This window comes from Polyangium fumosum (assembly GCF_005144585.1).
Classification (GTDB): Bacteria; Myxococcota_A; Polyangia; order Polyangiales; family Polyangiaceae; genus Polyangium; species Polyangium fumosum.
This window is the reverse complement of the sequence record NZ_SSMQ01000082.1, coordinates 1-56175: the sequence shown is the minus strand read 5'-3', so window position 1 is coordinate 56175 and position 56175 is coordinate 1. Positions and strand designations below refer to the sequence as shown.

The window sequence follows — 56175 nt, the reverse complement described above, 5'->3', positions numbered from 1 at the left end:
TTCGGCGACGTTGTCTTCGGTTGTCACGCCGATGCGTGCGTGTTTGCCGTCGGGCTCGATGAAGATGGCTTCGCAGCCTTGGCCCATGGGGAGGCTCTTGAGGGTCTGGTGGCTCGTGGGGTCGATGAAGAGGAGTTCGCCGTGCCAGGGATCGGTTGCCAGGAGGAGCTTGCCTTCGAGGGCGAATTTGACGCGGACGATGGGCTGGTTGGGCGTGGAGAAACGGTCGACGACCTTTTGCTGCGCGAGGTCTACGATGGCGATTTCGTTGCCTCCGCGGCATCCGACCCAGGCTTGGGTTCCTTCGGGGTTGACGTCGATCCCTTCGGGGTTTCGGCCGACGGGGAGGATCGTCTCTTTCCAGGATCCTGCGGCGAGGGGGTCGGGCTTCGTCAATTGGAGGATGGAGACGGTGCCGGAGCCGCGGTTCGTCGCGACCAGGGTTTTGCCGTCTTTTGTTGCGGCGAGCATGTGGGTTTGGTCTTGGCCGGTGCTCATCACCCAGGCCAAACGGTTTCTTACGGGGTCGTAGGCGCCGATGGCGCGGGCTCCTTCGGCGGTGAAGTAGAAGAGGCCGTTGCGCGCCAGGAGGCCGTGGGGGTTCCAGAGCGGTCCGAGGTCGACGCGATGGATCTCCTTGCGCTTTTCGACATCGAAGACCGAGAGGCTGTTGCTTGGTTTTTTGGAGCTGCCGGTGTTGCTGACGACGGCGTAGCGCCCGTCGGCGGAGACGGCCACCTCGTGGGGCTCTCGGCCGACGGGGACGTGGGCGGCGACTTTGCCGGAGGCGAGGTCCAGGAACGAGAGATTGCCTGGGAGGTTCCCGTTCGTCTTGATCTTGTTGACCACGAGCACGTCGGCCGGCGGGGGCGCGGCTGCGGCTTCGAGGTTGTTCCCCATGCGAATGTCGGCCGGTTGGGTCGCGGCGCACGCCACTGTCGACACGGAAAAGAGAAAACCTGCCAGGTGTCTTGGAATCGTTCGTCCTTGCATGGTCCGAGTCCTTTGCGTGTCGTTGGGCGTGGCGGCACCGGCATTTCCGGCCATGGGCGCGGGCGTGCGCAACGGGCACACGTATCCCGTGTGATTCGATTCTCGGCGCGCGAGGCTGTCCTCGAGCGCGCGTCGAGACCGTGGCGAAATGGGCGACGAGAAGGCGCTGCGCCGCCCGAGGTTGTCATGGCGCCGTGGCCAGGACGGACATCAACTACCATGGTAGTTGATGGAGAACAAGGAGAGCGCGGCGAAGCGAGCAACTTTTGGACGGACTCAGGCTAGACTCCCTCGCCATGTCCGGCGGCCTGATCTCCCACAACGACGGCCCTCCCGTCGCGCGTTGCGTCCGTTGCAGCGCCGTGGCGGCTGGTCCCTGCGCCCGTTGCCACGCGCCCGTCTGCGGCGACTGCTGCGTCCTCACCGAGGGCGGCGCCCGGGTCTGGGCCATCTGCCTCGCCTGCGAAGACCGCGGCGGTCGCTCCCTGCGCCGCGGCTGGATCACCCTGCTCGGCTGGATCGCCGTCCCCATCGCCGGGCTCGCCGCGCTCGTCGCCCTGCTGGAGTGGTTCGCGCGGAAGTGAGCTGCGCCCCTCGATCAACGCCAAACGATTTCGCGTAACCTTTCGCCACCCCCGAACGTGCCTCCCCTGAGAGGTGCGAACCATGACGACGAACACGGCGGCTCGGGTGGTGGTGGTGGGTGGTGGGCTTGCGGGGCTCACGGCGGCGGCGTACGCGGCGCGGGCGGGCCGGCGGGTGACCGTGCTGGAGAAGGCGACGGAGCTCGGGGGGCGCGCGGCGACCCATGAGAAGAAGGGGTTCTCGCTGAACATCGGGCCGCACGCGCTCTACCGGGGCGGCGAGGCCGAGCACGTGCTCGCGGAGCTTGGCGTGGAGACGAAAGGAGGCCCGCCGGCGACGAGCAGCGGCGCCTACGCGCTTCAAGGGGGCCTTCTCCGGGCCCTGCCGACCGGGCCTGTGTCGCTCTTGACGTCGTCGCTCCTGCCGCTCGTCGGGAAGATCGAGGTCGCGCGCTTGCTCGCTCGCCTCGATTCGCTCGACGTCGCTTCGCTCGCGGGGACGAGCTTCGAGGCGTTCCTCAGGGCGAAGGTCCGTACGCCCGAGGCGCGGGACGTGATCCGCGCGCTCATTCGGCTCTCGACGTACACGCCGGATCTGGAGCGGCTCGCGGCGGACGCGGCCCTCGAACAGTTCAAGCTCGCGACGACGCGCGGCGTGATCTACCTGCACGACGGCTGGCGGACGCTGGTGCAGGGGCTCGCCGAGGTCGCGCGGGCCGCGGGGGCCGAGATCGTCGCGAGCGCGAAGGCCGTGTCCGTCATCCGGGAGGACGGGCGCGTGAAGGCGGTCCGGCTCGTGGACGGCGCGGAGATCCCTGCCGACGTGGTGATCCTGGCTGCGAGCCCGTCGTTCGCGTCGTCGCTCTTGCCCGACGTCCCGGCCCTCGCGGACTGGGCGGCGGCGGCGATTCCGGTCACGGCTGCGTGCCTCGACGTCGGGCTCTCGCGCTTGCCGCAGCCGCGGAACACGTTCGCGCTGGGGATCGATCAGCCTCTTTATTTTTCGGTGCACTCGGCGTCCGCGCGGCTCGCGCCCGAGGGCGGCGCGGTGATCCACGTGGCGCGGTATGGCGCGCCGAACGATCCGCGCGCGGGGGAGCGCGAGCTCGAAGAGGTGCTGGAGCTGCTGCAACCGGGCGCGAAGCACCTCGTGGTGGAGCGGCGGTACTTGCCCTCGATCACGGTGGCGCACGATTTCCCGCAGGCGGCGCGCGGGGGCGCGCGGGGCAGGCCCGGTCCTCTGGTGCCGGGCGCGCCGGGCGTGTTCGTGGCGGGCGACTGGGTGGGGCCCGTGGGCATGCTCGCGGACGTGAGCCTCGCGAGCGGGAGGGCCGCGGCGCAGGCAGCGACGCGGCGGGAGGCGAATGTGCTTGGCCAGGTGCGCGTGAAGGACTTGGATGCGAGGGTGTGACCGTGGTGATGGCGGACGGGGACGGGCTCGCGCGGGAGCACGGGCGGTATCTGTGGGGTCTCTGCTATCGGCTGACCGGGTCGGCGGCGGACGCGGATGATCTCGTGCAGGAGACGTTTCTGCGCGCGATCGAGCGGCCGCCCGTCCGGACGGAGGAGCCCGTGCGGCCATGGCTGACGCGCGTGGCGGTGAACCTCGGGATCGACCGGCTGCGCGCGCGGCGGCGGCGCGCGTACGACGGTCCGTGGCTGCCGTCGCCGGTCGAGACGGAGGGCGATTTCGCGCCGGAGATCGGGATCGAGCCGGTCGAGACGGAGGGGCGTTACGACCTTCTGGAGAGCGTGTCGATGGCGTTCCTCGTGGCGCTGGAGGCGCTGACGCCGCGGCAGCGGGCGATCGTGCTGCTCTGCGACGTGTTCGACTGGTCGGTGAAGGAGGCGGCCGACGCGCTCGGGATGACGGAAGCGGCCGTGAAGACGATGCACCACCGCGCGCGGCAGGCGCTCGCAGCCTACGAGTCGAGCCGGACGCGTCGCACGCCCGAGCTCGTGGAGAAGACACGCGCGGCGCTCGGGCGGTTTCTCCTGGCGCTGGGGAGCGCGGATGGAAAAGCGCTCGAATCGATCCTGGACGCCGAGGTGCGGCACCTGAGCGACGGCGGAGGCGAATTTTTCGCAGCACGTTTGCCGATCCTGGGGCGGGACCGGGTGGGGCGTTTGCTGGTGGGCCTCGCCAAGCGGCGCGGCGCGGGCGCGCAATTCGCATTGCGGATGGTGAACGGGATGCCCGCCGTGGTGCTGGAGCACGCGCCAGGCCGGAAGCTCGCGCCGCGATCGGTGCTGCAATGCGAGATCGGCGAGGACGGGGCGATCCGGGCGATTTATTGGGTGCTGGCGACGAAGAAGCTGACGGCGGTGGGGCCTATCATCCTCTGAAGGCGCGGAGCTGGGGCGTTGCCCCAGGCCCCACCCGGGGCTGTCCGCCCCGGGACCCGGACCAGGGCCAGCCCTGGACCTCTGGGCATCGACTGCGCGATGCGCAGTCGATGCGGGGAAATGGTTTGTACCTGTCCGCCCCCCTTTGCAGGGCCAGCCCTGGACCTTGGGTCGATGAACTGCGCTCCGCGCAGTTCATCGAACAGCCGGGGTCAAGACCACAGGCGACCCTGCCCACCAAGACCGCAGCGCTGACGTTTCAACCGGCAACGTGCCGCTGCGTGCGACAACGTTCGTGGTCTTGCCACCGGCCCGTGGGAAGAACTGCGCATTGCGCAGTTCTTCCACCTTCGGTCCAGGCCGTGCCTGGTCCGGGTCGAGGGGCGGACAGCCCCCGCGGGGTCCGGGGCAGCGCCCCGGCGCCACGCCCCTCGTCAGAACGCCGCTCCATTCGCGCGCGTGCCGGGTGAGCTCCCGGCGGCGACGAGTGCCGTGTGCAGGACGAAGGTTGCGCTTTCGGCGGCGTCGGGGCTGCGGTTCATCGAGACGCCGTCGACGGCGGCGAGGGATGCGGGGTAGCTGAAGGAGTCTTTTGTCGTGCCTGTGGCGTCGCGCAGGTAGACGGCGTCGCCGGCGTTTGCGAGGCCCAGGTTGCTCGTGGAGCTTCCGATTGCGTTGGGCGTGCCGGCGGGGATGGCGGAGGTGGCGCCGAAGATGACGAGGCTCTTGCCTGGGGCGAGCGTTGTGCCTGCGGCGAAGGTGTGCCGCACGGATGTCGTGTCCGAGATCGTCCAGCCGTCGAGGGGGGCGGGCAATCCGCCGATGTTCACGAGCTCCACGAATTCGCCGGTGACGCTGCTGCCGGGCTCGTTGGCGCAGATCTCGTTGATCACGACCTGCGCGGGCTTGGCGGCGGCCCAGGTGTAGCGGCTCAGGATCGGGAAATGGTCGCTCGTCGTCGAGGCGTAGCTCGGGATGAATGTGGAGACCTTGTAGGCTTCGACGGAGCCGGGGACGAGGGCCAGGGCGAGCTCGTTCGTCACGAGGTGGTGGTCCAGGGTTGCGCCGCCGCTCGATGTCGAGGAGATGTTCGCGTCTGTCAGGGCTTTCGTGGCGAAGTGGTAATCGGCTGTGTCGGCGAGGAAATTCGCGTAGGGCGTGGGGTTGCCCGAGATCGACCCGTCGAGGTCGTCGTTGAAATCGCCGACGACGAATACCTTTTGGGTTGGGTGGTTCGTGTCGAGGTAGGATTTCAGCGCGGTGGATGCGTCGAGCCGGCGCAGGTAGCTCGCGGAATCCGCGAGCGCTTTCATGTGGAGGACGATGACGATCACGTTGTCCGTCGTGCCGTTCAGCGTGACCGAGAGCTTCACTTCGAGCGGCGGCCGCCCGGCGAACTCGTAGTCGTAGGCGGTCAGGATGACGCGCGCGCTCTGCACCGTGGCGACCGAGGTTTTGTAGAGGAAGCCGAGCTTCTGCTCCGACGTGGTGTAATACGAGGAGCCGTTCGTCACGATCGGATCGTTCGACAAGAAGCCTGCGTACCCGGCGAGCTGCGATTTGAGCGTGTTCCACTGCGAGACGCTCACGATCTCTTGGACGCCCCAGAGATCCATGTCTGCGCCGCTGATCACGTCGTATGCGTTCTGCCGCTGGAGCGTGTCGTTCGTGGGCCCGCGGCTCGCATCACCGAACCACTCGAGGTTCCAGCCCGCCACGTCGAGCGTCGTTGCTGTCCCCTTCGCGGGGACTGTGTACGCAAAGCTCGCCGTGTCGACGAACGGCTCGTCCTCCTCGGGCGCGACGCACGCCGGCGCCGCGACGATTACCAGCGAAGAAACGAGAACGACGAGCGATGCAGGAGCGCTCGTGCTGGATCCGGACCTCGATCGACCGTGCGCATATTCCATGGTTTCCATGGTACGCGAGGAGCTTGAGCCGGGGCGAGGAAGTTCCGATCAGGGACGCGCCATCGCGTAGGAGCCGAGGATTTTGAGGTAGCCGGCGCGCGCTTCCAGCTCGATGAGCGCGCGGCGGACGGCGACGTCTTCCGCGTGACCCTCGACGTCGACGAAAAAGAGGTAATCCCAAAGACCTCGCCGCGAGGGGCGGGATTCGAGTTTCGTCATGCTCACGCCGTGCCGCGAGAAGGGGCGGAGCAGCGCGAGCATCGAGCCTGGGCGGTTCGGCGCTGACATGACGAGCGAGGTTTTGTCGTGGCCCGAGGGGGCGGCGCTCGTTTCGCCGATCACCAGGAAGCGCGTGGTGTTCGTCGGATCGTCCTCGACCCCCTCGGCGAGGATGGCGAGCGCGTGGATCGCCGCCGCGCGTTTGCCCGCGAGGGCCGCGGTCTCCGGCTCCCGCGCGGCGAGGCGCGCCGCCTCGGCGTTGCTGGAGACCGCGACGCGCTCGGCCAGCGGCAAGGTATGTTTCAAGAATCGCTGGCATTGCGCGAGGGATTGCGCGTGCCCGTAGACCCGCGTGATCCCATCGATCCGCCCCTCGCGCCGGAGCAGGTGCTGGCGGATGGGGAGCGCGACCTCGCCGGAGATGCGGAGCGGCGAGGCGACGAGCCGGTCGAGGGTATGGCCGATCGCGCCTTCGAGGGAGTTTTCCACGGGCACGACGCCGAAGGGGGCGGCGCGCGCCTGCACCCCGTCGAAGACGTCGTCGATCGAGGTGCAGAAGACGGGACGGGCGTCTTGCCCGAAATGGCGCGCGGCCGCCTCCTCGCTGAAGGTGCCCGAGGGGCCGAGGCAAGCGACCGAGATCCCCTCCACGACGCCCCGGGCTCCGATCAAGCGGCGTGAGGCTCGGTCGCCGCCGCCGCGCCCGCGCCGACCTCGCGGACGATACCTTCGTATGCGTGCCGCACGCTTTCCACGTAGCGCGCGAACCGCGGCAAGGCCGAGAGGTCCAGGGCTTGCGGGCCGTCGCAGAGCGCCTCGTCGGGCCGCGGGTGGAAATCGACGAGCACCATGGATGCGCCCGCGATGATCCCCTGCCCGACCACGTGAAAGATGTCCGGCAGGCCGTCGGGCGCGTTGTCCATGCGGCCCACGGCGTGCGAGGGATCGATGCACACGGGCAGGCGTGTCTGCCGGCGAAGGACGGGCACGTGCGAGAAGTCGACCAGGTTGCGATGGGGATCGCCGAGGTGCGTCTTCACGCCGCGCAGGCAAAACACGATGTTCGGGTTCCCTTCGCTCGCCACGTATTCGCAGGCGTTCAAGGACTCTTCGAGCGAGATGCCCATGCCGCGCTTGAAGAGGACCGGGAAGCGGCGCTGCTGGCCCACTTGCTTGAGGAGCTCGAAGTTCTGCGTGTTGCGCGTGCCGATCTGGAGCATCACGCCGGTCGGCTCGCCCGCCGCGGCGAGCGCCGTGTTGATCTCGTCGATGTGACGCGCGTCGGTGACCTCCATGGCGATCACCTTGACGCCGTGCTTGCCCGCGAGCTCGAAGACCCAGGGCAAACAGGTCTTGCCGAGGCCCTGGAAATCGTAGGGGCTCGTGCGCGGCTTGTACGCGCCCATGCGCGTTGTCCGGATCCCCGCCTTTTCGAGCGCGGCCATCATGTGGCCGACGTGCTCGCGCGTGTCGACGGCACAGAGGCCGGCGAAGACGTGGACACGTTTCTCGTCGAAATGGACGCCGTTGTACTCGAACCCGTGGGTCGCGGCGTCCGGGTGGTGCCGGCCGATGAGCCGGTATTTCCGGGACACGCGGACGACCTTGCGCACACCGGGCAGGCTTTCGAAGGGCTCCGTCGGCACGGCGCGCGTCGAGCCGATGAGGTGCACCTCGGTGATGGAGGTGGATTCCCCCCGGAAGACGAATTTCTGGACCGAGACCCCCGGATACCGCGCCGCGAGGCGGACGACCGCTTCGGCGCGCGATTCGGGCGCGTCGGGCTCGAGCGTGACGATCATGAAGTTCCCCCTATGCTCCGTGTGCTGTTGGATGCTGTGGCGGCCTCAGCCGGCCCGTGAAAAAGATCAATCTGCTCCGTCGATGGGTTCCTCGTGCTGGAGGCGCCTGGAGAATCGGAGAATGGCGTCGAAGATTTCGTGCACCGAGGCCGGATCGAGCCCGCGCTCGGCCGCCCAGCGCCTCCGCGCTTCGAAAAGCTCCGCCTCGCGCTCGGGATCCCGCACGGGGCGGCCGAGCTTTGCCTTTTCGCGCGCCGCGCGCCGCGCGAGCTGGGCCCTGCGGCCGAGGAGCTCCACGATTTCACGATCGAGGTCGTCGATGAGATCACGCGTCTCGCGCAAGGCCTGCGAGCGGGCCGTGGAGGGCAAGAGGACGAGCGAGGACGACGGCGGCGGAGCCATCCCGTCCGATCCGGAGAGGTTCTGATCGGCGGCGACGAGCGCTTCGACGAGCTTGCGGCGGGCCTCGGCGGCATAGGGATTTTCACGGTGGAGCGCGGCATAGAGGTGCCCCGCGTCCGAGCGGGCGGCCTCCACGGTCCGCGCGAGCGCTTGAAAGGACGGAGGCGCGTACGGGATGTCGAGGGGCACGGCCGCGTCGAGCATACCCTTGGCCACGAAGAATGCGAGCGCGTGCGTCCAGGCCATGTTGCGATCGTGCGTGGCCTCGTCCTCCAGGACGACCGTGCAGCCGATGCGCTCGTAAAGCGCGACGACCCGCTCGACGGCCGCCGGGTGCGTCGCATTCGGGCACACCACCGCGACGAGCGGGCGCTCGCCGCGCGAGAGGCTGATCGGGCCGAACAGGGGATGCGTGGCGACCCAGGGGATCGCGGCGCCGAAGGATTCGTTCATGGCCGCCGAGGGGCCGAGCTTGACGCTGCCGACGTCGACGACGATCTGCGAGGGCGCGAGCAGCGGCCGCATCGCCGCGAAGGCGCGGGGCATGGCGGTGACGGGGACGGCGACGATCACGAAATCGCGGTCTCGGACGAGCTCCGGGATCGACGCGACGCGCATTTCGTCCGGCACGGGGGAGCGAGGGTCGAAGGCCCGCACGTCGACGTCCGCGTCGCGGAGGAGCGAGGCCATGGCCGCGCCGAAGCGGCCGTATCCGAGCAAGGCGACGTTCGTCATGGCGCGTGGTGGGGGACTTCGCCCGCACGAAGCATAGCGGATGAACAGCCCCTTGGGAGAGCCGTCCCCGAAGAGAAAATACTTCCGTCGCGGACGCGCTCGGCCGCATCTTCTCCGAGGTTTCTCGATTGTGGATGAAAATGCCGTTCAGGGGGCGCGAGGCGGCTCGGACTTCGTCACGACGAAGGCTCGGAGCGCGGCGATCGCGTCGTCGCGCCGCGGCTCGATCCAGTACATCCGGAAGGGCGCGGCCGATCCGATACGCCGCGCGAGCCCCGCCGCGACATCATCACAGGCGCGGAGGGGCATTTTCGTAGAGGACGGCGCGGCGCCGGGATCCCGCGGATCGACTTGCTCGTGCTCGCGGTCGAATTCGCCCGCTCCATCGCGTCCCCACTCGGCTTCGCCGTAGGCGTCGAGCTCGATGGTGCCGACCGCGGACCGATCCTCCAGCGCTGCGAGGACGAGCTCGCGCATCCCGGGAATCGGGAGCAAGGCGGGATCGAGCAGATCATCACGCTCGCCGCGGCGGAAGCGGACGGCCCAGGGCGAGGTTTTGGGCGCGAACATCGCGCGGCCGGCCGCGACGATGGAAGGGCGCGTGGGGCGGAGGGCCAGGGGCGCGAGGAGCGTGCGGAGCGTGCCTGCCTTTGGAGGGACGGTCGCGGGATCGATCGCGCGGATCCACGAGGCATATTCGTCGAACGATCGTTCGTCGCCCGAGGCGCCCCGCGCCACGAAGAGCACGGCGAGGCATGATGCGAGTTCCTCTGCGGCGCTCGGGTCCTCGTGGTCCTTCCACGCTTTGCGCAAGGGGGCGGTCCCCTCGCGGAGCGGGCGCGCGGCGCCCTTCGGGTCCCATAATGCGAGGAGCAAGCCCATCTCGCACGAGGCCCGCAGGTGCGCGGGGGATTTCATTGCGGTGAGTTGCGTCATGCGCTGCGCGAGGAGCTCGGTGACCGAGGGACTCTTTCGGGAAACAAGGCCCGCGAAGCGAGGTTTGGGGGGCCCGTCCACGCGCACGAAGAGCGCGAGAAAATCGGAGGCGTCGGGGCGCTGGCGAGGCGCGTCCGTGGGCCCGACGATGCGCATGGCGGCCTGGACCCACCGCGCTGGCCCCGCGGTCTCGTCCGCGAGATCGCGGAACCAGCGCTCGTCCGCGGGGATCGATTTGTACGTTTCCGCAGCCTGCTTGAACCGTGCGGCCTTTTGGATCTTCGTCTCGTTCGGCGGCGCAGGCGCGAGCGGAAGATCCACGGCGAGCGTGTCGAGGGCGAGCTCCGCGACGTCGCGCACGGTGAGCAGCTCGATGCCGTGCGCCTCGTACCATATCGATCGCGTGGAGCGTTCGTCGTTCGCGAGCGCCTCCGCGAGCGGAAGGACCGCCGCCTCGCCTTCCGCGAGCAGGGCCTGCAAGATCGGGTCTTCGAGGACCTGGGCCTGCGCGCCAGACCGCCCGAATGCGGGCTCGTGCACCTCGCCGAGCGCGGCGACGAGCGCCGCCACTCGCGCCGCTGGATCCGTGGGCAAGGGCGAAGGCAATCCCTTCGGTGCCTTCCGCGCGGCACGTTTCTCCTGGTCCACGAGCAAGGGCCCCGGCGGCTCGGCGAGGGTGTTTACGGTTTGCTCGCTGGCCCCGAGCACGGCGGCGCGCGCGGAGAGCGCGGGCGAGAGCCGGCCAAGGCCACGCAAGCTCGCGAGCGCGAGCGCGTCGTCTCCGCGTACGTGGGCCCAGAACCCGCGGTCCCGCAGCCCATGCAAAAAATGTTCGGCGAGGCGCGCGAAAATGTCCCGCTCGCGCCCCGCGATTTCGGGGACGGTGTCGAGATCCCCGCCTTTGATCCAGCTCTCCCATACCGAACGCGCGAGCGTGTCCTGACCGAGCTGCACGAGGATCGCGGCGTGCATCGGCAGGATCTCTTCGAGCCGGTGGGAAGGGAGCTCCGGCCGGGGCGCGCGCGTCCGGATGCAAGGCATGTCCGGGAAATGCGCGGCCTGCTGGTCGCAGATGCGCTTGTCGTTCGCCCGGAGCGCCTCGATGTCGGCGTACAGGTCCGCCGCGGGGCCGACGGAGACGAGCGGATACACGAGTCCATTCCAGAGGACGCCGAAGCGCGGCTCGTGCTCCGGCCCCGGGAGCACGAAGCCTTTTGTCGCGACGACCTCACCAGGCCCTTCCGGCTGCGTCGTGAGCGTGATCGAGACCTCGTGATACGGCAGTCCCCGTGGATCGGCCACCCCGCTTCGAAACAGCGTCTCCACGGCGCGAACGAGGTCCTCGGGCAACCCCAGGCGCGGGCCGGGCTTGGTCGGTTTTCCCTGGGCCGGCGGCGCGGGCAAGATCGTATCGGCGAAGGGCCACGGCGGCGGCGGCGCTTCTTCGAGGGCCTCGCGTGGTGGCTCGGTGAGGCGCGGCGAAGGAACGCTCGCGGGGCCGCAGGCAGCGAGGGCCAGGAGGGCGAGGCGAAACGCGCGGCGACGCATCACGAAACGAACGCTACCGCGGGGTTCGAGCCGCAAGCAATCAGGTGCGCCCTGGATCCCGCTGGCGTCGCGGGATACCGTGCGCGGGATGGCAGGAACGCACGACGCCGCAGTGCGGGGGCTGCTCGGGATCACGGCCCTCGGTCATGCCGCAGGAGGCCTCGCGTACGCGCTCTCGCAGCCGCGGGGATTTTCCGTGCCATCGGCGGCCTTTTTCGAGCATCAGGTCCTCGGGCCCCTCGTCGCCGTGCTCGCGCTCGTCCTCGGCTTTGCGCTCGTCACACGTCGGGAAAAGCTCGGCGCCGCGGTGACGGCTGCGTTCGCGGGGTTCTGGTTCGTCGTGGCGGCCTTCGGGTGGTTCACGGGCACGACGTCGTATGCGCGCCTCCTCGTCCTCCCTTTTGCAGCGGCGTTCCTGCTCGCCGCCCTCGCCCATCGAATGCACCGGCGCGCGGTCGGGGTCGTGCTTCCGGCCCTCGCGGGCGCGCTGATCGGCGCCGGGGTATGGGCTTCGGCGCGCGCCCCGAGGGCGTCGACGGTTCCTTCGAACCATGCCCCGAAGAGCGGGACGACGATTCCCGAGGGCGACGCGGCGCTCCGGAAGGGCGATCTCCGCGTGCGGGTCGAGGGGGCGTCGGTCGTCGTGGAGGCCGGCCCTCATCGGGCGGAGATCGTGCCCTCGTTCGATTACGACGCCGTGGCGGACGGCTGTGGGCTCACGGTCCTCGACCATCGCGCGGCGCGGGTCCCGCCGTTCCGCGCCGGCCGCGAGGGCGACCGGATCGTGTTCGCCGGGGAGAACGCCGATTTCGAGGTGTTCGGCGCGGTCGAGATCCTGGGCGCGTCGACCACGCGGATCGAGGTCTCCACGACCGTGCGGCGCGAGCTCTGCGCGCACCTCGGGTCGATTGTCGCCATGCGGCTGTCGCAGCTCCGCGGAGCCGACGACGGGAGAGAGCTCCAGACGGCCTCGATCAACGGGTTTTCCTGGCCCTCGGGGGATGCAGGCGAGCCCGCGCATTTCGTCGCGTTCCGGGGGGACGAGCTCGGCTTTTTTCGAGCGACGCGCGCCGAAAAAGGGCCGTTCACGGCGATCGGCAAGATCGACGAGCCGCTGATCACGGCCGGCGGGTTTCGCATCCGCGTGCCCTCGTGGAAGGAGCAAGCCTCGCGCGAGCCCTCGCCCACGGCCGGCTGGGGCATTTCGCAAGGGGCCATCGAGCATTACGGCGACTGGTTCTTCTGGCACATCGCCGCGACCTCGATCGGCCGCGGATGGCATACCGTGCGGACGGCGCCTGGCACGTACGAAACGACGATCCTCCTCGAAACACGCTGACGCCTCCCCGCCCCCGCCCGTTCGCGGTACAAGGCGGCATGGATCCGCGCCCGATCACCCTCGAAGGCCGCCACGTGCGCCTCGAACCCCTCACCCTCGCGCATGCGCCGGCGCTGCTCGCCGCGCTCGCGGAGGACGAATCGATCTGGCGGTGGATGTCGATCGAGCCGCCGCTCTCGCTCGAAGCGATGGAGGCGCACGTCACGTCGGCGCTGGAGGCGCATGCGTCGGGGACGACGGTCGCGTTCGTGCAGGTGAGCCTCGGCGACGGGCGCGTGTGCGGCGCGACGCGATACCTGAGCATCAGCCGGATCGATCGTGGCCTGGAGATCGGCTGGACCTGGATCGGCAAGCGCTGGCAACGCACGGCGATCAACACGGAGGCCAAGTTTCTCCTCTTGCAACACGCCTTCGAGGGGCTCGGCGCCGCGCGCGTGCAGCTCAAGACGGACGCGCGAAACCTGCAATCACAAGCCGCGATCGCGCGCATCGGCGGCGTGCGCGAGGGCGTGCTGCGCAAGTACCAGAAGACGCGGGGCGGCCACCTGCGCGATACGGTGATGTTCAGCCTCGTCGAGGACGAGTGGCCCGCCGCGAAAGAGCGGCTCGTCGCGAAGCTCGGCGGCTGATCCCCGTGCGCGTGGAGCGCCTCGCGCGGCGGCTCGGGGACGACCTATCGGTCATCCCGCCGTCGCGAGCGCAGCAAGTCCATGGTGCATGCGGGAAAACGTGTTCTGGTGCGCGACGAGCGTGATCGCCGCGAGGATGGCGGGGTCATCGAGGCCGTGCGCCCGCAACGCCGCGGCGTCGGCGGCGCCGACGGCCCAGGGCGTGCGGGTGAGCTTCGTCGCGTACGCCACGAGGGCGCGCTCGCGCGCGTCCTCTGGGCTCATGTCCTCGTAGCGAGCGACCGCGCCGGCATCACAGAGCTCGGCGGCGGCGGCGCGCGCGAGGAGACGGCGCTCGCGGCGGGAGAGCAGCGCGTCGCGGTCGAGGTGGTACGCGTGCCACTCTTCGAGGAGCGCCTGCGCAAAGGCGCGCCGCGGAAACACGGGGACGCGCGAGCCGTCGACGGCGGGGTTCCAGTCGCTCCGCGGGGGTCGCGGCAGGGCCTCGCGCGTGAGGTCGATGGAGATGCGCGGGAGCGGCGACTCGTAATCGAACGTGATGCCCGTGCCGTCCGCGACGCGCGTGTAGTAGTTGAAAAAAGACGCGACGCAGATGGCCTGCTCGACGCCGTCCTCGGACACGCCCACGGCGCGGAGGCGGTCGAGATCCGAAGCGTCGATGGACCACGGCGCCTCGGTCATGACGACCGCGAACCCGCCGAGGGCGCGCTCGCGTGGAGACGCGCGCTGCATGTCGGTCCCCGTCACGACGTCCGTGGCGAGGGCCTCATCCTGAGAAGCGACACGCAGAAACTCTGCGTGAGCTGACGTTCAGTAGAAGCACTGGTTCGTCCGCGAGGCGGACGCGGCGATGAGCTCACGCTCCGCCCACGAGAGGCCCTCACCGCGGTGGAACGTGCCGGTCGCGGCGAAGGTGAGCCGGAGCAACTCGGGGTCGAGGCTGTGCGCGCGTTGGATGCCGGCCGGGCCGCCATGAGGAGCGCGGTAGACCGCGGGGATGGGGCGGGACAACACGGCGTCGTAGACGGCGCGCAGGGGGGCGTCTGCTTCGTGGACCTCGACGATCCGGATGTGGGGCATGGAGGGAGGCTATCACGGATCGGACAGCCAAGTGAAATCCGGACGTGCAGGCAGAAACGCAAAGGCCGAGCGCCGGGGATTCCGGCGGTCGTTTGCGGAAAAACGGAAGGCACGACGATTATGACGGCCCCGATCGAACGAAAGAGCACGTGATATGGACGCGCCCGCGAGAACGTGCCATGGCGGACGGGTCGGAAGGGATGGGGAGCTTGGCGTGAAGAACCGATAACGGCCCGCGCGCCTCGATGGACGAGCACGAAGGACACCATCCGGGATGGTGACGGGCGTGAGGGTTCGTGTAAGCTGCGGGCACTTCGTTCCTGGGAAAGGACCTCGACGGGCGATGGACTCCAAGGAGATGCTTGACAAACGGATCGCGCTTGCAACGAGCACCGACAACATGCTCGGGATGGTGCTCGACGGCGCGCTCAACCACCTCGGCCAGGCCTACGGACCCGCGAAGGTGAACGCCATCCGCACGCAGGTGATGGGGGACAAGACCATCCGTTCGTTCTTCTGGTACCCCGTGAGCTCGCTGCTCAAGGTCGCGCGGCGCCTGGTCGACGAGCCGAGCCTCGGCTTGACCTGCGACGAGGTCATGACGGGCTGTGGCGAGCACGCCTTCAGCTCCCTGCTCGAGTCCCCCGTCGGCAAGATGCTCGCGCGGTTCGGCCAGGGCAACCCGCAGGCTCTCTGCGCCAACGGCCCCTATGCCTATACGCTGGCCGTGAGCTTCGGCGAACGCGAGTACACGAAGACGGGCGAACGCTCGGCCGACGTGGTCTTCACGCGTGACCTGTTCGGCCCCGCCTTCACCGTCGCGGTCTACCGGGTGGCCTACAAGCTCGTGAGCAACGTGGACGCGATCGTCACCGCCACGGTCGCCAACGACGCCGGGACCGACTTCATCATCCACACACGCTGGTGAGCCGCGACCCGGCCGCCCCCCGCTTGCGTACCAAGAGCAGGTGCAGGCAGCCGGTCGGGTCCGTCCAGACCTCCGCCCCCTCGACGTCCGGGAGCCCCGCCGAAAGCGCCAGCATGTCGGGCGCGTCCCTGTAGATGAGGTACCAGTCCATCGCCGCCTCGATGAAGCGGCGCATGGGGTCGTGGCCGTTGAAGTTTCCGATCGCCATGAGACCCCCCGGCGCAAGGTTGAGCCAGAGCCGCGCCGTGAGCGCCGTCGCGAATCGCGGCGACAGGTAGTCGTACAAGCCGATCGAATAGATGACGTCCTGGTCGCCGGGGACCAGCGTGGTCTTGCCGCGGATGAGCGTGAAGACGGAGCCGGACCAGGTGCGCACGTGGGCGGGATCCATCCGGCGCCCGAGCGCGGTGGTCGCCGCGAACAGGGCGCCCTGATCCTGGTCGAGCAGCGTGACTTCCTGGAAGGGGTTCGTCTCGACCACGTCGGCGAGCTCCGACGCAGAACCCGAGGCGACGTTCATGGCGTGCCGGGCGCCGTTCCGCCACTCCTCGCGGAGAAGCGAAATGAGCTTCTCCCGGCGGTTTCGGACCGCCACGAAGCCCGGCTGCTCGAGCACCCATCGGTCCATCCACCGCCCGAGGACCGTCTCGCCCTTGGGGAGGTTCCGATAGACATCGTCCATCATCAAGAAGTCGCCGGCGTAGCCTCGGGGTTTGGCGAAGCAGCGGTGGATGATGGGGCTCTGCCAGAAAAACCGTCCCAGGACCTCCTGAAAGCGGCGCTGGGCCGGGGAGTTGCGCTGGAGGCCGGAAGGGCCGAGGGCGTCGCTCGCCGCCCATATGCCCCGCAGCATCGCTCCGAGCCGGGCGCAATCCTCCGGCGACGGGGGCAACGCGCACCGGGGGGACGCTTCGAGGTCCCTGCACCAGGTGGCGAGCTCGGCGAGCCGCCGCTCGCAATCCGAGGAGACGGGAGGTCCTTCGACCTCGTCTTCTTCCACGAACTCACGCGACCGTCGCGTGGCTGACGGTTCGACCGCGGCCGACTCCTCGGCCCCTTTCGCGATGCTTTCCCTGGCAAGCTGTTGGGCCATGGCCGGGCTCCTGTTCTCGTCCTCTACGAACTGCCGCAGAGCATCGCTGAAAAACCCACTTCTGACAACCCTTCAGCAGCCCACGAACGACGCGCGCGCGCGGGTGAGTTCGACCACGCGAGCTCCGGACGGAGGGGGGTTTGGCTAGAGAACCTCTGCGCGCGGCGCGGCGCGAGGCGCGCGGAGGGGCGTCAACGAATGAACTCGGCGGACGGATGCGCCCGCGGGAATTTTCGCAGGTATTCGAGGAAGCGCGCGAGCGCCGTGTCGCTCTTCGTCAGGGCGCCGGGGCGGAAGTGGACGCCGCGGAGGATGGGCGCGTCGTCCGCGAGGATTTGCCGCTGCACGCCCATCGCAAAGTCGAGCAGCTCTTTCTGGGACGCCGCGTCTCCCTCGGATTTCCTCGTGGCCAGGACGTAATACACCTTCGTTTGCCCCGGCGCAGGCATGCCGAAGGGGGCGATGTATCCATACCAGCGGCCGTTGAAGAAGCTGCTCTGATAGAAGATCGTCGTCCCGAAGATGCCGACCCGGAACGTGACGCGCGGGCCCGCGGGGTGGATGCCGTCGAAGTCGTACATCATCGAATGATCGGTGATCACCATGTTCTCGGCGGGCTCGCCCTTGTCGAACTTGAAGCCGTGCACGACGCGGATGTGCTGCACGTCCGGCGTATTGCAGCAGACGACCCAGGGATCGACGGGAAAGACCTCGTCGTGCACCTCCACCCGAACGACGAGATCGTCGTCGGGATAAGGGAAGTCCGGGAGGTTGAAGAGCGGTGTTTCGCCGTTGAAGGCCCAGATCATCCCGTATCGCTCGACCGTCGGGAAGCGGAAGAGGCAGGCGCCGGGCGGCGGCGGGTCGCCGGGGCCGGTCTTGAGGCAGGTCCCCTCCTGGTTGTATTCCCAGTGGTGGAATGCGCAGCGGATGGCGTCTCCGACGACCGATCCCACGGCGAGGTCGCCGCCGAGGTGCGGGCAGTAGGCGCTCAGCGCTTGCACCCTGCCGCTCTCGCCTCGAAACACCACGATCCGCCCGTCGAGGAAGCTCGTGCCGAGGATCTTCCCCGGCGCGAGCTCGCTCGACATGCAGACGGGATACCACGATTGCGTGAAGACCCCGCCCTCCCCTTCGGCCGGGATCGGCTTGCCGAGGAGCCTCCTCCTCGCGCCGGTCGCCGCGCCCGATCCCCCATGGCTCTTGGTTTCCATCGTACGTCGTCTCCGTCCTTCGACTGCGATCGTCGATTCAATGCGGGAATGCCGCGCTTCGAGTAGACGGGAGCGCCGAGGCGCATGTCAAGCGATGCGGGAGCCCGTGTGCACGACGGCCTCGGCCTCGAACCCTCCATGAGCGGCCTCGGCTGTTTCGCGGCGCCAAACTCTTCGGGTGACATGGCGGCCTCGCCGTGTAGAATGGCGCCCGACACGAAGGGAGGAATCCATGACGGTGAAGAGCTCGTACGCACCCGGCCAGTTTTGCTGGACGGACCTGATGACCACGGATCCCGAGGCGGCCAAGGCCTTTTACACGACGCTGTTCGGCTGGAGGGCCCAGGCCTCGTCGTACCCCGGCGGCACCTACACGATGTTCCAGACGCGCGAGCACGACGTGGCGGGGCTCGGCGGGCAACCGCCCGAGGAGACGTCGCGCGGGATCCCGCCGCACTGGAACGTGTACATCTCCGTGGACGACGCCGAGGCCGTCTCCGCCAAGGCCGTCTCGCTCGGAGCGACCCTGCACGCGCCCGCGTTCGACGTGATGGATTCCGGGCGTATGGCGATCCTCGCCGATCCCACGGGCGCCGTGTTTTTTCTCTGGCAACCACGAAAGCACATCGGCGCGACCTTGTGGGGCGAGCCGGGCGCGCCGAGCTGGTTCGAGCTGCAGACCACGGATCCGGAGAAAGCAAAAGCGTTTTACGCGGCGCTCTTCGGCTGGTCGACCGGCGGCGACGCGACGTACGGGGAGTGGATCGTGAACGGCGAGCACGTGGGCGGGGTCTTGAAGATCGACCCGAGCTGGGGCCCGGTGCCGCCGAACTGGAGCTCGTATTTCACGGTCGAGAACGCGGACGCCACGGTGGCCAAGGTGCGTGAGCTCGGCGGCAAGGTCTACATCCCGCCGAAGGACATCGGCAGCGGGGGCAGGTTCGCCGTGCTCAGCGACCCGCAAGGCGCGCTGTTCTCGGTGTACGAGGAAAAGCGCCGCTGACCCGTCAGCGTCCCGGGTTGCTGCCGCCCCGGATCTTGAAGACCACCTGGAACTTCACGGGGCCTTTCACGTCCGGGACCACGATCTTCTCGAGTTTCTCGTAGATGGCCTGCGCGAACGGCTGATCCACGTCCGGCCGCTGGGCCATCTCGAATTTCTTCTTCTTGCCGGGCAAAAGCTCGCATTCGACGAGCAGGTCGCTGCCCGGCCCCTTCGACGTGCCCACCTGCGCCTCGACGATCGTGATGATCTGCTTGATGACCGCGGCCGCGTCGTCCACCGTGGTCCGTTGCTCGATCTCCTGCTCGCTCGTCAGGAGAACGACCGTCGCATCGACCTGCCCACTTCGCTTCGGCGCCGTACCGTCGCCCTGGGGTCGGGCCGTGTCCCAGCCCCCTTCGGCTTCGTATCGCTTTCCGTCGATGGGATTCTCGTAGGTCGTCGGGACGTGCTCCACGGCAAACGCCGGCATCTCCCCCTGCCCCGGAATCGTGATCTCGTTGCCCGAGCGGAGCGCTTCGCGGATCCGCTTCCACGTGGCGTCCGGGAAGATCATGACGAACCCGTCCTCGGCCACCCCGGCCTCGTTCGCCTCCTTCTTGCCGGTGAGGATCAAGAAGTTGCCCGTGAGCCGCTCACTCCCCGCCGCCGGGGAAGCGATCGCGGAGGCGGTCGTTTGTCCCGGATACCAGAAGAGGCCCGTGCCCGCCCTCGGATCCATTTCGAGGAGCATGACGAGCCCGTCCTCGTTCCCCTTCGCCGCCGCGGCCTCCTTCAAACCGCCTTCGCCGCGGGGAAGCACGCCGAGGACGATACGATCGCCCGGAAGGAAAAAGCTCTCCGTCTTGGAGACGTTCGCGAGGCCGCCCTTTCGCTCCAGGCGCACGGACACGCCGCGCAGATGCTGCCGCGAGGTCCGCGTGATCAAGGTCTTGTCGACCTCCCCGGGCCGAGCCACGGAAGCGCGCTTCCGGTCGGTCCAGAACGGGGTCGGATAAAACCTCGCCTCGGCGCCGAGCCGCGCCAGGATGCGCGCATAACCGGCCTTCCCCCCGACCTCCTCCTCCTCGGTCGTGACGATCACGGCCGTGAGGAACGGCGCGGTGGCCGTGATTCCCTCCACGGGCTGCGGCGGGCCATAGATGATGCAATGGAAGTCGTCACGCCCGAGGAGCGGCGGGCCGGCGAGCAAGGACCGGCCGTGGACGTCGACGAGCTGCCCCTGCTGCGCCAGCTCGTAGATGAGCCCGTAGAGCTTGAAGAGCTCGCGGTCGAAAGCGCCTTCCGCATCGCCGGGCTCCCGCTTGATGGAGAAGCGGATCTCGCGTTGTCCGAGCGGCCAGAGGCCCTCGCTCACGTAGGTCCAGAAGTGCAGCGCGCCGTCGGGCGTCACGAGCGAATGCGAATACACCGTGACCGCGAGTTTTCCCGGCACGACCTCCTCGCGCAGGAGCACCTGCGCGGGCGCTTGGGACGCGGAGGCCCCGGCGCGGGGCGGCGCGCTCGCCGAGGCCGGAGGTTTTTCGTTCGCCGGCCCCGCGCAGCCCGCGGCGAGCGTCGCGGCGAGCAGCGCTGCGCGCGCGCCGCGACGCGCCGTGATCCATGTTCCCTGCCGATGCATACGCCTCGTCTCCATCGGCCGACGAGGGTAGCCGCGCGCGGGGCGCGCCGTCACGTGTTTCGTGCTCTGCCTTCGTGTTTCATTCGCTGGGCAACGTCCGGAGGATCTCCTGCGCCGCCTCGAGGTGCCCCCGCAGAACGGGCAGGTTCTTCTCCGCGAATGCCTTCACGTCCGCGTCCTGCGAGGCGAGCGCCTGCGACAGGATCTCCACGTCGAACCGATGCGCCTCGATGACCGTGTGCAGGTAGACCCGATCGAATCGATTTCCCCGGAGGCTCGCCAGACGACGGAAGAGGCCCCCGATCACCGGATCGAACTGCGTCGGCATGGGAACGCCGAGCTTTCCCGCGAGCGCCTCGATCCCCTCGGTCACCTGGACGTGCTCGGCGATCTCCTGCAGCGCGAGCGCCTCGACCTTGGCGTTTCGCGCGAGCAGCACGGCGAGCCGCGCGGACCTCACCGACCAGAGATTGCTCTTCGCCGCCTCCCCCACGAATTTCGCGTCGTCGTGCACGACAGCCAATTCGGCCGTCGCTTCCTCGTCCGGCGTCTCCGCCCGCGCCGGCACGGACGACATCCCCATCGCCACGAGCGCGGCGGCCACGAATCCCTTCTTCATGATCACATCCCCTTCCCTTCCGCCTTTGGGTGAAAGCCCATTTGGCTGTCCTGGCTGAAACCTGCGACGCCCGGTGCGCGTCCGGAAGGCTTGTGGAACCCATCCGCGCAGCGTTCCGGGCATGAGGCCTGCAATCGGGACGGCGGATCGGAGGATGGTCATGAAGAACCTCGTGGGCGTCGCCACGGCGGCGGCATTGACGGCAGTCTCCGCGATGGGGCTCGCAGAGCCCTTCGAGACGTGCATGGATGCGCGGAACTACGGCCAGAACATCAGCGAAGTGGCCGTCGGCCAGGTCATGGCCCGCGTGAATTGCAATGCCTCCATGCTCCCGGGGGCGGAGGCCTCCCTCGTGGCCGCCCTGCAAAACCTCACCGCGACCTGGACCGGGAGCGCCGACCTCAAGCGCTGTTATTACGAGGGGATCTACGCGAACGCCGTCGACCGGCTGCAGCGTGATTACGCGCGCTGTAGTGGCCCGGCTTTTCAGGCTCCCTCGCTGGGGACGATCTCCCGGATCGCCGTGGCGACCTTCGTCGCCATGCTCGGCACCGGCGGGAGCGTCATCAGCCTGCCGAGCACGCGGACCGTGTTCGACATCGATTACGCATTTCTCGGGGCGCTCGATCCGCGCACATGCAGGCAGGAGGTCGAGAGCGCGGAGCGCGAGATCCTCGGGATGCAAGTACGGGTGTACACGCGGTTTCTGGACGTGATCGAGGCGCAGATCTGCCCGACCCGGTGAAGGGGGGCGCGCGGAATTTCCGTGGACGAGGGAGAGAGGGGGAGGTCATGAAGCTGAACACCGTATCGCTGGGCGTGTTTCTGGTCGGGCTTTGCTTCGCGGGCGAAGCGCTCGCGGTGATGCCGCCCGCGCGCTGCAGGCAGCCGCGCGAGCGGCGGGCCTTCGACGCAGGAGTGCGGTCCGGCGCGAGCCTCGTGGAGTCGGCCTGGAACGCGGTGAACGATTGTGATCAGGTCGAGCGGTTCGCCGACCTCGTGATGAACAACCTGGACAGCATCGACATCCCGCGAGAGTCGAGCGATTACGTGCTCTGCCGCGTGGCCGGGATCGTGCAAGGCGCCGAGGAGGTGGTCGATCACACCTGGAATCGCTGCGACTGGGAGTGCCGGAAGGAAGGCGAACTCATGGCGCGGATCGGCGGAAAGCTTTATTGCGACCTGTCGATCAGCCTCGGGGGCCTCGGCTTCGCGGCGGACATCATCCGGCTGCCGGTGCGGACGTGTGGTCTTGCCTTCCAGATCGGGTGTGACGCCGAGTTCATCGGGTACACGTCGAATTATCCCATGTGCGGGCCGTTCACGAGGGATCCCTTCACGCCGGTGTGGAACCAGACGCGGAACAACCAATGCGTCTACAACCCCGCCCCGTGAATCCGGAGGGGAAAAGGAGGTTTCCGATGAAAGGCAAAGCTTCCATGTTCGGGGTGTTGCTGGTGGGGCTCGGGCTCTCCGGCCCGGCCATGGCGCAAAGCGCGCCGCTCGGGTGCAGCGCGGCGCGCGAGGCGCGGGCCTTCGAGTCGGGCCTGCAGTCCGGCAAGAGCCTCGTGCAGCAGGCGTGGAACTCGGTGGCCTCGTGCGGGAACCTGGAGAGGTTCTCGTCCGTGGTCATGGAGACCTTGCAGAACGTCAGCCTGCCGCCCGGATCCGACGATTACGTCGTCTGTCGGACCGTCGGCACGCTCGCGGGCGCCGTGGAGCAGGTCGACGAGGTATGGGGGCTCTGCGCGATCGAGTGTTGCGAGGAGGGCGAGCTCGTCGGGTGGATCATGGGCAAGCTGTACTGTGATCTCTCGATCTGCCTCGGCGGGGTGCGTCTGACGAATTTCCTGGTGCAGCGGCCCATGGGCTTCTGCGGATCGACGGCGCAGGCGTGCTGCAGGAGCGAGTTCTCGAGCGTCACGCCGTCGTACCAGGGGCTCTTCGGGTCGTGCAGGCCCTACACGCAGGGCATGTTCCGCGCGACGTGGTCGCAATCGCGGGACAGCGTGTGCGCCTATCGCCAGTAAAAACGAGGAGCAGCTTCAATGAAGTGGGCCTTGGGTATCTTGGTCGTGCCGCTCTTCGGGTTCGGGGGGGGAGGCCTCGGCGCAGCCGGGGCAGCCCCCCCGCGCTTGCCCTGAGCATGGGTCTCATCGCAAACCGCCGCGCCGGGGCGTTGCCCCGGGCCCCGCGGGGGGCTGTCCGCCCCCTCGACCCCGGACCAGCCAGGGGCTGGACCCAGGGTTGAAAAACTGCGCTACGCGCAGTTTTTCAAACAGGCCGACGAACAACCCGGGTCGCCAGCCGAACCCACAGCGCGGCTGTCGTGATCGGCAACGCCGCTGCTGGTCTTGACCGGGGCCTGTTCGATGAACTGCGCATCGCGCAGTTCATCGAGCTTGGGTCCAGCCCCTGGCTGGTCCAGGTGCAGGGGCGGACAGCCCCTGCTGGGGCCTGGGGCAACGCCCCAGCGAAACGGCATCCAGATGAGACCCATGCTCAGGCGCTCGCCGGGGCGCGCGGCCGCGTCAGCCGCGGGAGGTCGGCAGGATCTCGCTGACCGGCGGCGCTTCGCCCTCGGCGAGCGGTCGGCTCACGAGGTCGACGGCCTTCTGCACCGAGCCCACGGATCCCGCGAGGTACACGATGTCGCCGAGCTCGAACGGTTTTTGGGGGTCCATCTGTTCGAGGAGCTTCTCGCCGCGACGCACCGCGACGATGAGCGCCCCGGTCCTGCGGCGCACGCCGAGCGACGCCGCCGAGCGCCCGACAGCCGCGCTCGCCGCGGTCACGGAGGCGCTCTCGATCTTGAGCTCGGCGAGATCCCCGTGCTCGCCGAGCGCGCGCCGCGGGACCTTGTGCGTGCGCTCGGTCGTCTGCGTGGTCGCGCGCGCCTCGTCCACGCGATCGTCGATCACGTTGCGCGGCACGTCGAGCCAGCGAAGGAGCCGCGCGAGGATCTCGACGCCGCCCTCGACCTCCTCGGCCACCACGTCCGTCGCGCCCATGCGCAAGAGCGCAGGTTTCTCCAGGAGGTAATGGGCCCGCATGAGGATCGGCACGTCGGGCGCGACGCGCTTGGCCGTGTCCACCACGCGCTGCGCGGCCTGCGGATCGTTCATGAGCAAAAGAAGCGCGCGCGCCTTCTCCAGGTGGGCGTGGCCGAGGGCCTCTTCGCTCGTCGCGTCGCCGTAGTACACGGGCTGGGCCGCTGAACGCGCGGCGCGGACCGTCTCGGCGTTCAGCTCGAGCACCACGTACGAGACGCCGCACGCTTCGAGCGCGCGCGCCACGAGCTTGCCCGCGACGCCGTAGCCCACGATGACCACGTGATCGGCGATCCCGTGCACCTCGCCCGCGTCCGCCTCGTCGATGCTGCGCACGCCGATGAGCCGTTCGAGCGGCGCGAGCAAGCGCTGGCCGGCGGTGACATGCGGCGCGACGCGCACGAAGACGGGCGTGAAGAACATGCTGGCGATGCCGGCCGCGAGGAGCGGGCGCGTGGCGTTCGCGTCGACGACGCCCGCGCTCTCGCCAAGGCGCGCGAGGACGAACCCGAACTCGCCGAACTGCGCGAGCCCCACGCCCGCGAGCCAGGCGACGCGCGCCGGGAAGCGCATGGCGATCGCGGCGATGGTCGCGAGCAAGCCCTTGGCGACGAAGAAGCCGCCGAGCAGGAGGAGCACGAGGAGCGGCCGTTCGAGGACGATCCGCGGGTCGAAGAGCATGCCGAGCGAGACGAAAAAGACGCTCACGAAGGCGTCGCGCAGCGGGAGCATGTCGCCCATGGCGCGGTGGCCGTACTCGGTGTCGGCGACGACCATGCCGCCAAGGAAGGCGCCGAGCGCGAGCGAGAGGCCAGCGAGCGACGTGAGCCACGCGGTGCCGACGCAGAGCGCGAGGACGGCGAGGAGGAAGACCTCGCGGCTGCGGCTCGCCGCGACCCAGCGCAGCGCCCGCGGGACGACGAGGCGCGCGACGACGATGGTCGCGACGACGACGGCCGTGGCCTTGCCGAGCGCGAGGCTGATGTCCTTCGCCATGTTCGTGCCCGCGGAGCCCTCGCCGAGCATCGGGACGACGAGGACCATCGGGACGACGCAGAGATCCTGGAAGATCAAGGTGCCGACGATGAAGCGGCCGTGGGGCGCGTCGAGCTCGCGCCGCTCGGCCAGGGCGCGCAGGACGATCGCCGTGCTGGAGAGCGCGAAGACGAAGCCGTAGAAGACGCTGCGCCTGGTCGGCTGCCCGAGGGCGATGGCGACACACGCGACGACGGCCGTGGTGAGGCCGACCTGGATGATCCCGCCGAGGGCGACCTGGCGGAAGATGCTCTTCAGCCGCGCGAGCGAGAACTCGAGGCCGATCGTGAAGAGCAGGAGGACCACGCCGATCTCGGCGAGGATCTCGATCGCGTGGATCGAGCGCACGAGCTTGAAGCCAAACGGCCCCACGAGCGCGCCCGAGAAGAGCAGCCCCGCGACCGTGGGGAGCGAGAGGCGCGAGAGGACGACGGTCACGAGGACGCCGAGCGCCGCGATGACGGCGATCTCGTCGAGGAGCGGGATGTGGCCCATCGGTGTTAAGAGGTCACGTCGAACTGGGTTGTTTGGACGACAAACGAACGGCGCGCGCGATCGTCTCCCCTTCCGCGGACCGAAGCAAGCCGCTTCGCGGGCCGAGCCAGAGATCGGGCGCGGCGCCTCACGGATCTCGTCGCGGTTGCGGGCGAGGAAGAACGGGCTCTCCGCGCGCCTTCCGCCTGAACATCGCTTTTCGGGGTTCTCCCGGCGCGCCGTCGATTCCAGAGGGACGACCCGGGGGCCGAGCGGCCCGGGCGTTGCTTCCGCCGCATTGCGGGGAGGCAACATGAGAGCACCATGGCTGCTGCGTGTCGTCGAGCGGCTCCCGCTCGATGAAATCGTCGATGTGTTTCACGCGCCTTTGCGTGGTTTCCTCGCGCGGCACCCACGCGTGCGAAGGGCGCTCGATGGATCGTGGCTCGGGCATCCGCTGCATCCGGCGCTGATCCCCCTGCCGATCGGAGCCTTCACGACGGGCCTCGTCCTCGACGCCGCGACGCTGTTCGGCTGCACCTGGGCCGCGCGCGGAGCGGATCTCGCCTTCACGATCGGGCTCGTGGCCGCCGTGCCCGCGGTGCTCACGGGGCTGACGGAGTGGAGCTACCTCGAAGGAACCTCGCGGCGCGTGGCCTTCGTGCACGCAGCGTCGAACGTGGCAAGCACGAAGCTCATGGTGGGATCGGTGATCCTGCGAGGGATGGAGCTCCGCGGCGCGGGAATGGTGCTTTCCGCGCTCGGCTTCGTGGTCCTCGGCGTCGGCGCCTGGCTCGGCGGAGAACTCGCGTTCCATTACGGCGCAGGCGTCGGGCGCATTTCGGAAGATCGAGGCAATACGGACAGGTAGCCGCGAGCGGCCCCCGAGCCGCTTCGCTGGGGCGTTGCCCCAGGCCCCCGCAGGGGCTGTCCGCCCCTGCACCCGGACCAGCCAGGGGCTGGACCCACGCTCGATGAACTGCGCTCCGCGCAGTTCATCGAACAGGCCCGGTCAAGACCGGCAACGGCGTTGCCCACCAAAGACAGCCGCGCTGCGGGTTCGGCGGGCACCCCGGCTTCTTCGCCGGCCTGTTTGAAAAACTGCGCACCGCGCAGTTTTTCAACCCTGGGTCCAGCGCCTCGCTGGTCCGGGGTCGAGGGGGCGGACAGCCCCCCGCGGGGACCGGGGCAGCGCCCCGGCGCGCGGCCTGCGGTTCAGCGCGCGGCGCGCCGACGACGGCGCATGCCGGTCGCCAGGAAGGCACCAGCCACGAGGAAGAGGCCACCAACTTTGCCCGTGGGGTCCGTCGTTCCGGCCACGCGGCAGCCGCAGCCGCTCTCGGATCCGGGATCGTCCGCCGACGCGCCGCCCGCGCCGCCGGACGCGCCTGCGCCGCTGCCGGATGCGCCCGCGCCGCCTCCGCCGCCTGCGCCCGGGCCCGAGCTGCTCGTCGAACCGCCGCCCACGCCGCCCGTGGGCGAATCCATGACGAACTCGTAGGCGCCCACCGCGGGGGGTTTGGCGCGGAGATATCCGTCGAGGTCCGCGGTGAAGCCGTCGGCGCTGTGGTCGATGCCGGCGCCGCGCGCGGGCGAGTTCTCCGTGAGGTGGTAATCGTCCGCGTCGGGCGCGACGAAGCCGGCCTCGGCGACGGTGGGCACGAAGAGGTTGCCCTCGGCCTTCCAGCCCACGTCGTTGCCTGCGCCGATGGCCGAGGTCGGCCCCACGACGAGGTTGTTGTACGCGAATGCGCCCTCGATCTTGTCGCCGAAGACCTGCACCGCGGCCTTGCCGAAGCCGACCAGCGTGTTGTGGGCGATGCGATAGGACACGGGGCCCGGGTTGTTTTGAATGTTCGCGTAAATGTTCGTCTCGCCGAAGCGCAGGACGACGTTGTCGGCGACGGTGGTGTCGTTCGCGCCGAAGACGAAGATGCCGTTCACCGGGCCGTCGGAGATGATGTTCCGGCGGATGTCGCACTTCGAGGGGCCCCCGATCTGCAGGCCCATCCATTGGTATTGCACCATTTCGCCGCCGACGCGACGGATGATGTTGTCGTGGACGCTGCATCCCTCGTGGGCCATGCCGACCTGCGCGCCGTCCCAGCCCGTGTCTTCCACGAGGCAGTGGTCGATCTCGATGCCCTCCAGGAAATGCGGCATGCGCACCTCCTGCTGGCCATTGCAGGTGATGGTGTGGCCGGCGCCCTGGGTGCTGCCCACGTAAAACCCTTCGCCGCCGGTGTCGTGGACCCAGAGGTGGTGCAGGTGCACGTTCTTCTGGATGAACTTGTCTTGATCGGCGCTGCCGTCGCAGAGGGGGTCGGTCTTCGACATGACGCCCGCGAAGCCGGTGTCGTAAACCTCGATGTGATCGACCTCGTAGTCGGTGCTCTTGTCGAGGAACCAGAGGCCCACGCCCGGATAGGGCTCCTTGTCCGGCGCGCTGACCCGGAAGCCGTACTCGACGCCGGCTTCGCCGGTTCCGGTGAGATGAAAATGATGGGAGCTACCCTGGAAATCGACGGAGTAGGCACGATCGAGGTTGCGCACGTTGACGACGCCGCCGCAGTTCTTCACGACGACGGGCGCCTCCTCCGTGCCGCGGATCTCGCGGAAGCGGATGTACTCGTAATCTCCGGCCATGACGCAGACGACGTCGCCGGGTTTGACGCCGAGCTCGGTGCCGTTCACGGACCAGGTACCGGGCGTGATCTCGTGATTGCAGCCGCAATCGGCGGCCGACGCGGAGGCTGGATCGAGGATCAGGAGCGAGAGGGCCGTGCAGGCCGAGAGGGCGAGCGAGGTGCGGGCGTGTTTCAAGGAGGGCATACCCACAGGGTAACGGGTTCAACGGCGACGAAACAAGGTGCCCGAGGGGCGCGGCACATAAATGGTCTTTCCCCCATCCGCCGAGTGCTGGAAGGTTCGATTGCGGCCACCCACGAAGATTTCACTCTTGCCGCGGGATGAGGTCCCGCGCGCCCACGGAACGGAGCATTGGTGTCCTCGGGGAGCCGCCGCGCCGGGGCGCTGCCCCGGGCCCCGCGGGGGCTGTTCGCCCCTCGACCCGAACCAGGGCCAGCCCTGGACCCTTTGGGGAAGAACTGCGCGATGCGCAGTTCTTCCCACAGGCCGGTGGGACACGTTGCCGGTCGAAACGTCAGCGCGGCAGGCGGCGGGACAAGGGGCCGGGGGTCGCCTCGAAGAAGGCTCGACGCCTCGGATGGAGGTCCGCGCCTCCAGGGATGGAGGCTGGAACCTCCATCCGAGGGGCGAGGCCCGTATCCGTTCCCTGTCCGCCCCGGGGACAAGCGAAAGCGCTCGACGCGGGGTCGATGTGCTGCGCGATTTCAACCGGCCACACGGGACGTCCGGACCTCACAAAGTCTCCGCCACGCGGTGGTAAGGAGGAGACGATGCGTGGAATGAGGCTGAACACGTGCCCTCGAGCGTCGACGGCGCTTGTTCGGCGGCGCGACGGATGCCTCCGCCGGACGACGGCCCGAGGGACGCGGCCGAACGCCTGACGTGGGCCTCGACACGGGTCGATCGTCCCTCCGGGACAAGCTCCATCGACGATCGACGGTCCGTGTTCGGCCGCTCGACAAGGACCGTCGACCGCCGCCGATCCTTGTCTCGAGGCTCCACCTTCCCCTGGGAACACGCCTCGTCACGTGTCCGACCGCAAGACACCTCCCCTGCCCCGTCGAGGCGCCTCCTTCGGCCTTCGTGCCCGATGTCCTGCGACGGCGACGTGGCTCGTGGCGGCGCGGAACATCCGCCGTCGAGGGCCGCTATCGTCTGTCCAGGCGCGTTTCAAGCCGCCCACGTACACCGCTGCCCGTCGACCCCGCAGCACCGCGGCCTTGCCTGGCACGCCCGTCGCCTGTCTTGCCATCGGCCGTGGGAGGAAAAGGGCCGGTCCCCCTCGGCGGCGGTCTCCCCATCGACCCTGGGTCCAGCGCCTCGCTGGTCCGGGTGCAGGGGCGGACAGCCCCTGCTGGGGCCTGGGGCAACGCCCCAGCTCCGCGCCTACGCGATGGACAGAGGCGCCTCTGCGCCGGCTCGGACCATCCGGACGACGGGGACTTCGCCTGTGATGCCTTTGAGGGGCGCGGCTCCGCGGGTGGCGATGAGCTCGGCGGCGTTCACGGCGGGGGCGACGCTGGGGGCGTCGAACACCTCGCTCGTGCAGACGATTTCTCCGGCACGCGCGAGGCCTTGGACGCGGGCTGCGATGTTCACGGTCCGGCCGAAATAGTCGAGCCGCTCGTTCAGCTCGACGGCGATGCAGGGGCCTGTGTGCAGGCCGATCTTGAGCAGGAGGTCTGCTTCTTTGAGATCGGCGATGGCGCGGTTCATGAGGATGGCGGCGCGCATGGCGTGGATGGGCTCGGCGAAGCTCGCCATGACGGCGTCGCCGATGGTTTTCACGATGGCGCCGCCTTGGGCTGCGGCGATCGCGCGGAGGACGGAGAAATGTTTGCGGACGAGGTCGTAGGCGCGGAGGTCGCCTACACGCTCGTAGAGGGCTGTGGAGCCGGTCAGGTCGGTGAAGAGGACGGTGACGCGCTTCAGCTCGAGTCCGCCTTCGGAGGGGATGCTCTCGGCGCGGAAGAGGTCGCGGAAGGACTGCGAGGAGACGAGCCGCGCCCCTGTCAGGTAGGGCAGGAGCGGGTGCGTGAGGGGTTTGCCGGGCGCGGCGGGATCGGGCCAGGTGCCGCCGACGGGGGAGACGAAGTATCCGACGGCGTGCGTGGTGCGGTTCAACATGCGGAGCTCGACGGGCCCGGGGCCGACGTCGACGCGGTGCGGGATGGCGCGGCCGTCGAGGAGGTCGAAGGAGGCTTCGCGCGGGCTGCCTTCCTTCACGTGGACGTAGACGGCGATGTGGCCTGCAGGGGCGAGCAGGACGAATTGCCCGGGTTCGGCGAAGTGGAGGGTCGCCGTGTGGGCCTCGCCTGGGCGTACGCGGCCTGCGGCGAGGATGCCCTCGCCGAGCGCGCGGTGTGGGCGTGAGGCAGGGGCGACGCTCGACGAGAAGTAAAGCCGGATGGCGTCTTCTCGTGGGTCGACGGTGTCAGGGGCGTGGAAGCGGATGCGGCGCACGGAAGGGGCCACGGTGAAGGCAACCTCGATGCGGTCGTCGAGGGTGCCCTCGAGGTTCAGGTTGCAGAAGTTGCAGTGCTGCGCTTCGAGCGAGCGCAATCCGCCGGCGGTCGTGAGGAAGGCCATGCAGCCGGGGCAAAGCATGCCCCACGCGAAATCGAGGATGCCGACGTGCGTCGCGTGGAGGAAAAGCTCGATGCCCTCTTGCTCGTCGAGGCCGTGGCTCGCAGCGTACCGGAGGGGGCTCATGCGGAAGAGGGCCTCGTCCGGCGCGCTCGTGATGTACGCCGCGAAGTCGTCGAGAGTGGCCACGGAAAACGGGCCTTTGCCGCGAAGGACGTCGAGCCGAAGGGAAAGGTCGGAGGGCGTCATGCGCCCCGATCGTACCAGCTCACCGGGGCGCGGCGAGCAGTCAGAACCTCACCCCCTTCCCCCTCTCCGCGCGGGGAAGCGCTTCGCTGGGGCGCTGCCCCAGGCCCCACCAGGGGTTGTCCACCCCTGGACCCGGACCAGGCACGGCCTGGACCGGGGTCGATGAACTGCGCTCCGCGCAGTTCATCGAACAGCCAGGGTCAAGACCGGCAACGGCGTTGCCAACCAAGACAGCCGCGCTGCGGGTTCGGCTGGCACCCCGGCTTCTTCGTCGGCCTGTTTGAAAAACTGCGCGCAGCGCAGTTTTTCAACCCTGGGTCCAGCGCCTCGCTGGTCCGGGGTCGAGGGGGCGGACAGCCCCCCGCGGGGTCCGGGGCAGCGCCCCGGCGCGGCGGCTTGCCATTGGGCTCAGGGCGCGTCCTTCTCGAAGGGGTCTGCGTACATCGGATCGGCGAGCAGCTTCTCGTCGGTGAGTGTCTTCAGGAATGCGACGAGGGAGGCTTTTTGGTCGGGCGTGAGGTTTAGCTTGCGCGGCTCGGTCGAGCCTTGGATGCGCAGGCGTGGGTCGAGGTTCGGGTGGGGCTTCACGCCGGCGTTGTAATGCTCGACGACCTGGTCGAGGGTTTCGAAGCGGCCGTCGTGCATGTAGGGGCCGGTGAGTGCCACGTTGCGGAGCGAGGGGGACTTGAAGCGGCCGTTGTCTTGTGGGTTGCCGGTGATCTCGCCGAGGCCGTTGTCGTCGCCGTCGGTCGTGGCGTCGAGGCCGTTGTTCGTGGGGATGGCGATGTAAAAGAACGCGTTGTTCCGGCGCGGCGGCGGGTGGGGCGGGCCCTCGTCGAGGTGGCAGGCCGCGCAGCCGCCCGCGGGGCCGAGGAAGAGGGCTTTGCCTGCGTTCTCCTCGGGCGTGAAGGTGGGGAAGGCTGCCTGGATGTCGCCGCCTGCGGCTTCGATGCCCTCGTCGAAGCGGGAGCGGTAGGAGACGATCGAGCGGACGAACTGCGCGAGGGCGCGGGAGATGCGGTCCGAGGTGATCGTGGGGTCGCCGAAGGCTTGTTCGAAGAGCTTCGGGTAGTAGGTTTGCGCCGAGACGTTCGCGACGAGCTCGTCGAGGGTGAGGCCCATCTCGACGGGATCCTGGATTGGGCGGAGGACTTGATCTTCGAGTGTGGCTGCGCGCTCGTCCCAGAAGAAGCGGCCGTTGCGGTAGAAGCGGGCATCGACGACGCTCATCGAGTTGCGCCCGGTCTCGCCGCCCTCGAAGCCGAGGCTCAGGCGCGCCGTGTCGGAGAAGGCGTCCTTCTGCTTGTGGCAGGAGGCGCAGGCGACGGCGCCGTTTTTTGAAAGGGCCGTGTCGTAGAAGAGCACGCGGCCGAGCGTCGCGCCGTCGTTGGTGATGGGGTTTTCCGCGGGCGTGTTGTCCTGGTCCTGCGCGAGCGGGCCCTGGAAATGCGCGGGGAGCTCGATCGCGGCGTAGTTGTACGGGGTCGCGGGGAGATCGAGGCCGTCGTCGTCGGTCGTCGCCGGGGGATCGATGGGATCGGGCGTCTCGGCGGCGGGGCCCTCGCAGGCGGCAAGGGCAGCCATGCAGATCAAGGTGATCAAGCCAGTCGTCGTCGTCTTGCGCACAAGGCACCTCTCGTCGTCGCCAGGGGGGAAAGCTCGACGGCGCGACGGAGCAAATCAGGTGCCAACGGAGAAAGCTGGTCTCCACCGAGAATTTGCCCCGGCCGGCGAGCGCTCGGTAAAGCCGTCGGGCATGCGCCTCCTCCTCGCGTCCCTCGTCTCGTTTTGCCTGATCCCGCTCGTGGCTTGTAGCTCCAGCTCCGACGAGGTCGCCTGTACCACGATCGCGGCCATTTCCGTGACCGTCGACGTCGTCGATGCCACCGGCGCGGCCGTCACCGATGCGGACCTCACGTATACGGTGAATGGCGGACCGTCGAAGGCCTGCGAGCAGGTGGTGGAGAACAGCTACGATTGTGGCGTGGAGGAGGCGGGCAACTTCGTCATTACCGCGACGCGCGACATGGCGACGAAGACCGCGAACGTCACCGTGACGTCCGACGAGTGTCACGTCATCGGGCAGACCCTCACGATCACGCTCGATTGAAGCGTTTTCCCATGAAGACCTCCGCCCGCCCGCGCGCCCGCGCCGCGCTCCTGCCCCTCGGGAGCGCGCTTTTTGGTGTCTCCTGCATCGCCCAATCGCCGCTTCAAGCGACCGTCGTCTCGGATCCGCAGTTCGCGTCGGCGCCGCAGCCGCCTCCGCCGGCACAGGGCGCCGCGCAGCCGCCGGCCGAGGCCCATCGGCCCGAGGTCGCCGTGCTCCCCTTCGAGGACGACAAGCTCTTCCGCGCCGAGCGTGCGGCCCTGCGCGCCGAGCTCGCGGCGTACCTCGCCCGGCTCGCGCCTGATTATCTCATTCTCGCGCCGGCGATGACCGATCCGAAATTGCAGCGCGTCTCCCCCAAAACGGGGCACCGATGCGCCTACGAGGGCGAACCCTTGTCTCGGCGCGCCCATGACGAGGGCTGGTTGACGACCGACGTGATGCATATCGCCGGGGTCGGCAGGGAGCGCGGCGAGGTGCTCTGGATCAACCTCGGATCGCGCTTCGGCGCCCCCGACGTGACGTTCGAGGGGCCCTGGAATCCGCAGCTCGGGCTCGTGGATCGGTATCGCGCGGCGTTCGCGTCGCTGGTCCGGAAAGAGAGCGCAGGCGTGGTCGGCGGCCTCATGGCGCGGGGGGACGAGAGAACCGCGCTCCGCGAAGGACCCATCACGATCTGCGAGGACAAGCCGTTTGGCCAGTGTGACGCCGGCTCGGTGGACTGGAAGGACCGCGCGGGCAGCCTCGTCGCGTGTTTTTCGAATGACGACGACGTGCGCCGCGATTTCCTCGTGCAGGGCGACGCGGGCGGGCGGTATTGCGAACAGGAAAACCTCGACGTTCGGGATGGACGCGAGGGCGCGCGTGAGGCGTGCGTGTGCCAGGCGCTGGTCGGCTCGGCGGCGATGGGCAAGCGGCCCGGGCGGCGTACGATCCGCGTGCGGTACGAGGCCCCGGATCTCACCGGAAAGCCGCGGCCTGAGGTGCGCGTGATCGAGGCGAGCACGAACATCCACGTCGAGGAGGATTGGCATTCGATGGATCAGGTGGTCGACGGGAAGAAGCGATATACGGCCGTCAAGCGGCTCGTGATCGACAACGTCGATTCGCTCGCCGCGCCGCTCGCGCGTTGCGCGGCCCCTGCCGGCAGCGTGATCGTGGCGGATCTCGACATCCGCGAGGACGGCGTGCCCGCCCTGGGCAAGGTCGTCGCCGGGACGGCCGATCGCGAGCTCTCCGTGTGTATCGAAAAAGCCCTCGGCCGCGGCGCGTTCGTCTGTACGGACGACGGGAGCAGCGCGCGGGTGCGCGTCGCGCTCGCCTGGTGAGCCGCGCGGGTCGTTACTCCCGCCGCTCCTTTTGCACTTCATCGACGAGGGTGAGCGTGAGGCGCGCGGCGCGCCCGATCTGGTCGAGATCGATCAGGTCGGGCGTGTCCGTGGGCTGATGGTAATCGGCGAGCGCGGCGTCGGAGAGGAAGATCGTGGGCGCGTGCGGGCCAAACGGGACGCTGTCGGAGGCGTATCCGAGGCGCCGAAACGCGGCCTCGGGGATGCCAAAGAGGGGCCGGTCCTCACGCGCGGCGGCGCGATCGAGGAGCGCGCGTGTCTTTGCGCCGTCCCGCGCGCCGACGACGAACCCGAGCGCCTCGGACGCGCGGGGGACGACGAGCCGGAGCGGTGATCCGTCGAGCAAGGGCCTGCCCACCATGTCGAGGTTCACCATGAGCGCGAGCCGCGCGAGCGGGACCGTGGGCGCCTCGACGAACGCCTCGGCCCCGAGCACGCCGCGCTCCTCGGCGCCAAAGGCGACGACGACGAGGTCGAGGTCGGATCCGCGGAGGGCGTGGACGCGCGCGATTTCGAGCAAGGCGGCGATGCCGGAGGCATTGTCGTCGGCGCCGGGGTAGACCTCGCCGCCGCGCTCGCCCTGCGCGTCGTAATGGGCGCCGACGAGGACGAAGGGGCCGTCGGGGCGGGCTTTTCCACGGAGGTGGACAATGACGTTCTGATCACGGACGCCGTCGCGCTCGAAGGGGACACAAGGGTCGTGGCCCTCGGGCGGGGAAAAACCGAACGAGAGGAAGGCGCGCGCGAGCAGATCGGCGACGCGGCGGTTGTCGGCCGAGCCGGCGGCGCGTCCGTGGAGGGCGGGGTCGGCGAGGAGATCGACCCACGCGCGGAGGTTTTCCCGTGAAGGCTCGGGCGCGCGGAGGTCGAGGCGCGGCGGGAGGAGCGGCGGGAGGTCGGCCGCGATGGCGCACGCCGGCTGCACGGGCGGAGGTGCGGGCGGCGGAGGCGCGGACGCCGCAGGGGATGCAGGCTGGGCCGCGGGGGGCGCCGCCGGAGCGCCGCACGAGGCGAGGACGAGAGCGAGGGCGAGCGGGAGGCGCGGCATCGGCGCGAGGGTACGCCGGACCGAGGCTGCATCACCAGATCAATGCTGCGAGGAGGCGGTGGCGCTCGGCACGGCGTTGTCGTCGAGCGGGAGGATCCAGGGTTTGGGGAGCAAGGAGTCCCGGACGGTCGTGAGATCCACGTTCGGGTCGATGATCCGCCGGCTCGGCCGGCCATTCATGGTCACCCACGCGTCGGCGTAGACGGCGACGTGTTTGCCCCGGCGCGCGTAATCGTCGGCGACGTGGTGCGCGAATTCGAGGATCATGTCCGGGGCCTGCGCCATCATCTTCGTCTGGAGCGGCGTGAGCCATCGAGAAGGATCGGCGTGGATCGTCCGGCCCGTCGCGTGCTCGTGCACACGGAGCTCGACGAAGCCGAGCTTCTCCACGAGCATGACCCTCCAGGCAAACCGGAACCCCTCCTCGGTCCACGCCGTGTTCCCGGGGTAAAGGAAATGGCGGAGCGGGAGCGCGATCTGCACGATGACGTGCGCCGCGACGAGGGCGATCCCGATGCGCCGCCGCGTCCCGAGCGGCCGCGGGGGCGGTGGGGCGGGGAGATCCTCGGGGATCGAACGGACAAACCGGCGCGAGAAACGCGCGAGGAGCGGGCGCGGCCAGCTCGGCGGGAAGAAGATCAGCGCGGACGCGGACATGATCCACGGGAAGACGCCGATCGGGAAGAGCATGCCCGTCACGAAATGAAACCCGAGCACTGCCGCATATGCGAAGCGCCGGGTGCGGTCGCGCAGGAGGAAAAACACGACCGTGAGGTCGAACGCGGCGCCCACGAAGCTCGCGGCGCGCGCGACCCAGCGCTCGGCGAGGAAGGGGCCGACGAGCGGGATGTCCGTGTGCGCCGAGAGCCAGATGCCGAGCGGTTCGCCGCGCAGGAGCCAATCCGGCCCGAGCTTCGCGATCCCCGCGAAGACGTACACGGCCCCGATCTGGAAACGCAAAAGCGCGAGCACCCAGGCCGGCGCCGTTTGGCTCGCGAGCGCGGGGTTTCGCCACGCATCGATCGACGCCGCCCGGTGGAGCGGCAGGAAGATCATCAAAAAGGAGAGGAGGCTGATGAGGTAATAGTGATTGAGGTAGGTCGCCTTCTCCAGGAGCTCGACGTACGTGAACGCGACGAACAGGACGGCCGCCGCGGCGCGGTAGAAGAGCCCGACCATGACGAGGGCGCTCGCGAGGCCGAGGACCACGAAATGGGCGTACATGCCCGCGCTCGGCCAGGGCGAGACCCACGAGAAACCGAAGTAATGAAAGTGCAGCGGGGGGGTGATGTAAAAATCGCGGATCCAGCCGTTCGCCCAGAACCGGACGATGCTCACGAGCATGAGCGCGCCGAAGAGGATACGGAACGCGGCGAGGGACGCGATGTCGGCGGGGCGGAAGAGCCTCTCGACGAGGCTCTCCCGCGGCGCGCCGTCAGTCGCCGTCATTGTCGCTCAAGGTGACGGCGACACCGAGGACGCTGGCAACGTCGGTGGAGAGGAGGCGCCGCACGACGCGCAATGCGTCCTGCGCCTTGGTGACGGCCGCGGGATGGTCCGTGATCGCGGTGCGCAGGGGCGCCGGGACCGCCGAGGTCGCAGCCATCGCGTCCGCGAGGGCCTTCTTGACGGAGGAATCGATGGCAGGGCTGCGCGCGGCGACGAGCTCCGAGATGCCACGCCCGCTGCGATCACCGTGGCGGCCGAGGTAGACGTCCTCGACGCCGCGGAGCGTGCCGAGCAAGTCTTCGATCGAGTCGTCGCTGAAGCGCGATTCGACGAGCGTGGGATCCGGGCCGGTGCCGCTCACGATGCCGAGCGGGCGCGAGACCCGGTTTTCGCTCACCGCAATCATGGCGGCGATGAGAAGGTTGACGACCCGCGCAATGCCGTCTTGCCCCGTCAGGAACAACGTGCTGCCCGAGCCAGCCTTCGCGACCTGATTCACGAACGCGCCGCCTTCGAGGCTCCACGCCTCCTGCGCTGTCGTCGTGTCCGCGGCGATCGCGTCGGCGAGCGCGCGTGCATAGGCGCAACGCTTTTTCCCCGCCGCATCCGCGCCCCCGAGGGACGCGAGGACCGCGGCATTGCCGCCCGCCGGATCGAAGAGCAGGAATTCGAGCGCGGGCAAGCCCTTCGTGCTCACGCCGAGCGAGGCGATGTGCGCGGTCGTGACGGGCTCGGGCGCGGCGGTGATCGCGGACTCGATGGAGTCGGTGCGCGCGGGCCAGAAATCGATGGCGCTGCCGATGCGGAGGTCCTCGACGGGGCCGAACCGGAATGCCTCGGCATGTTTCCACGGGACGCGCGCCGCGCGCCACGCCGCCTGCGCAGCCGTGAGCGTCGCCTCCGTCGGCCCGTCGCAGAACGCCGCGACGGCGGGCGGCAGCGGGAGCGCCCCTTGTTCGAGCTCGTCGTAGATCGGCAGCATCACCTCGTGGGCGAGGTCGTTCATCACCGCGCGTTGCGCCGTGTCGTCAGCCGTCGGCGTCCCGCACGAGGCGGCCGCGAGGGCGAGCGTGACGGTGAGGCCAAGGACGGACCGGGAAGGAAAGGCGGGCGGGGACAAGCTCATAACGACTCCAGGAACCGAACGAGCGCGCGGCGATCCTCGGTCGGCAGGGCGCGGAACGCCTCGCGGGAGCCTTCCGCCTCGCCGCCATGCCAGAGCACGGCCTCGACGAAGCCGCGCGCGCGGCCATCATGTAGCAGATTTTCGTGGCCATTGACGACCCGCAAGAGGCCGATCCCCCAGAGCGGCGCCGTGCGCCACTCGCGCCCGTCCGCCTTGAAGTCGGGCCGGTCGTCCGCGAGCGCCTCGCCCATGTCGTGCAAGAGGAGGTCGGTGAAGGGGCGAATCGTCTGGCCCGAGAGCTCGGGGTAGCCGTCGAAGGTCCCGGTGTGAAACACGGGCGTGTGGCATTTGCCGCAGCCGAGATCCAGGAAATGCCGCTTGCCGGCGAGGACCACGGGGTCGGAGACGTCGCGGCGCGCGGGCACGGCGAGGGTCGTCGAATAAAACGCGACGTCCGCGAGGATCTTTTCGCTCGCCTCGGGGGCGCCGCCGGTCGGGGTAGCCTTGCAATCGGCCTGGGCGTCGGTGCAGTCCTCGGTCATGAAGAGCGACGTGGTGATGCCGATGTCGCCGTGGAACGCGCCCGCCGTCTGCTGCATGAGCGTCGGTTGGTTCGACTTCCAGCCGAATCGACCGAGCGCGGTGGCGCCACGCACGACGTCCCATACGTGATTGGCCCGGCCCGAAATGCCGTCGCCATCGGCGTCGTCCGGATCTTCGGCCCGGAGGATGTCCTCCTCCGAGACGGCTTCGAGCAAGCCGAGGCCAATCATCACGGGCGCGACGCGCGGCGAGACCCTCGTGTCCGGCTGCATGTCGCCGCGCGCGGCGGCGATCGTGTAAATGGGCTTGCGCAGGCTGTACGTCTCGCCGTCCGGGAACGAGCCGGGCATTTCTTCATACGCGACGAACGCGTCGCCCTCGGGGAGGACGCCCGGGATCGCGCGCGGCTGGAGCTGGCCGCCATAGGTGGGCTCGGGAGCGGGGCCGCCCTGCGCGTCCGTGCCGGGGATGCTGAGCCGGAGCAGGACCGAGACGAGGGGCTCGGCCGGATCGTCCGGCGGGCTGCCGCGGCCGTCGAGGAGGTGGCAGGACGAGCACGAACGCGCATTGAAGAGCGGCCCGAGCCCGTCCCGCCCCTCGGTGGAGGAGGGAGCGATGACCCAGTTTTCCTTGAAAAACGAGTTTCCCACGAAGAACGCGCTGCGCCGCTCGGACGTCATGTTGCGGGCCGAGAGCGAGTAGGCGTTCTTCGAGGTGTCGTGGACCGTGGTCTCGCCGCCGGAGAGCTCCTCGCCCGGCTCGGCCGAGGGGCCGGTCTCGTCGGGAGGAGCCTCCGCGCCGCAACCGACGACCACGAAGACGACAGGAAACACGAGCCATCGCATGGCGATCACTCCTCGATGTTGAGCTTGATGCCGAGCAGCGTCGCGACCTCGACGATCGTCGCCGTCTGCTTGCGGAGCGCTTCGATCGCCTTCTTCACCTTCTGCCGACCGGGCGCCGTGTCGTCGCCGAGGATCGCCTGATCGAAGGGCTCTCCAATGGCCTTGATCGCTTCGATGCTCTCCTCCATTTCGGCCTGGAGGCGCGCGTCGAGCGCCGGATCACGCTCGCGCACGAGATCGTCGATCCCGGGCAGGTCGACCTGGCCGCGGCGGCCGAGGTAGACGTTCTGAATGCCGAGCGCGTTGTTCAGCAGATCCTTGTGCGTGTTGTCGCTGAAACAGGAGTGCTCGTCCTCCTGCTCCTTCGTGTCGTACGCGACCTGCATGCGCTCGCCGGCGAGCTCGGCGCCGCTCAGGCTGCCGATGCCGAGCAGGATGCGGCGCAGCGCCTCCTCGGGCGGGAGCGCGACGAACGACGCCCGATAAGCTCCGCCTTCCGGCGTCCACTCCGCCATGACCGAGCTCAGATCCTCGAGCACGAGTTTTCCTGCTGCGAGGAGGTACTGCCCGCGCCGGTCCTGGTTCGCGGCCGTGCCCATGTCGAGCACGTAATCGGTGTACGGCCGCTGTCCGGGGCCGTCGGCATTCGTGTCCTGCCCCCAGAGCAGGAACTCGATCGCGTGGTAGCCGGTCGAGATGTCCTTCTCACCGGGATTCTCGTTCAACGAGGCGATCGTGGCCTCGTCGATCGTCGGGTACTTCGCCGGGTCGTTGATGATGCCCGCATTCGGATCGCCCGCCACGTAATCGACGTGCGCTTCGTCCATCGGCCAGGCATTGATCTGGCCCTCGGGACCGTCGTCGTCGTCGATGGGGCCGCCGTAGAAGCGGAAGGCCTCGGTCAGGCCGTAGGGATCACGCGCGAGGAGCCACGCCTCGCGCGCGGCCTTGAACCTCGCCTCCGAGGGCTCCGCCACGAACTGCGCGAGCGAGGCGTTGAGCGACGAGGTCTCGTCGATGGCTTCGACGTACGAGCCATGCACGAGGTTCGCGTACGCCGCGATGACGGGCGGCGCGTCCTCGGAGAGAGGCTTCGTGCCGCTCGTCACGGGATCCGACCCGCATCCGGTGAGCAGCCCGGCCACCGCGCTCGCGAGGGCCACGGACTGCAAGATTCGTATCGTAGGCTTGGTCATGTTTCGGTACTCCAGAAATTGAAAGTGACTTTCACTTGTCACAAACGACCGAGCCCTGTCAAGCGGCAACGGGAGACGGCCCGTGTTCAGCGACCGGCCGGGTGGGCGATACCTGCGGCGCGGAAGGCTTCGTCGAGGTCCGCCTGGACGTCGCCCGTGGGGAGCGTCGTGGAGCGACCGTCCTCCACGACCTCGAGCGCGGAGCACTCGTAACAGATCACGAGGTCGACGGAGTGGCCATCGCGCACGGCATGCACGCCGTGGCGCGGGTTGAAGCATTTGGCCTGTGTGCCGCCCTTGCGCACGCCGGCATTCACGATGCCGACGATCCGCTCGCGCGCCTTCGGATCGGTGACGTCGCCCTTCGCGAGGACTTGATATCCGTGGAAGCTCTCCACGCCCGGCGGCGGTTCTTCCCCGTGGTCGGGATCGAGGGCGAGGACCTGGAACGAATCGGCCCCGTCGAGCACGGCCACCGCGGCGTCCGGCAGCGAGCCGCAGCCGAGGACGGATGCAGCGGCGAGCACGAGGAGGGCCGTCGTGCGGGCGACGAAGAAGCATCGCATGACTGCGATCGTGTCTCGCAGATTTGACGTATCGGCGCAATTCGAAACGCGTGATATCCAGCCGGAGTCGCGTCCGTATCGGCGCGCGGAAGGAGGAGTCATGGATCGGTCTTTCCATTTCCGGCGCCGGCTCGCGGCGCAATTGCTCGGCGTGGCGCTCGCAGGGATCGGCGCGGCGGCCGCCCCGGGTTGCAGCAGCGACGTCGATCAGCCGGGTCAGGGAGGTCAGGGAGGTCAGGGAGGTCAGGGAGGCGGGGGTGGCCTCGGAGGGTTTGGAGGCGGAGGGTCTACCGTCGATGTCACGGAGTGCTTCGCCTGGCCGGAGGAAGGCAGCGGCGGCGCAGGCGGGGCCGGCGGCGCAGGCGGGGCCGGCGGCGCGGGCGGCTCGATGGTGCCGCCGTGCCCACCGAAGGAAGAAGCGCTGATGCACGTTCCCAACAGCCCCAACTATTGCAGCGCCGTGGTGAAGACCGACGGGGTCTTCCAGGACGGCCAGTGCTGCTACGACGTGACGTACGAGACCTGCGGCGCCGCCGGTCGGCCCTTCATCGAGGAAGGACGCGCCCGGGCAGCGATGCCGGCACGAGGCCTTTCGAGCTGGATGGAAAGCGCCCTCCCCGCGCCCGATCTCGCCGGTTTGTCCCCCGACGAGCGCGCCCTGCTCGCCGCCGCCTGGACCCGCGACGGCCTGCTCGAACATGCGTCGATCGCCTCGTTCGGCCGGTTCGCGCTGGAGCTGCTCGCCGTGGGGGCGCCGGCAAACCTCGTGACGCGCGCGCACGAGGCCGCGCTCGACGAGGTCCGGCACGCGCGCCTCGCCTTCGCGCTGGCCTCGGCCTACGCCGGGGAGCCCCTCGGGCCGGGCGCGTTCCCGTTCGTCGGGGGCAACCTCTCCGTGAGCGCGGACCTCGCGGACGTGGCGGCGCGCGCCGTGCGTGAAGGCTGCATCGGCGAGACGCTCGCCAGCCTGGTCGCGGCCGAGCAAGCCGCGCGGGCGACGGATCCGGCCGTGCGGGAGGCGCTCGCCGCCATCGCCGAGGACGAGGCGCGGCACGCGGAGCTCGCCTGGCGGGCCGTGGCGTGGGCGATCGGGAGCGGAGATGCGGCCGTCGCGCGGGCCGTGCGGGCGGCCTTCGCGCAGGCGCTCGCCGCGGGAGCCTCGTTCGAGGTGCAGGCGGGCGGAGCGGGCGCGCTCGAAGCGCACGGGCGTCCGGATGCGGCGGTGCTGCGGGCCTCGATGGCGCGCGCGCTCGACGAGGTGGTGCGACCGGCCGCGGAGGCGCTCCTCGGCAGCCTACCAGCGCCGGCTCGTGAAGGCCGTGAGCGCGCGGAGCACGGGTAGGGCCGCGAGACCCACGGCAAACGCCGCGGTCAGGCCGAGGACGCTGCGCGCCTTGGCCACCTTCGGCAGGTGCGCCGCGCCGGCGAGGGCCATCGCCGGCGGCGCGCTCCGCTGCGGCGATGACGCGGCCGGCGCCCACGGCCGCTCGGGTGTCGGCTTCGTCCCGGTGAAGAAGTCCACGAGCGCGCTCGTGAACACCGGCAGATCCTGCGGCCCGCGGCTCGAAATGATGTTGCCGTCCCGCACGACCGCCTCGTCGCGCCAGGTCGCCCCCGCGTTCACCAGATCGTCCCGGATCCCGGGCCACGACGTGATGTGCCGCCCGCGCAGAATCCCCGCCGACGCGAGCACCCACGCCCCGTGGCAGATCGCGCCGATGGGCTTGCCCGCCGCGTCGAAGGCCCGGACGAACTCCCGCACCTCCTGGCTCTGCCGCAGGAAATCCGGCGCGATGAAGCCGCCCGGCACGAAGAGCGCGTCGTACTCGGCCGGGTCCGCCTCCCGGATCGTCCGCTGCACGCGCACCCGCCGCCCCGGCACATCGACGTTCATCCCCACGATCTTCCCGGGCCGGAGCGACAGCACCTCGACCAGGCCGCCCTCGGCGCCGATCGCCCGTGCCGGCGTGAAGAGCTCGACCTGTTCGAACCCGTCCGCCGTGAGCACGGCGATCTTCCGGCCCGCGAGCCTCCGATGCCGCGCGGGGCGCGCCGCGAAGAAGCTCGCGACCCCGAGGGCGAGGTACTTGGTGAGCGTGCCGGCCGTGCCCATCGCGCGGCGGAAGTTCGGGACGAGCCGCGCGGGCATCACCAGCGCGTCGAAGGCATATCCGCCGAGGGCCGAGAGCGCGCTGGCGAGGAGCACGCCTCCGGGCCGCTCGGGACGGGCCCGCGCGAGCACCCCTTGGTACGCGAGGCCCCAGCCGAGCAGGCCGCCGGTGAGCAGCAGGAACCCGAGAGGCGTGGCGTCGCCCTGGAACCGGAGGCCGACCCGCCGCGTCGGCAGGGCCGCCGTCGCCATCGCGTTGAGCCCCGCCCACGGCGCGCCCCGCTCGATCGCCGATGAGCTCATCATGGCCGTCGCGGTCGCCGCCGTCAGCGCGGCGCCCGTCCACAGTCCTCGCGTCACGATTGCTCGCATGGTCCCTCCTCTCGCGTCGTGCCCACGGGGAGAGCCGCGGATTGCATCACGAATGCCACGTCCGCGCGCAGCCGGGCGCTCTCGGCGGGCGCTTGCGGAGCCGCCGGGCGCGTGACGGGCATTTGACGCCGCTCCGCTCGCCCGAGCGGCGCTCCAAACCGTTTGCAAGGGACGAAACTTAGGGCCATCGGTCGTCCGACCTGCTACGGTGCGGCCCTTTGCAACACCCGGGGGGCGCTGCTTGGACGAACCGAGCTCTGGCCCCCCGTTCCTTGTCCCCGATCCGATGACCGAAATCGACGCCCTTTCGCCTGCTCTCGCGGCTGCCTTCCAGAGCCGCGGCTACACGTCCCTCACCCCCATCCAAGAAGCCGTCCTCGACCCGGCCCACGCGGGGCGCGACCTGCGCCTCTTCTCGCAGACCGGCTCGGGCAAGACCGTCGCCATCGGCCTCGTCCTCGCCCCCGACCTCGAGCGCATCGTGGCGGAGCGGGCGAGCACGACCCCGCCTTCCGCGCCGTCCGCCGCCGCCACGCCGGCCACGATCGTGATCGCTCCGACGCGCGAGCTCGCCGCCCAGCTCGCCCGTGAGCTCTCGTGGCTCTTCCGGCCCCTCGGCGCCAGCGTTTGTGCCGTCACCGGCGGGACCAGCATTCCGCAGGAGCTCTACAACCTCCGGCAGGGCCCGCTCGTCGTCGTGGGCACGCCCGGACGGCTCGTCGACCACCTCGATCGCGGCGCGATCGACCCCTCGCGCGTCTGCGCGGCCGTGCTCGACGAGGCCGATCAGATGCTCGACATGGGCTTCCGTGAGGAGCTCGAGACCATCCTCGGCAAGATGCCCGAGGCGCGCCGCACCCACCTCGTCGCGGCCACGTTCTCGCGTGAGGTCTCGGCCCTCGCGAACCGCTACCAGAAGGACGCCGTCGCCGTCGAGGGCACGAGCCTCGGCGAGGCGAACCAGGACATCACGCACGTCGCGCACCTCGTCAAACCCGACGACCGCGACGCCGCGGTCGTGAACCTCCTCCTCCTCGCGCCCACGGACCGCGCGCTCGTCTTCGTCCGCACCCGCGAGGGCGCCTCCGAACTCGCCGAGCGCCTCGGCCAGGCTGGTTTTACCGCGCGCGCCCTGAGCGGCGAGCTCGAGCAGCGCGAGCGCACCCGCACCCTCGCGGCCTTCCGCTCCGGCGCCGTCACCACGCTCGTCGCGACGGACGTCGCCGCGCGCGGGCTCGACATCCCCGACGTCAACCGCGTCATCCACGCCGATCCCCCGAGCGACCCGGAGACCTTCACCCATCGCAGTGGCCGCACCGGCCGGGCCGGGCGCAAGGGCACGAGCGTGATGCTCGTCCCGCCGCAGGCCCGCGACTACGTGGCGCGCCTCTTCCGCGGCGCCGGCATCCGCGCCACCTGGTCGCCTGCGCCCTCGCCCGACGACGTCCTCCGCGAGGCCGACGCGCGCCTCGCCGCCGAGCTCCGCGCCCCCGCGGCCGAGCCTGCCGATCCGCGGCTCCAGGCCCTCGCCGCGTCCTTGCTCGCCGACATGGATCCGACCGCGCTCGTCACCACGCTGCTCGCGCGCTCCCGCCACACCGGCCCCTCGGCGCCGCTGCCCGTCACCCCGCTCGTCCCGCACGAGCCGCTCCCGCGCCGCCCGCCGGAGCCTCGTGCCCAGCGAAGCGCGCCGAACGCGGGCGCCTTCGTCCCGTTCCAGGTGAGCTGGGGCGGCCGCCACGGCGCCGATCCGCGCCGCCTCCTCGCGCTCGTGTGCCGGCGCGGCGGCATTCGCAGCGATCAGGTCGGCGCGATCCACGTCGGCGACTTCTCGTCGAGTGTCGAGGTCGCGACGCCCGTCGCCTCGGACTTCGCCCGCTCCGCGGCCCGCCCGGACGAGCGGGATCCGCGGGTCCGCATCCGGCCCATGCCCGAGTTCCAAGGCGAGACCGCTCCCCGCTCGGGCCCTTCGCCTCGCCCTCGCGGCCGTGGTCCTCTCGGCGCGGACGAACCCCCGCGCCGCTTCCGCCATCCCTCCCTGACGCGCTGAAGCGCGCCCCTCGAAAGCCTGGACACGCGCGCGGGCCGCGGCGAAAGTGGCCTTCATGCCGCGCGCGCGTTCGCCCGCCCACGCGTCTTTCCACGCGTCGCCCCCCGTGAGCGCGGCTTGTGATGGACGCCATGGAAACCCGCCAGCACCGCTACGACCGTTACCGGAAAGCCCTCGCCGGCGAGGCGTTGCCCGTCGCCCTCGTGGACATGGGCGCCGTCGACGCGAATGTCGACGCCGTCGCCTCGCTCGTCCGCGGCAGCGGAAAAACCCTCCGCATCGGCACGAAATCCGTTCGCTCGGTCGATCTCCTCCGGCACATGCTGAACCGCGGCGGCCCCTCGTTCCGCGGCCTCATGGCGTATGCCCCCGCCGAGGCGCGTTTCCTCGCGACGCAGGGCTTCAACGACATCCTCGTCGCCTACCCCACGGCCCAGGCGTCCGACGCGCGCCTCCTCGCCGAGGCGAACCACGAAGGCAAACGCGTCTCGATTGCCGTCGAGGAGCCCATCCACCTCGACCTCCTCGAAGCCGCGGCCGCGACGTACGGCGTGCGTATCCCTGTCGTCGTCGACATCGACGTCTCCCTCCGCCGCCTCGGCGGCCGCGTGCACCTCGGCGTCCGCCGCAGCCCGCTCCACGAGGCCCGCGGCGTCGCCGATCTCGCCGAGCGCGTCGCCTCCTCGCCGCACCTCGAATTCGCCGGCCTCCTCGGCTACGAAGCGCACATCGCCGGCACGCCCGACCAAACCCCGCTCGGCCCCCTCCCGCCTCGCGCCAAGCGCGCCTTCAAGCGAATCGCCTGCGCCGCCGTCACCACGCTCCGGCACGAAATCACCACCGAATTCGAGCGCCGCCGCCTCCCCCTTCCCCTCTTCAATGGCGGCGGCACCGGCAGCGTCGCCTCCTCGCTCCGCGACCCCTCCCTCACCGAAATCACCGTCGGCTCCGCCTTCCTCGGCAGCCACCTCTTCGACCATTACGACGATTTCCGCCCCGCGCCGGCCGCCTTCTTCGCCCTCCAGGTCACGCGCCGGCCGGCGCCCGGCTTCGTCACCTGCCAGGGCGGCGGCCTCATCGCCTCGGGCGCCGCCGGCCCGGATCGCCTCCCAATGCCCTACCTCCCCGAAGGCCTCCGCTTGCTCGACCTCGAAGGCGCCGGCGAAGTCCAGACCCCGCTCGCCGTCCCGCCCCACGTAAAACTCGCCCCGGGCGATCCCGTCTTCTTCCGCCACGCCAAGGCCGGCGAGCTCGCCACGTTTTTCCGCGACTACCTCCTCGTCCGCGGCGACCACGTCGAATCCCGCGCGCTCACCTACCGCGGCGCGGGCGCGTGTTTTCATTGAAACCGAAAGCTCATTCGAGCACGGACAGCAAAACGCAACGCTGCGGCGCGACCTGCCAGCGAAGGGATTTGCCTTCCTCGCCCTCGCCCTGGTGAGGTGCAGGCGACCGTGGCCGCGAGCAGATGGCTCCCCATCCATCGGCCCCCTGATCCGCGGGCCTCACGACGAGCTGACTCCATGTCGGACCGGCGTCGAGCTGCGACAGCCATCGGATGTCACCACATCCGTCGAGCCCGGTGGTGACCTCAGGGAGAGCAGGTCCGGTGGGCATGGCTGATTCCCACTTGTAGACGGAACCCGGGACGGCGTGCAGGGCTTCGGACGTCACGCGGGCTCCCACGAGCGGCGCCCCTTTTTCATCCACGAAGCACATGTGCACAGGGGGCGACGACATGACCGCGGTCGTCGCGTCGTCGGCGGAACGTGGTGACGTACAGCCAAGAAGCAAAACTGCGAGGCCGACGGACAACTGGCGCAAGTTCGTGCTCACGTCGTTCCCTGACGTGGATTGCAGACGAACATTCAATCCGACCCCGGAAGGACCCGCCGGAGGGCTGAAAAACCCCCCCGGGCAGGCCGTCGACGGGCGTCTCGGGGCTCCCCAACCCCCTCCCCGGCCCGGGAGCAGGCGCCGGAGGGCTGAAAAACCCCCCCGGAGGGGCTGCGGGCAGCTTCCGGGGGCTGAGAAACCCCTCGGGCGAAGGGAGCATGGGACCAAGGTCCCATACCGGGACGCGCCCGCTTCCGGCTACGGTCTGCCGCGCGGAGCCAGAGAGGGCTCCCCGAACGCTTCCCTCACCCTGCACAGGAGGAACCTCATGACCGAGACGACGACGAAAAAAGAGCGGCCTTTGAGCAAGAAAGCCACCGAGCGCACGAACAAGCTTCGCGAAAGGCTGTCGGGCGCGCGCGAAGGCTCCCTTGGTGCGCGGAGGATGCAGAAGAATCGCGCGGCGAACCCCCTCTTCGGGGCGGCCCTTCATGCCGCGGCGCGCCTCGAGGCGGGCCACGAGCTCAGCGATCTCGAGCGAACCCTCGTCGATGCCCTCGAGCAAGGGATCAGCCCGGAGGAGATCAAGGCGTGGGGCAAGGCGTACCGCGAGACGAAGGGCGCCCGCACGAGGGAGATCTTGCCCGACGTGATCGCCGATCGGCCGATCGACCAACCCTTCACCATGAAGGACCTGGCCGACGCTCTGCCCGCGCAGGTCGAAGCGGTGAAGGCCCAGGGGAACGTGCGCGTCGTGGACGTCGCCAAGCTGGGGCCGGACCAGGAGCTCGATCAGAGGGACGAGGCGTTCCTCGCCGCCGCGAGAGAGTACGGATCGAGCTTCGTCTACTTCACGAGCAGCGCGCCGCAGCCGGAGCCCGCGCCCGCTCCGACGTCCGCCGAGGGCTCGGGCGAGGCGCTCGGCGTGAGCGAGGTCTTCATCATCCAGCCGTTCAAGATGCAGACCATCAAGAGGTCGGGCGATACGATGTTCGACCCATCCGACGAGATCTTCTGGTGCTTCAGCGCCGGGAGCGACGAAGATACATGGACGTTCCAGTCCAGGGTGTTCGATAGCTGCGACGACGGGGACTGGGATGAGCGCTTCCACCCCAACCATTTGGCCTTCATCGGACGGGTGAGCGATTCGCTCACCATGACCATCGATTGCTGGGAAAAAGACTCCGGTACGATCTTCGGCAAGACGTCGGAGTACCTGCGCACGGCGGCCGACCATTGCCTGAGGGCTAGCCAGGAGCTCGCGGGCGATCCGCATACCAAAGCCGATGACTGGGCTGTTTTCTGCTACATCACCCTCGCCCTCGTGGCAGAGGTGCTCGACCTCATCAAAAACGAGGACGACTTCGTGGCAGGTCTCCGCTTCGGCTGGGACAGGGCTGCCCTCCTTTCGCTCAACCAGCAGGAGCGACGCTTCCGCTTCGACGGCGAAAGCGATCATGGCGGCGGGATCCAGGATCTCTACCTCCGGTTCTGCACGATCCCCACGGGGAGCCCCGTGAAGCTCGTATCGCAGAAGAGCGGAAAGCTCATCTGCATCGACAACGCGGAAACCACGAACGGCGCTCGGGTCCTTCAATGGGAGTGGAGCGAGACCCGGAACACGCACCGGCAGTTCCGCCTCGAGTGGCTGGGCGGTGGTCTCTTCAAGATCGTCGCAGTGCACAGCGGGAAGGTCCTGGACGTCCCCAGCAGCTCTCGTGACTCCGAGGTTCCGCTCATCCAGTACAACTGGGTCGGAACCAACAACCAGAAGTTCCGTCTGGGTCCCCTGGGTGGCGGGCTTTATGCAATCGCCCCGGAACACAGCGGGAAGAATCTGGACGTCGGCGGTGGGTCCACGGCAAATGGGGCCGTGATCATGCAACATCATTGGCTCGGTGGTGAAAACCAGAAGTGGAGGGTCGTGCCCGTCTGACCGAACACTCGCGATCGGTACCTGCACGTGTCCTCATCGACGCCGTACAAGCTTGCGGCGTTCGCCCTGGGCCCTGCCAGCCAAGACGGCAGCGCTGACCTTTCAACCGGCAACGCGGCCCCAACGGCCTGTGGGAAGAACTGCGCATCGCGCAGTTCTTCCCCCTGAGGTCCAGGGCGGGCCCTGCAAAGGGGGGCGGACAGTTACAAATGATTTCCCCGCATCGACTGCGCTTCGCGCAGTCGATGCTTAGAGGTCCAGGGCTGGCCCTGGTCCGGGTCGAGGGGCGGATAGCCCCCGCGGGGCCCGGGGCAGCGCCCCGGCACGGCGGTTCCGGATACACACTTGCCCGCGCGCGAGCGAGCTAGCCCCAGCAGGCCCCGCCGGAGGCTGAGAACCCCCTCTCAATCGTCGCCCGCGCCGCGTTTTTTCGTGCGCAACGTCCCGATCCCTGCCCCGACGAACAGGAGCCCCACGGCCGAGAGCCCCAGCAAAAGCCCGAGGCTCACCGAGGGCGGGCGCTCTGCCCGTGCCTGGACGAGCAATGCGTCCGTCGGATCGGCTGGATTGTACCAGCACGGCACCCGCTTGCCGGGCAAAAGCTCGTGCTTCCTCCACGCCGCGTCGGCGTTGGCGACTTCGGCCCCTTCCCAGGAGAACCCGCTCGCGAGGAACGTCCCGGCCTGTCCCGGGACGTGCACCTGATAGTCGACCGAGAACCGCGTCTTCCCGGACTTCGGATTCGGATCTCCCCAGACGATGTCCTTCAGCGTGCACGTCGCCTCGGAGAACGTACGCATACGCGCGAGCCGCTCCGCCCGCGTCTGCGCCTGGCCCCGGAGGACCCACGGCAATACGAGGAGAATGCAGCCGATCACGGAGATCATGATCGCGATCCCCGGCGAGGACCGCGACATCATTGCACCTCGATCGGCACCTGAATCGCATACGCATTCGGGCAATCCTCGTGCAGGATGCCCACGCGCGCCGTGACCGTCACGACCGTTCCCGGCGCGACGTCGCTCGCGACTTTCACGTACCCCCCGGCGGACATCACGTCGCAAGCGAAGATGCCATAAAACCAGAATGCGTCACCCACGTCGACGCCGGGGTGGTCGCTGGTGAAGACCACGCCAGGATACCCGTAAAAGCTCTTGCCGGCGGTCTCCACGAGGCTCGTCTCGATCGTGGCGACCTCGCCCGCCTTCACGAGGCCGTCGCCGTCCGCGTCCATCACCGTCGCCTCCCCGAGCGCGAGCCCCACGGTGTCCGCGCAGCTCGGCTGAACCGGAGAAGGATCGTCCGGCCCCGGCACGCACACACCACCCGCGCCGCCGCTCCCGCCTCCGCCGCCTGCGCCGCCGCTCCCGCTTTCGCTCCCGCCTCCGCCTGCGCCGCCGCTCCCGCTCCCGCCGCTCTCGGCCTCCACGACCTCGCTGCCGCAGCCCCCCATCAGCAAACACCCCACAAGCAAAAGAATCGCGCGATGCATGCCTCCATGATGCGGCAGTGCTTCCCCGACTTCCATCGCCACAGCTTGACCTCCATCACATCCTCGAAGAAAGCTCGCCCCCCGATGTCCCTCGCGCCCCGCTTCCTTCCGCGCCTGCTCCTCGGCGTCCCGCTCCTCGGATGCGCCACGCCTCTCCCGCCGCCGAAGGCGCCCGAGGCCACCGCCTCGCAAGGTGCCCGCCGCGGCCGATTGCACAGCCTCCCCTGCGCTGCCAGGACTTGCCGCCTGGTATCGCTTCGAGGAGACCGAGGGCCCCGTCCTCGACAGCTCCGGCCATGGCCATCACGGCGCTGCCACGAGTGCAGGCCTCGTTCGTGGTGCGCCCGGGCGCATGGGACGAGGGCTCCCCGAGCACAACGCCCCCCTGGTCACGGGCTCGACCGTCAGCCGCGGCACCGGCAACATGGACGATAACGTCCTCATGAACACGACCTGCGGCAACATGCAGCTCATCTTCTCGCGCAAGGACGTCCAGAATTCCACGAACCTCACCAGCGCTTGCGGCGTGATCCCGGCGGGCCCGTGGACCCACATCGCCTACGTAAACGACGGCCGCACCCTCACGCTCTACATCAACGGCGCCCTCACCAGCACGGGCCCAGGCGGCTTCCTCGGCCCGCTCCGGTCCGACCTCTTCATCGGGCGCCGGGAGCAGGGCGTCTTCCCCTTCGCCGGCGCGATGGACGAGATCCTGTGGTGGCGCGAGGCGCGCACGCAGGCGCAGATCTGCGGCGATGCGGGCGGGTCCTGGTCGGGCGGCCGTTGCCTGCTCCGTCCTTGACAACCCCTGGAAATCCCCTTTGCTTTGGGGCGTGTCATCGGCAGACGTGCGAGAGGTGTACGCGGAGGGTGGCAATTACAGCATGACCCTCGGAGACGGGGTGGCCACGTGCCGCGTCTGGCGCCGGCCCGACGTGAGCCGCGACGTCGGCGCGGCGTATGCGCGTGAGATGGTCGGGATGTTCCAGCGCGTCGCCCGCGAGCCCGCCCTGCGCGTCCGCGGCGCCGTCATGGACCTCCGCGAGGCGACGCTCTCCTGGGGCCCCGTCACGCAGGCCGCGCTCGGCGAGATGTTCACCACGCTCGAAGCGGCGTCGCGGCGGATCGCGGTGGTCGCCGCGGACAACGCCCTGCAGATGATGAGCATCTCGAGCTTGCTCAAGGCGCACGCGCCGAAATTCGGCCGTGTCTTCGGCTCCCCCGACGACGCCTTCCGCTGGGCCGGCATGAACCGTCACGCCTTCGGCTGACGGGCCTCGAAGATCGTTGCGAACGTCCGCGGCGCCCTCCGCGTGCGCATGCACCGCGTCTCGCCGCGCAGATAACACACGGTCACGGCACGCCGCGGCTTGTCCGTCGTGTTCGTCCCCGACCGGTGCCACACGTCGTTGTGGATGAGCATCGCGTCCCCGGCGCGCGCGGGCGCGAGCACGGAGCGCGCCTCGGCCTCGGCCGCACGCGTCACCTCCGCCGGGATCACCCCGCCGAGCGGCGTCGCGAGCCCGCCGTGATGCGATTTCGGCACGATCTCCACGCACCCGGCCTCGGCCGGCGCGTCGTCGAGCGCCGTCCAGATCTGCACGAGCGGCGCCCGATCGAGCCCCCAAAAACTCCCCCCGTCCTGGTGCCAGGGCAGCGCCGTCCCCGCCCGCGCCGCCTTGTTGAACAGGACCGCGCGGTACAACGTCACGGACCCGTCCGTCAGGGCCCGCGTGATCCGCTCGAAGAGCGGATTGCCGAGGAACGCCCGAAAGACGGGATCCTTCTCCAGCTTTTCGAGCTTCCGATAATGGATCGAGGGCCCGACCCACCCTTTTCGGTGCTCGAGATCCTCGTACCGCCCGCTCGCCGCGTCGTGCTGAAAAAACAGCCCTTCGTGCACCACGCGGCCCAGCATGAGGTCATCCGCGCGGGCGGCGAGCGTGGTGATCCCCTCGTCCGAGAGCACACGCCCGAGCCGCGCGAACCCGGACGCCGCGAGCTCGGCGAGGGCCGCCTCCACCTCGACGGCCGAGGCCTCCGGCGTGAGGAAATTCATCGCGCGTAACTCGCGTTGGTCCCCTGGAAATCGCGATAGAGCGCGTCGACCCTTTCCCACGCCTCGTCGGGCAGCACCTTCGCGCAGGCGTCGATCGCGGCGTCGAGGTGCTCGATCGACCCGGGCCCGACGAGGATCGAATCCACGCCCCTCGTCCCCACGAGGTAGGCATACGCGAGCTCCACGAGCGTCATCCCCTGGCTCTCGGCGACCTCGCGGTAGGCGGAGACGAGCTCGAAGAACCGAGCGGTCCAGTACCGGCGCTGATACAGCGGATTCTTCTCGAACCGCGACCCCTTCGGCGGCTCGGCGGAAGGCGCGTGCTTGCCCGAAAGCAGCCCTCCCGCGAGCGGATTGTACACGGTCGAGTGCAGCCTGTATTTCCGCGCGAACCGGAAATACTCGATATCGAGCTGCCGGATGAGCACGTTGTAAAGCACCTGCGACATCACGGGCCTCGGCATCCCGCGCTGGTCGGCGAGGTGGAACATTTCGAGCACCTGCCAAGACGCGTAATTCGACACGGCCCACGCTCGGATCTTCCCCGACGCGAGCAGCGTCTGCACGGCATCGAGCGTCTCCGCGAGGGGCGTCCCGTCGTCCGGCACGTGGAGGTAATACACGTCGACGAACTCCATCCCGAGCCGCCCGAGGCTCTCGTCGATCGCAGCGAGCACGCGGGCCCGCGAGAGCCCCTCGGGCTTGCCGGCGGTCCGCCCGAACCCGACCTTCGTCGCGACGAGCGCGCGATCGCGCCGATCGGCGAGCGCCTTGCCCAGGATCCGCTCGGCGTTCCCGTCGACGTAGGCGTTGGCCGTATCGAAGAGCGTGAGCCCGCGATCGAGCGCGTGATGCACGAGCCGGATGCTCTCGGCCTCGGGCGTGCGCTTGCCGAAGTTCATGGTGCCCACGGCGAGCAGGGGTTTTTCCGAAGGATCACGCGGGCGGGTCCAGGGCGCGAGCAGGAAGGACATGGGCGGGAGGCGTAGCGCAAGGGAGGCGGAAGGGAAAGTGCGCCTCAGCGCTCGCCCAGCCCCCGCCCCCCCGGCCGACGCTCCTCCCGCCACCGCCACCGCGGATCCCCCCGGTCCCGCCACCCCGGCGGCGCGCACCGGATCCGCGCGCAAATCGGCAAGCACCTCCCCCGCGCACACGTCCTCCTGCAAAGCTCGCAAATCCCCTGCGTGAAAAGCGCCTCCGACGCCTCGTCCACCGCCGCGCTCTCCTCGCCTCCGTCCTCCACATCCTCCGCGCGTGCCTCGCCGCCCGCGCCGACGACCATCGCTCCCATCACCCAGGCCAGCACCCCCGCCGACGGACGCACGCGCATCGGCCACCTCCCCTCGGGTTTCCTGGGGCCCGGCCGGCCAGCGTCAACCGCGCGTTACTTCCATTCGACGAGGCTCGCCTTCCATTCCCCGTCCTCGAACCAATGCCGCTCCGCCGCCGTGACGAACGTGCCCATGGCCCGGCGGTTCACGACCAGCGCCGGAGGACGGCCCGCCTGCGTCTCGAAGCTCGACCCCTCGTAGCAACCGTGCGTGACCGGTTTGACCTTCAGGATCGCGCCGACGCCGGGCGTCCCCGCAGCCGGCCGCCGCTCCACCACGCGGCCCTCGTGCGGCACGAGGCGCCCGCCCTGGATACGCCAGAACGCATGCGAATCGCCGCACCAGCAGCTCGCGAGGCAACGAATCCGCTCGATCATCTCGATCAGGAACGCCCCCGGCCCCATCGATCGCAGCTCGACGTCGAGCTCCGGCGAGAAGCGCTCGACTTGCACCGTCGCGCCCTTCTCGTCGATCAGCTCCACCCGGCTCGGGAGCAAATCACAAGGCGGCAGCGACGGATGCGTGCCCGCGCGCGCCGCCCCGGGCCGCGTGACGCGCGCATCCTCGAGCACACGCAGCTTGCCCGCGCCGCCGTGCGCCCCGAGGTCCACGGGGAACGTCCGCCACACGGCATAAAGCCTGCGATCGGGCGACGGAATCGGCGGAGGTTTTTCAGGGTCGCAGGACGCGGGCTCGTTCGCGTCCGCGTCCCCATCCTGGGGATCGGCGCTCGGCGAAGGCGCGGGCGTCGGCGCGGGCGCCACAACGACCGAGGGAGCGCTGCTCGGCGGCGTCGCAGCGGCCTCCCCGGTCGTCGACGCGGGCGCATCCCCACGCGTGCAGGAAAGGAGCCCAAACCCCATCGCCGCAAGGAAAGGCCCGGCCGGGAGCGTCATCACCATCCGCACGATACGCCCGAGCCCCACCCGTGCATCCAGAATTCTCCCACGTCCACACGACGCCTCCTGCGCGCGCAATCCCGTTCGGCCTCATCCTTGCAATCGCCCTCGACATGTCCCCGCGCGCTGCCGTGCTCATCTCGCTCTCCGCCGCCGCCCTCGCGCTCCTCTCGCCCCGTCACGCCCGTGCCTATGCGCCGGACGACACGTGCGGCCACGATAACATGGCGGTCTATTTCCCGTCTCCACTCCCCGCGCGCTTCGATTTGCTCCTCGATGGCAAGCCCTGCGTCTCGGTCACCTCGTCCCAAGGGCAATGCACGGTCACAGCCGCGCGGCAATCCGCGTGTTACGAGCTGGGGCAGCTCACGCACGCTCCAAGCGGCTGCTTCGAGGACGAGGGCGGCAAGTTCGTGGCATTCCAGGTTTACCCCGGGCATCAACCGCGTCTCGGCGTCCCCTTCACGATGGTGGCGCGCATCTGGACCAAGGAGGGCGTCACGGTGCGCGAGGGGAAAACTTCCATGGACTTCTGGGTCCCGCCGTACACGGAATACGAGCGAGGGCACGAAGTGCGATGTTACTACGGCGTCGTCCACTTCTGACGCCCCCCTCCCCCAAACACAACCGCCACGCTGTTGCGCCGGGGCGCCGCCCCGGACCCCGCGGGGGCTGTCCGCCCCTCGACCCGGACCAGGCACGGCCCTGAGCACTGGTCTCATCTTACGAGCCCATTCTCCCTGAGGACGCGCAGCATCTCTGCTGCGGGAGCTAGGCGTTCCAGGCCGCGACTGATGGTGACGGAGCCGGGGGG

General features: G+C 69.4%; 48 protein-coding genes (1 of these 48 only partly in view). 20 read left to right on the top strand and 28 right to left on the bottom strand.

The window, feature by feature from the left end; all coding sequences use genetic code 11:
* Positions 1–993 carry the 5' portion of a YncE family protein gene (locus E8A74_RS44525; RefSeq protein WP_136935245.1) on the bottom strand. The gene continues 81 nt to the left of window position 1, outside the view, so only the first 993 of its 1074 coding nucleotides appear in the window; it begins with the start codon at positions 991–993; its stop codon lies off the left edge, out of view.
* A gap of 296 nt (positions 994–1289) precedes the next feature.
* Here E8A74_RS44525 and E8A74_RS44520 point away from each other — a divergent pair, with 296 nt between their 5' ends.
* The 3 genes from E8A74_RS44520 to E8A74_RS44510 all read left to right on the top strand — a co-directional run bounded on the left by E8A74_RS44520 (position 1290) and on the right by E8A74_RS44510 (position 3923).
* Positions 1290–1577 carry a hypothetical protein gene (locus E8A74_RS44520; protein ID WP_136935244.1) on the top strand — a complete coding sequence of 96 codons (288 nt, stop codon included), beginning with the start codon at positions 1290–1292 and terminating at the stop codon, positions 1575–1577.
* Positions 1578–1659: 82 nt separating this feature from the next.
* Positions 1660–2988: a phytoene desaturase family protein gene (locus E8A74_RS44515; protein WP_136935243.1), complete on the top strand. Its 1329-nt coding sequence runs from the start codon at positions 1660–1662 to the stop codon at positions 2986–2988.
* Positions 2985–3923, top strand: a complete 939-nt coding sequence (locus E8A74_RS44510) for a sigma-70 family RNA polymerase sigma factor (RefSeq protein WP_276568031.1) — start codon at positions 2985–2987, stop codon at positions 3921–3923. Before E8A74_RS44515 ends, E8A74_RS44510 begins: the two co-directional genes overlap by 4 nt.
* A 434-nt stretch (positions 3924–4357) precedes the next feature.
* Here the strand turns inward: E8A74_RS44510 and E8A74_RS44505 are convergent, their stop codons facing one another.
* The 5 genes from E8A74_RS44505 to E8A74_RS44485 all read right to left on the bottom strand — a co-directional run bounded on the left by E8A74_RS44505 (position 4358) and on the right by E8A74_RS44485 (position 11478).
* Positions 4358–5833, bottom strand: a complete 1476-nt coding sequence (locus E8A74_RS44505) for a lamin tail domain-containing protein (RefSeq protein WP_170229859.1) — start codon at positions 5831–5833, stop codon at positions 4358–4360.
* Between the two features lie 48 nt (positions 5834–5881).
* Positions 5882–6724 carry a prephenate dehydratase gene (gene pheA, locus E8A74_RS44500; protein ID WP_170229858.1) on the bottom strand — a complete coding sequence of 281 codons (843 nt, stop codon included), beginning with the start codon at positions 6722–6724 and terminating at the stop codon, positions 5882–5884.
* Positions 6721–7854 carry a 3-deoxy-7-phosphoheptulonate synthase gene (locus E8A74_RS44495; protein ID WP_136935240.1) on the bottom strand — a complete coding sequence of 378 codons (1134 nt, stop codon included), beginning with the start codon at positions 7852–7854 and terminating at the stop codon, positions 6721–6723. Before E8A74_RS44495 ends, pheA begins: the two co-directional genes overlap by 4 nt.
* A 66-nt stretch (positions 7855–7920) precedes the next feature.
* Positions 7921–8991, bottom strand: a complete 1071-nt coding sequence (locus E8A74_RS44490) for a prephenate dehydrogenase/arogenate dehydrogenase family protein (RefSeq protein ID WP_136935239.1) — start codon at positions 8989–8991, stop codon at positions 7921–7923.
* Between the two features lie 147 nt (positions 8992–9138).
* Complete coding sequence (locus E8A74_RS44485; RefSeq protein WP_136935238.1) at positions 9139–11478, bottom strand: hypothetical protein; 2340 nt, start codon at positions 11476–11478, stop codon at positions 9139–9141.
* A gap of 85 nt (positions 11479–11563) precedes the next feature.
* On the opposite strand from E8A74_RS44485, the gene E8A74_RS44480 reads away from it, so the two are divergent.
* Both E8A74_RS44480 and E8A74_RS44475 read left to right on the top strand, forming a co-directional pair.
* Positions 11564–12814, top strand: a complete 1251-nt coding sequence (locus tag E8A74_RS44480; protein WP_136935237.1) for a hypothetical protein — start codon at positions 11564–11566, stop codon at positions 12812–12814.
* A 38-nt stretch (positions 12815–12852) separates the two neighbouring features.
* Positions 12853–13443, top strand: coding sequence for a GNAT family N-acetyltransferase (locus E8A74_RS44475; RefSeq protein WP_136935236.1), 591 nt, complete (start codon positions 12853–12855; stop codon positions 13441–13443).
* 51 nt (positions 13444–13494) lie between these two features.
* Here the strand turns inward: E8A74_RS44475 and E8A74_RS44470 are convergent, their stop codons facing one another.
* A complete protein-coding gene (locus tag E8A74_RS44470) occupies positions 13495–14175 on the bottom strand; it encodes a carboxymuconolactone decarboxylase family protein (protein ID WP_136935235.1) in 681 nt (226 codons plus the stop codon).
* Between the two features lie 78 nt (positions 14176–14253).
* Positions 14254–14523 (bottom strand): carboxymuconolactone decarboxylase family protein, encoded by a 270-nt coding sequence (locus E8A74_RS44465; RefSeq protein ID WP_136935234.1) that lies wholly within the window; start codon positions 14521–14523, stop codon positions 14254–14256.
* Positions 14524–14866: 343 nt separating this feature from the next.
* Here E8A74_RS44465 and E8A74_RS44460 point away from each other — a divergent pair, with 343 nt between their 5' ends.
* Positions 14867–15451 carry a TIGR02265 family protein gene (locus tag E8A74_RS44460; RefSeq protein ID WP_170229857.1) on the top strand — a complete coding sequence of 195 codons (585 nt, stop codon included), beginning with the start codon at positions 14867–14869 and terminating at the stop codon, positions 15449–15451.
* Here E8A74_RS44460 and E8A74_RS44455 read toward each other — a convergent pair.
* Complete coding sequence (locus E8A74_RS44455) at positions 15432–16544, bottom strand: class I SAM-dependent methyltransferase family protein (protein ID WP_232380022.1); 1113 nt, start codon at positions 16542–16544, stop codon at positions 15432–15434. The genes E8A74_RS44460 and E8A74_RS44455 overlap by 20 nt on opposite strands.
* 191 nt (positions 16545–16735) lie before the next feature.
* Positions 16736–17758 carry a Rieske 2Fe-2S domain-containing protein gene (locus E8A74_RS44450; RefSeq protein ID WP_136935232.1) on the bottom strand — a complete coding sequence of 341 codons (1023 nt, stop codon included), beginning with the start codon at positions 17756–17758 and terminating at the stop codon, positions 16736–16738.
* Between the two features lie 232 nt (positions 17759–17990).
* On the opposite strand from E8A74_RS44450, the gene E8A74_RS44445 reads away from it, so the two are divergent.
* Positions 17991–18761: a VOC family protein gene (locus tag E8A74_RS44445; protein WP_136935231.1), complete on the top strand. Its 771-nt coding sequence runs from the start codon at positions 17991–17993 to the stop codon at positions 18759–18761.
* Positions 18762–18765: 4 nt separating this feature from the next.
* Here E8A74_RS44445 and E8A74_RS44440 read toward each other — a convergent pair whose 3' ends face one another.
* Complete coding sequence (locus E8A74_RS44440; RefSeq protein WP_136935230.1) at positions 18766–20397, bottom strand: hypothetical protein; 1632 nt, start codon at positions 20395–20397, stop codon at positions 18766–18768.
* 64 nt (positions 20398–20461) lie between these two features.
* Positions 20462–21001 carry a DUF4142 domain-containing protein gene (locus tag E8A74_RS44435; RefSeq protein WP_170229856.1) on the bottom strand — a complete coding sequence of 180 codons (540 nt, stop codon included), beginning with the start codon at positions 20999–21001 and terminating at the stop codon, positions 20462–20464.
* A gap of 160 nt (positions 21002–21161) precedes the next feature.
* Here E8A74_RS44435 and E8A74_RS44430 point away from each other — a divergent pair, with 160 nt between their 5' ends.
* From E8A74_RS44430 to E8A74_RS44420, 3 genes are read left to right on the top strand one after another with little or no spacing between them, the layout of a single operon-like run.
* On the top strand, positions 21162–21746 hold the full coding sequence (locus E8A74_RS44430; protein WP_170229855.1) for a hypothetical protein: 585 nt from the start codon (positions 21162–21164) through the stop codon (positions 21744–21746).
* Positions 21747–21793: 47 nt separating this feature from the next.
* Positions 21794–22396 carry a hypothetical protein gene (locus tag E8A74_RS44425; RefSeq protein WP_136935227.1) on the top strand — a complete coding sequence of 201 codons (603 nt, stop codon included), beginning with the start codon at positions 21794–21796 and terminating at the stop codon, positions 22394–22396.
* A 26-nt stretch (positions 22397–22422) separates the two neighbouring features.
* Positions 22423–23031 carry a hypothetical protein gene (locus E8A74_RS44420; RefSeq protein ID WP_136935226.1) on the top strand — a complete coding sequence of 203 codons (609 nt, stop codon included), beginning with the start codon at positions 22423–22425 and terminating at the stop codon, positions 23029–23031.
* A 501-nt stretch (positions 23032–23532) separates the two neighbouring features.
* On the opposite strand, the gene E8A74_RS44415 is transcribed toward E8A74_RS44420, so the two are convergent.
* Entirely contained in the window at positions 23533–25581 is a 2049-nt protein-coding gene (locus tag E8A74_RS44415; RefSeq protein ID WP_136935225.1) for a monovalent cation:proton antiporter family protein, read from the bottom strand.
* Positions 25582–25873: 292 nt separating this feature from the next.
* Between E8A74_RS44415 and E8A74_RS53430 the strand changes: the two genes are divergently transcribed.
* Positions 25874–26431, top strand: coding sequence for a DUF2231 domain-containing protein (locus E8A74_RS53430; RefSeq protein WP_170229854.1), 558 nt, complete (start codon positions 25874–25876; stop codon positions 26429–26431).
* 344 nt (positions 26432–26775) lie between these two features.
* Here the strand turns inward: E8A74_RS53430 and E8A74_RS44405 are convergent, their stop codons facing one another.
* The 3 genes from E8A74_RS44405 to E8A74_RS44395 form a co-directional block, all read right to left on the bottom strand.
* Positions 26776–28392, bottom strand: a complete 1617-nt coding sequence (locus E8A74_RS44405) for a right-handed parallel beta-helix repeat-containing protein (protein WP_136935223.1) — start codon at positions 28390–28392, stop codon at positions 26776–26778.
* A 1203-nt stretch (positions 28393–29595) separates the two neighbouring features.
* The gene (locus tag E8A74_RS44400) at positions 29596–31044 is read right to left on the bottom strand and encodes an adenylate/guanylate cyclase domain-containing protein (protein ID WP_136935222.1); all 1449 of its coding nucleotides are present in this window, start codon (positions 31042–31044) and stop codon (positions 29596–29598) included.
* 408 nt (positions 31045–31452) lie between these two features.
* The gene (locus E8A74_RS44395; RefSeq protein WP_136935221.1) at positions 31453–32628 is read right to left on the bottom strand and encodes a cytochrome-c peroxidase; all 1176 of its coding nucleotides are present in this window, start codon (positions 32626–32628) and stop codon (positions 31453–31455) included.
* A 172-nt stretch (positions 32629–32800) separates the two neighbouring features.
* Here E8A74_RS44395 and E8A74_RS44390 point away from each other — a divergent pair, with 172 nt between their 5' ends.
* A complete protein-coding gene (locus E8A74_RS44390; protein WP_136935220.1) occupies positions 32801–33154 on the top strand; it encodes a hypothetical protein in 354 nt (117 codons plus the stop codon).
* Between the two features lie 11 nt (positions 33155–33165).
* On the top strand, positions 33166–34482 hold the full coding sequence (locus E8A74_RS44385; RefSeq protein WP_136935219.1) for a hypothetical protein: 1317 nt from the start codon (positions 33166–33168) through the stop codon (positions 34480–34482).
* Between the two features lie 13 nt (positions 34483–34495).
* Here the strand turns inward: E8A74_RS44385 and E8A74_RS44380 are convergent, their stop codons facing one another.
* From E8A74_RS44380 to E8A74_RS44355, 6 genes are all read right to left on the bottom strand, one after another.
* Complete coding sequence (locus tag E8A74_RS44380) at positions 34496–35551, bottom strand: M28 family metallopeptidase (RefSeq protein WP_136935218.1); 1056 nt, start codon at positions 35549–35551, stop codon at positions 34496–34498.
* Positions 35552–35590: 39 nt separating this feature from the next.
* Positions 35591–37000, bottom strand: coding sequence for an HTTM domain-containing protein (locus E8A74_RS44375; protein WP_136935217.1), 1410 nt, complete (start codon positions 36998–37000; stop codon positions 35591–35593).
* Complete coding sequence (locus tag E8A74_RS44370) at positions 36987–38126, bottom strand: imelysin family protein (protein ID WP_136935216.1); 1140 nt, start codon at positions 38124–38126, stop codon at positions 36987–36989. Before E8A74_RS44370 ends, E8A74_RS44375 begins: the two co-directional genes overlap by 14 nt.
* Positions 38123–39514: a di-heme oxidoreductase family protein gene (locus E8A74_RS44365; protein ID WP_136935215.1), complete on the bottom strand. Its 1392-nt coding sequence runs from the start codon at positions 39512–39514 to the stop codon at positions 38123–38125. Before E8A74_RS44365 ends, E8A74_RS44370 begins: the two co-directional genes overlap by 4 nt.
* A 5-nt stretch (positions 39515–39519) precedes the next feature.
* Positions 39520–40710: an imelysin family protein gene (locus E8A74_RS44360; protein ID WP_232380021.1), complete on the bottom strand. Its 1191-nt coding sequence runs from the start codon at positions 40708–40710 to the stop codon at positions 39520–39522.
* 86 nt (positions 40711–40796) lie between these two features.
* Positions 40797–41276 (bottom strand): hypothetical protein, encoded by a 480-nt coding sequence (locus tag E8A74_RS44355; RefSeq protein WP_136935214.1) that lies wholly within the window; start codon positions 41274–41276, stop codon positions 40797–40799.
* Between the two features lie 100 nt (positions 41277–41376).
* Here E8A74_RS44355 and E8A74_RS44345 point away from each other — a divergent pair, with 100 nt between their 5' ends.
* Positions 41377–42618: a ferritin-like domain-containing protein gene (locus tag E8A74_RS44345; RefSeq protein WP_170229853.1), complete on the top strand. Its 1242-nt coding sequence runs from the start codon at positions 41377–41379 to the stop codon at positions 42616–42618.
* Here E8A74_RS44345 and E8A74_RS44340 read toward each other — a convergent pair.
* Positions 42571–43758 (bottom strand): type 1 glutamine amidotransferase domain-containing protein, encoded by a 1188-nt coding sequence (locus tag E8A74_RS44340; RefSeq protein ID WP_232380020.1) that lies wholly within the window; start codon positions 43756–43758, stop codon positions 42571–42573. The two genes, E8A74_RS44345 and E8A74_RS44340, sit on opposite strands and share 48 nt — an antisense overlap.
* Positions 43759–44044: 286 nt before the next feature.
* Here E8A74_RS44340 and E8A74_RS44335 point away from each other — a divergent pair, with 286 nt between their 5' ends.
* The 3 genes from E8A74_RS44335 to E8A74_RS44325 all read left to right on the top strand — a co-directional run bounded on the left by E8A74_RS44335 (position 44045) and on the right by E8A74_RS44325 (position 49580).
* Positions 44045–45808, top strand: a complete 1764-nt coding sequence (locus E8A74_RS44335; protein WP_136935212.1) for a DEAD/DEAH box helicase — start codon at positions 44045–44047, stop codon at positions 45806–45808.
* A gap of 131 nt (positions 45809–45939) precedes the next feature.
* Entirely contained in the window at positions 45940–47154 is a 1215-nt protein-coding gene (locus tag E8A74_RS44330) for an alanine racemase (protein ID WP_170229852.1), read from the top strand.
* 818 nt (positions 47155–47972) lie between these two features.
* Positions 47973–49580 carry an RICIN domain-containing protein gene (locus E8A74_RS44325; RefSeq protein WP_170229851.1) on the top strand — a complete coding sequence of 536 codons (1608 nt, stop codon included), beginning with the start codon at positions 47973–47975 and terminating at the stop codon, positions 49578–49580.
* 404 nt (positions 49581–49984) lie between these two features.
* Here the strand turns inward: E8A74_RS44325 and E8A74_RS44320 are convergent, their stop codons facing one another.
* Complete coding sequence (locus tag E8A74_RS44320) at positions 49985–50500, bottom strand: DUF3592 domain-containing protein (protein WP_136935209.1); 516 nt, start codon at positions 50498–50500, stop codon at positions 49985–49987.
* Positions 50497–51072 carry a hypothetical protein gene (locus E8A74_RS53425; RefSeq protein WP_170229850.1) on the bottom strand — a complete coding sequence of 192 codons (576 nt, stop codon included), beginning with the start codon at positions 51070–51072 and terminating at the stop codon, positions 50497–50499. Before E8A74_RS53425 ends, E8A74_RS44320 begins: the two co-directional genes overlap by 4 nt.
* A gap of 352 nt (positions 51073–51424) precedes the next feature.
* On the opposite strand from E8A74_RS53425, the gene E8A74_RS44310 reads away from it, so the two are divergent.
* Both E8A74_RS44310 and E8A74_RS44305 read left to right on the top strand, forming a co-directional pair.
* The gene (locus E8A74_RS44310; protein ID WP_136935208.1) at positions 51425–51874 is read left to right on the top strand and encodes a LamG domain-containing protein; all 450 of its coding nucleotides are present in this window, start codon (positions 51425–51427) and stop codon (positions 51872–51874) included.
* Positions 51875–51956: 82 nt separating this feature from the next.
* Positions 51957–52343 (top strand): hypothetical protein, encoded by a 387-nt coding sequence (locus E8A74_RS44305; RefSeq protein ID WP_136935207.1) that lies wholly within the window; start codon positions 51957–51959, stop codon positions 52341–52343.
* Here E8A74_RS44305 and E8A74_RS44300 read toward each other — a convergent pair.
* The 3 genes from E8A74_RS44300 to E8A74_RS44290 all read right to left on the bottom strand — a co-directional run bounded on the left by E8A74_RS44300 (position 52328) and on the right by E8A74_RS44290 (position 55388).
* The gene (locus E8A74_RS44300; RefSeq protein ID WP_136935206.1) at positions 52328–53131 is read right to left on the bottom strand and encodes a phytanoyl-CoA dioxygenase family protein; all 804 of its coding nucleotides are present in this window, start codon (positions 53129–53131) and stop codon (positions 52328–52330) included. The two genes, E8A74_RS44305 and E8A74_RS44300, sit on opposite strands and share 16 nt — an antisense overlap.
* Entirely contained in the window at positions 53128–54105 is a 978-nt protein-coding gene (locus E8A74_RS44295; RefSeq protein ID WP_136935205.1) for an aldo/keto reductase, read from the bottom strand. Before E8A74_RS44295 ends, E8A74_RS44300 begins: the two co-directional genes overlap by 4 nt.
* A gap of 410 nt (positions 54106–54515) precedes the next feature.
* A complete protein-coding gene (locus tag E8A74_RS44290) occupies positions 54516–55388 on the bottom strand; it encodes a hypothetical protein (RefSeq protein WP_136935204.1) in 873 nt (290 codons plus the stop codon).
* An 86-nt stretch (positions 55389–55474) separates the two neighbouring features.
* On the opposite strand from E8A74_RS44290, the gene E8A74_RS44285 reads away from it, so the two are divergent.
* Positions 55475–55966: a hypothetical protein gene (locus E8A74_RS44285; RefSeq protein WP_136935203.1), complete on the top strand. Its 492-nt coding sequence runs from the start codon at positions 55475–55477 to the stop codon at positions 55964–55966.
* The last annotated feature ends 209 nt before the right edge of the window (positions 55967–56175 follow it).

Excerpts from the sequence above, each read along its gene's own strand:
- E8A74_RS44520 (WP_136935244.1), top strand. The coding sequence starts at position 1,290 with ATGTCCGGCGGCCTGATCTCCCACAACGACGGCCCTCCCGTCGCGCGT.
- E8A74_RS44515 (WP_136935243.1), top strand. The coding sequence starts at position 1,660 with ATGACGACGAACACGGCGGCTCGGGTGGTGGTGGTGGGTGGTGGGCTT.
- E8A74_RS44505 (WP_170229859.1), bottom strand. The coding sequence starts at position 5,833 with ATGGAATATGCGCACGGTCGATCGAGGTCCGGATCCAGCACGAGCGCT.
- E8A74_RS44495 (WP_136935240.1), bottom strand. The coding sequence starts at position 7,854 with ATGATCGTCACGCTCGAGCCCGACGCGCCCGAATCGCGCGCCGAAGCG.
- E8A74_RS44490 (WP_136935239.1), bottom strand. The coding sequence starts at position 8,991 with ATGACGAACGTCGCCTTGCTCGGATACGGCCGCTTCGGCGCGGCCATG.
- E8A74_RS44480 (WP_136935237.1), top strand. The coding sequence starts at position 11,564 with ATGGCAGGAACGCACGACGCCGCAGTGCGGGGGCTGCTCGGGATCACG.
- E8A74_RS44475 (WP_136935236.1), top strand. The coding sequence starts at position 12,853 with ATGGATCCGCGCCCGATCACCCTCGAAGGCCGCCACGTGCGCCTCGAA.
- E8A74_RS44470 (WP_136935235.1), bottom strand. The coding sequence starts at position 14,175 with ATGCAGCGCGCGTCTCCACGCGAGCGCGCCCTCGGCGGGTTCGCGGTC.
- E8A74_RS44465 (WP_136935234.1), bottom strand. The coding sequence starts at position 14,523 with ATGCCCCACATCCGGATCGTCGAGGTCCACGAAGCAGACGCCCCCCTG.
- E8A74_RS44460 (WP_170229857.1), top strand. The coding sequence starts at position 14,867 with ATGGACTCCAAGGAGATGCTTGACAAACGGATCGCGCTTGCAACGAGC.
- E8A74_RS44455 (WP_232380022.1), bottom strand. The coding sequence starts at position 16,544 with ATGGCCCAACAGCTTGCCAGGGAAAGCATCGCGAAAGGGGCCGAGGAG.
- E8A74_RS44450 (WP_136935232.1), bottom strand. The coding sequence starts at position 17,758 with ATGGAAACCAAGAGCCATGGGGGATCGGGCGCGGCGACCGGCGCGAGG.
- E8A74_RS44445 (WP_136935231.1), top strand. The coding sequence starts at position 17,991 with ATGACGGTGAAGAGCTCGTACGCACCCGGCCAGTTTTGCTGGACGGAC.
- E8A74_RS44440 (WP_136935230.1), bottom strand. The coding sequence starts at position 20,397 with ATGGAGACGAGGCGTATGCATCGGCAGGGAACATGGATCACGGCGCGT.
- E8A74_RS44435 (WP_170229856.1), bottom strand. The coding sequence starts at position 21,001 with ATGAAGAAGGGATTCGTGGCCGCCGCGCTCGTGGCGATGGGGATGTCG.
- E8A74_RS44430 (WP_170229855.1), top strand. The coding sequence starts at position 21,162 with ATGAAGAACCTCGTGGGCGTCGCCACGGCGGCGGCATTGACGGCAGTC.
- E8A74_RS44425 (WP_136935227.1), top strand. The coding sequence starts at position 21,794 with ATGAAGCTGAACACCGTATCGCTGGGCGTGTTTCTGGTCGGGCTTTGC.
- E8A74_RS44420 (WP_136935226.1), top strand. The coding sequence starts at position 22,423 with ATGAAAGGCAAAGCTTCCATGTTCGGGGTGTTGCTGGTGGGGCTCGGG.
- E8A74_RS44415 (WP_136935225.1), bottom strand. The coding sequence starts at position 25,581 with ATGGGCCACATCCCGCTCCTCGACGAGATCGCCGTCATCGCGGCGCTC.
- E8A74_RS53430 (WP_170229854.1), top strand. The coding sequence starts at position 25,874 with ATGAGAGCACCATGGCTGCTGCGTGTCGTCGAGCGGCTCCCGCTCGAT.
- E8A74_RS44405 (WP_136935223.1), bottom strand. The coding sequence starts at position 28,392 with ATGCCCTCCTTGAAACACGCCCGCACCTCGCTCGCCCTCTCGGCCTGC.
- E8A74_RS44400 (WP_136935222.1), bottom strand. The coding sequence starts at position 31,044 with ATGACGCCCTCCGACCTTTCCCTTCGGCTCGACGTCCTTCGCGGCAAA.
- E8A74_RS44395 (WP_136935221.1), bottom strand. The coding sequence starts at position 32,628 with ATGGCTGCCCTTGCCGCCTGCGAGGGCCCCGCCGCCGAGACGCCCGAT.
- E8A74_RS44390 (WP_136935220.1), top strand. The coding sequence starts at position 32,801 with ATGCGCCTCCTCCTCGCGTCCCTCGTCTCGTTTTGCCTGATCCCGCTC.
- E8A74_RS44385 (WP_136935219.1), top strand. The coding sequence starts at position 33,166 with ATGAAGACCTCCGCCCGCCCGCGCGCCCGCGCCGCGCTCCTGCCCCTC.
- E8A74_RS44380 (WP_136935218.1), bottom strand. The coding sequence starts at position 35,551 with ATGCCGCGCCTCCCGCTCGCCCTCGCTCTCGTCCTCGCCTCGTGCGGC.
- E8A74_RS44375 (WP_136935217.1), bottom strand. The coding sequence starts at position 37,000 with ATGACGGCGACTGACGGCGCGCCGCGGGAGAGCCTCGTCGAGAGGCTC.
- E8A74_RS44370 (WP_136935216.1), bottom strand. The coding sequence starts at position 38,126 with ATGAGCTTGTCCCCGCCCGCCTTTCCTTCCCGGTCCGTCCTTGGCCTC.
- E8A74_RS44365 (WP_136935215.1), bottom strand. The coding sequence starts at position 39,514 with ATGCGATGGCTCGTGTTTCCTGTCGTCTTCGTGGTCGTCGGTTGCGGC.
- E8A74_RS44360 (WP_232380021.1), bottom strand. The coding sequence starts at position 40,710 with ATGACCAAGCCTACGATACGAATCTTGCAGTCCGTGGCCCTCGCGAGC.
- E8A74_RS44355 (WP_136935214.1), bottom strand. The coding sequence starts at position 41,276 with ATGCGATGCTTCTTCGTCGCCCGCACGACGGCCCTCCTCGTGCTCGCC.
- E8A74_RS44345 (WP_170229853.1), top strand. The coding sequence starts at position 41,377 with ATGGATCGGTCTTTCCATTTCCGGCGCCGGCTCGCGGCGCAATTGCTC.
- E8A74_RS44340 (WP_232380020.1), bottom strand. The coding sequence starts at position 43,758 with ATGCGAGCAATCGTGACGCGAGGACTGTGGACGGGCGCCGCGCTGACG.
- E8A74_RS44335 (WP_136935212.1), top strand. The coding sequence starts at position 44,045 with ATGACCGAAATCGACGCCCTTTCGCCTGCTCTCGCGGCTGCCTTCCAG.
- E8A74_RS44330 (WP_170229852.1), top strand. The coding sequence starts at position 45,940 with ATGGAAACCCGCCAGCACCGCTACGACCGTTACCGGAAAGCCCTCGCC.
- E8A74_RS44325 (WP_170229851.1), top strand. The coding sequence starts at position 47,973 with ATGACCGAGACGACGACGAAAAAAGAGCGGCCTTTGAGCAAGAAAGCC.
- E8A74_RS44320 (WP_136935209.1), bottom strand. The coding sequence starts at position 50,500 with ATGATGTCGCGGTCCTCGCCGGGGATCGCGATCATGATCTCCGTGATC.
- E8A74_RS53425 (WP_170229850.1), bottom strand. The coding sequence starts at position 51,072 with ATGCATCGCGCGATTCTTTTGCTTGTGGGGTGTTTGCTGATGGGGGGC.
- E8A74_RS44310 (WP_136935208.1), top strand. The coding sequence starts at position 51,425 with ATGGGACGAGGGCTCCCCGAGCACAACGCCCCCCTGGTCACGGGCTCG.
- E8A74_RS44305 (WP_136935207.1), top strand. The coding sequence starts at position 51,957 with ATGACCCTCGGAGACGGGGTGGCCACGTGCCGCGTCTGGCGCCGGCCC.
- E8A74_RS44300 (WP_136935206.1), bottom strand. The coding sequence starts at position 53,131 with ATGAATTTCCTCACGCCGGAGGCCTCGGCCGTCGAGGTGGAGGCGGCC.
- E8A74_RS44295 (WP_136935205.1), bottom strand. The coding sequence starts at position 54,105 with ATGTCCTTCCTGCTCGCGCCCTGGACCCGCCCGCGTGATCCTTCGGAA.
- E8A74_RS44285 (WP_136935203.1), top strand. The coding sequence starts at position 55,475 with ATGTCCCCGCGCGCTGCCGTGCTCATCTCGCTCTCCGCCGCCGCCCTC.